The 42,071-nt window shown below is 37.6% G+C and carries 43 protein-coding genes, 2 tRNA genes and 3 pseudogenes; 26 read left to right on the top strand and 22 right to left on the bottom strand.

Features of this window, described 5'->3' with window-relative positions:
• Positions 1 to 318 precede the first annotated feature (318 nt).
• Together rlmD and AN486_RS01760 are read left to right on the top strand one after the other, a co-directional pair.
• Positions 319 to 1,701 (top strand): 23S rRNA (uracil(1939)-C(5))-methyltransferase RlmD, encoded by a 1,383-nt coding sequence (rlmD, locus tag AN486_RS01765; RefSeq protein WP_053540850.1) that lies wholly within the window; start codon positions 319 to 321, stop codon positions 1,699 to 1,701.
• A gap of 410 nt (positions 1,702 to 2,111) precedes the next feature.
• Entirely contained in the window at positions 2,112 to 2,561 is a 450-nt protein-coding gene (locus tag AN486_RS01760) for an anti-sigma regulatory factor (RefSeq protein ID WP_027403110.1), read from the top strand.
• 112 nt (positions 2,562 to 2,673) lie between these two features.
• Here AN486_RS01760 and AN486_RS01755 read toward each other — a convergent pair whose 3' ends face one another.
• A complete protein-coding gene (locus AN486_RS01755; RefSeq protein ID WP_039204523.1) occupies positions 2,674 to 2,952 on the bottom strand; it encodes a DUF6439 family protein in 279 nt (92 codons plus the stop codon).
• A 66-nt stretch (positions 2,953 to 3,018) separates the two neighbouring features.
• Between AN486_RS01755 and AN486_RS01750 the strand changes: the two genes are divergently transcribed.
• Together AN486_RS01750 and asnS are read left to right on the top strand one after the other, a co-directional pair.
• Positions 3,019 to 3,363: a hypothetical protein gene (locus tag AN486_RS01750; RefSeq protein ID WP_053540851.1), complete on the top strand. Its 345-nt coding sequence runs from the start codon at positions 3,019 to 3,021 to the stop codon at positions 3,361 to 3,363.
• A gap of 88 nt (positions 3,364 to 3,451) precedes the next feature.
• Positions 3,452 to 4,843: an asparagine--tRNA ligase gene (gene asnS, locus AN486_RS01745; protein ID WP_290598895.1), complete on the top strand. Its 1,392-nt coding sequence runs from the start codon at positions 3,452 to 3,454 to the stop codon at positions 4,841 to 4,843.
• A gap of 99 nt (positions 4,844 to 4,942) precedes the next feature.
• On the opposite strand, the gene AN486_RS01740 is transcribed toward asnS, so the two are convergent.
• Together AN486_RS01740 and AN486_RS01735 are read right to left on the bottom strand one after the other, a co-directional pair.
• A complete protein-coding gene (locus AN486_RS01740; RefSeq protein ID WP_290598893.1) occupies positions 4,943 to 6,526 on the bottom strand; it encodes a metallophosphoesterase in 1,584 nt (527 codons plus the stop codon).
• 275 nt (positions 6,527 to 6,801) lie between these two features.
• Positions 6,802 to 7,296: a hypothetical protein gene (locus AN486_RS01735; protein WP_053540854.1), complete on the bottom strand. Its 495-nt coding sequence runs from the start codon at positions 7,294 to 7,296 to the stop codon at positions 6,802 to 6,804.
• Between the two features lie 269 nt (positions 7,297 to 7,565).
• Here AN486_RS01735 and AN486_RS01730 point away from each other — a divergent pair, with 269 nt between their 5' ends.
• Positions 7,566 to 9,425, top strand: coding sequence for a protein kinase (locus AN486_RS01730; RefSeq protein ID WP_290598892.1), 1,860 nt, complete (start codon positions 7,566 to 7,568; stop codon positions 9,423 to 9,425).
• Positions 9,426 to 9,610: 185 nt separating this feature from the next.
• Here AN486_RS01730 and AN486_RS01725 read toward each other — a convergent pair whose 3' ends face one another.
• The 3 genes from AN486_RS01725 to acpP form a co-directional block, all read right to left on the bottom strand.
• Positions 9,611 to 9,949, bottom strand: coding sequence for a hypothetical protein (locus AN486_RS01725; RefSeq protein WP_290598891.1), 339 nt, complete (start codon positions 9,947 to 9,949; stop codon positions 9,611 to 9,613).
• Positions 9,912 to 10,307: a hypothetical protein gene (locus tag AN486_RS01720; RefSeq protein ID WP_290598890.1), complete on the bottom strand. Its 396-nt coding sequence runs from the start codon at positions 10,305 to 10,307 to the stop codon at positions 9,912 to 9,914. Before AN486_RS01720 ends, AN486_RS01725 begins: the two co-directional genes overlap by 38 nt.
• Before the next feature lie 210 nt (positions 10,308 to 10,517).
• Positions 10,518 to 10,748: an acyl carrier protein gene (gene acpP / locus AN486_RS01715; protein WP_290598902.1), complete on the bottom strand. Its 231-nt coding sequence runs from the start codon at positions 10,746 to 10,748 to the stop codon at positions 10,518 to 10,520.
• Positions 10,749 to 12,330: 1,582 nt separating this feature from the next.
• Here acpP and AN486_RS01710 point away from each other — a divergent pair.
• The 10 genes and pseudogenes from AN486_RS01710 (at position 12,331) to AN486_RS01665 (ending at position 22,225) form a co-directional block, all read left to right on the top strand.
• On the top strand, positions 12,331 to 14,868 hold the full coding sequence (locus AN486_RS01710) for a dynamin family protein (protein WP_053540857.1): 2,538 nt from the start codon (positions 12,331 to 12,333) through the stop codon (positions 14,866 to 14,868).
• A 290-nt stretch (positions 14,869 to 15,158) separates the two neighbouring features.
• The gene (gene ffh, locus AN486_RS01705; RefSeq protein WP_053540858.1) at positions 15,159 to 16,607 is read left to right on the top strand and encodes a signal recognition particle protein; all 1,449 of its coding nucleotides are present in this window, start codon (positions 15,159 to 15,161) and stop codon (positions 16,605 to 16,607) included.
• 172 nt (positions 16,608 to 16,779) lie between these two features.
• Positions 16,780 to 17,553, top strand: a complete 774-nt coding sequence (locus AN486_RS01700; RefSeq protein ID WP_290598887.1) for a Uma2 family endonuclease — start codon at positions 16,780 to 16,782, stop codon at positions 17,551 to 17,553.
• A gap of 467 nt (positions 17,554 to 18,020) precedes the next feature.
• On the top strand, positions 18,021 to 18,281 hold the full coding sequence (gene rpsP, locus AN486_RS01695) for a 30S ribosomal protein S16 (RefSeq protein WP_027403099.1): 261 nt from the start codon (positions 18,021 to 18,023) through the stop codon (positions 18,279 to 18,281).
• A gap of 7 nt (positions 18,282 to 18,288) precedes the next feature.
• Positions 18,289 to 18,675 carry a KH domain-containing protein gene (locus AN486_RS01690; protein WP_053541388.1) on the top strand — a complete coding sequence of 129 codons (387 nt, stop codon included), beginning with the start codon at positions 18,289 to 18,291 and terminating at the stop codon, positions 18,673 to 18,675.
• Positions 18,676 to 19,007: 332 nt separating this feature from the next.
• Positions 19,008 to 19,961 carry a PhoH family protein gene (locus tag AN486_RS01685; protein ID WP_053540860.1) on the top strand — a complete coding sequence of 318 codons (954 nt, stop codon included), beginning with the start codon at positions 19,008 to 19,010 and terminating at the stop codon, positions 19,959 to 19,961.
• Between the two features lie 97 nt (positions 19,962 to 20,058).
• Positions 20,059 to 20,469 (top strand): annotated as a pseudogene (locus tag AN486_RS01680) (ChuX/HutX family heme-like substrate-binding protein); the annotation flags it as partial.
• 248 nt (positions 20,470 to 20,717) lie between these two features.
• The gene (locus tag AN486_RS01675; protein ID WP_290598884.1) at positions 20,718 to 21,494 is read left to right on the top strand and encodes a DUF6816 family protein; all 777 of its coding nucleotides are present in this window, start codon (positions 20,718 to 20,720) and stop codon (positions 21,492 to 21,494) included.
• A 497-nt stretch (positions 21,495 to 21,991) separates the two neighbouring features.
• Positions 21,992 to 22,074, top strand: a tRNA-Tyr gene (locus tag AN486_RS01670).
• Between the two features lie 79 nt (positions 22,075 to 22,153).
• A tRNA-Thr gene (locus AN486_RS01665) sits at positions 22,154 to 22,225 on the top strand.
• A 108-nt stretch (positions 22,226 to 22,333) separates the two neighbouring features.
• On the opposite strand, the gene AN486_RS01660 is transcribed toward AN486_RS01665, so the two are convergent.
• The 7 genes from AN486_RS01660 to AN486_RS01630 all read right to left on the bottom strand — a co-directional run bounded on the left by AN486_RS01660 (position 22,334) and on the right by AN486_RS01630 (position 26,864).
• Positions 22,334 to 22,936: a Uma2 family endonuclease gene (locus AN486_RS01660; protein WP_053540863.1), complete on the bottom strand. Its 603-nt coding sequence runs from the start codon at positions 22,934 to 22,936 to the stop codon at positions 22,334 to 22,336.
• Between the two features lie 33 nt (positions 22,937 to 22,969).
• Positions 22,970 to 23,785: a hypothetical protein gene (locus AN486_RS01655; protein ID WP_234413250.1), complete on the bottom strand. Its 816-nt coding sequence runs from the start codon at positions 23,783 to 23,785 to the stop codon at positions 22,970 to 22,972.
• 12 nt (positions 23,786 to 23,797) lie between these two features.
• The gene (locus AN486_RS01650; RefSeq protein ID WP_053540864.1) at positions 23,798 to 24,928 is read right to left on the bottom strand and encodes a tetratricopeptide repeat protein; all 1,131 of its coding nucleotides are present in this window, start codon (positions 24,926 to 24,928) and stop codon (positions 23,798 to 23,800) included.
• Positions 24,925 to 25,605, bottom strand: coding sequence for a molecular chaperone DnaJ (locus AN486_RS01645; RefSeq protein ID WP_053541389.1), 681 nt, complete (start codon positions 25,603 to 25,605; stop codon positions 24,925 to 24,927). Before AN486_RS01645 ends, AN486_RS01650 begins: the two co-directional genes overlap by 4 nt.
• A gap of 321 nt (positions 25,606 to 25,926) precedes the next feature.
• Positions 25,927 to 26,121 (bottom strand): hypothetical protein, encoded by a 195-nt coding sequence (locus AN486_RS01640; protein ID WP_053540865.1) that lies wholly within the window; start codon positions 26,119 to 26,121, stop codon positions 25,927 to 25,929.
• Positions 26,108 to 26,593: a hypothetical protein gene (locus tag AN486_RS01635; protein WP_053540866.1), complete on the bottom strand. Its 486-nt coding sequence runs from the start codon at positions 26,591 to 26,593 to the stop codon at positions 26,108 to 26,110. Before AN486_RS01635 ends, AN486_RS01640 begins: the two co-directional genes overlap by 14 nt.
• A 58-nt stretch (positions 26,594 to 26,651) precedes the next feature.
• Positions 26,652 to 26,864: a hypothetical protein gene (locus AN486_RS01630; RefSeq protein ID WP_053540867.1), complete on the bottom strand. Its 213-nt coding sequence runs from the start codon at positions 26,862 to 26,864 to the stop codon at positions 26,652 to 26,654.
• A gap of 96 nt (positions 26,865 to 26,960) precedes the next feature.
• Here AN486_RS01630 and AN486_RS01625 point away from each other — a divergent pair, with 96 nt between their 5' ends.
• The 6 genes and pseudogenes from AN486_RS01625 (at position 26,961) to AN486_RS01600 (ending at position 29,578) form a co-directional block, all read left to right on the top strand.
• Positions 26,961 to 27,929 carry a lipase family protein gene (locus AN486_RS01625; protein ID WP_053540868.1) on the top strand — a complete coding sequence of 323 codons (969 nt, stop codon included), beginning with the start codon at positions 26,961 to 26,963 and terminating at the stop codon, positions 27,927 to 27,929.
• Between the two features lie 21 nt (positions 27,930 to 27,950).
• Positions 27,951 to 28,079, top strand: a pseudogene (locus AN486_RS01620) (type II toxin-antitoxin system HicA family toxin); the annotation flags it as partial.
• A 319-nt stretch (positions 28,080 to 28,398) separates the two neighbouring features.
• Complete coding sequence (locus AN486_RS01615) at positions 28,399 to 28,671, top strand: hypothetical protein (protein ID WP_367142410.1); 273 nt, start codon at positions 28,399 to 28,401, stop codon at positions 28,669 to 28,671.
• Between the two features lie 6 nt (positions 28,672 to 28,677).
• Positions 28,678 to 28,884: a hypothetical protein gene (locus tag AN486_RS01610; RefSeq protein WP_290598877.1), complete on the top strand. Its 207-nt coding sequence runs from the start codon at positions 28,678 to 28,680 to the stop codon at positions 28,882 to 28,884.
• 67 nt (positions 28,885 to 28,951) lie between these two features.
• Positions 28,952 to 29,263, top strand: coding sequence for a DUF433 domain-containing protein (locus tag AN486_RS01605; protein WP_027403085.1), 312 nt, complete (start codon positions 28,952 to 28,954; stop codon positions 29,261 to 29,263).
• Positions 29,264 to 29,578 carry a hypothetical protein gene (locus tag AN486_RS01600; protein WP_290598874.1) on the top strand — a complete coding sequence of 105 codons (315 nt, stop codon included), beginning with the start codon at positions 29,264 to 29,266 and terminating at the stop codon, positions 29,576 to 29,578. It begins immediately after the preceding gene.
• A gap of 527 nt (positions 29,579 to 30,105) precedes the next feature.
• On the opposite strand, the gene AN486_RS01595 is transcribed toward AN486_RS01600, so the two are convergent.
• The 9 genes from AN486_RS01595 to AN486_RS01555 form a co-directional block, all read right to left on the bottom strand.
• Positions 30,106 to 31,053, bottom strand: coding sequence for a F0F1 ATP synthase subunit gamma (locus AN486_RS01595; protein WP_053540871.1), 948 nt, complete (start codon positions 31,051 to 31,053; stop codon positions 30,106 to 30,108).
• A 103-nt stretch (positions 31,054 to 31,156) separates the two neighbouring features.
• The gene (gene atpA / locus AN486_RS01590; RefSeq protein ID WP_039200455.1) at positions 31,157 to 32,677 is read right to left on the bottom strand and encodes a F0F1 ATP synthase subunit alpha; all 1,521 of its coding nucleotides are present in this window, start codon (positions 32,675 to 32,677) and stop codon (positions 31,157 to 31,159) included.
• Between the two features lie 85 nt (positions 32,678 to 32,762).
• On the bottom strand, positions 32,763 to 33,317 hold the full coding sequence (atpH, locus tag AN486_RS01585; protein ID WP_053540872.1) for an ATP synthase F1 subunit delta: 555 nt from the start codon (positions 33,315 to 33,317) through the stop codon (positions 32,763 to 32,765).
• Complete coding sequence (locus AN486_RS01580; RefSeq protein ID WP_053540873.1) at positions 33,314 to 33,880, bottom strand: F0F1 ATP synthase subunit B; 567 nt, start codon at positions 33,878 to 33,880, stop codon at positions 33,314 to 33,316. The genes atpH and AN486_RS01580 overlap by 4 nt, the downstream gene beginning before the upstream one ends.
• Positions 33,881 to 34,033: 153 nt before the next feature.
• A complete protein-coding gene (locus tag AN486_RS01575; protein ID WP_168635867.1) occupies positions 34,034 to 34,465 on the bottom strand; it encodes a F0F1 ATP synthase subunit B' in 432 nt (143 codons plus the stop codon).
• Positions 34,466 to 34,840: 375 nt separating this feature from the next.
• Complete coding sequence (atpE, locus tag AN486_RS01570) at positions 34,841 to 35,086, bottom strand: ATP synthase F0 subunit C (RefSeq protein ID WP_013192016.1); 246 nt, start codon at positions 35,084 to 35,086, stop codon at positions 34,841 to 34,843.
• A 146-nt stretch (positions 35,087 to 35,232) separates the two neighbouring features.
• The gene (gene atpB / locus AN486_RS01565) at positions 35,233 to 35,988 is read right to left on the bottom strand and encodes a F0F1 ATP synthase subunit A (RefSeq protein WP_027403078.1); all 756 of its coding nucleotides are present in this window, start codon (positions 35,986 to 35,988) and stop codon (positions 35,233 to 35,235) included.
• Between the two features lie 97 nt (positions 35,989 to 36,085).
• Entirely contained in the window at positions 36,086 to 36,571 is a 486-nt protein-coding gene (locus tag AN486_RS01560; protein ID WP_172891155.1) for an ATP synthase subunit I, read from the bottom strand.
• 125 nt (positions 36,572 to 36,696) lie between these two features.
• Positions 36,697 to 37,878, bottom strand: coding sequence for a bifunctional 2-polyprenyl-6-hydroxyphenol methylase/3-demethylubiquinol 3-O-methyltransferase UbiG (locus tag AN486_RS01555; protein ID WP_168635868.1), 1,182 nt, complete (start codon positions 37,876 to 37,878; stop codon positions 36,697 to 36,699).
• A 154-nt stretch (positions 37,879 to 38,032) separates the two neighbouring features.
• On the opposite strand from AN486_RS01555, the gene AN486_RS01550 reads away from it, so the two are divergent.
• From AN486_RS01550 to AN486_RS01530, 5 genes and pseudogenes are all read left to right on the top strand, one after another.
• Positions 38,033 to 38,923, top strand: a complete 891-nt coding sequence (locus AN486_RS01550; protein WP_233455455.1) for an McrB family protein — start codon at positions 38,033 to 38,035, stop codon at positions 38,921 to 38,923.
• On the top strand, positions 38,877 to 39,488 hold the full coding sequence (locus tag AN486_RS01545; protein ID WP_168635869.1) for a hypothetical protein: 612 nt from the start codon (positions 38,877 to 38,879) through the stop codon (positions 39,486 to 39,488). The genes AN486_RS01550 and AN486_RS01545 overlap by 47 nt, the downstream gene beginning before the upstream one ends.
• Positions 39,485 to 40,036: a hypothetical protein gene (locus AN486_RS01540; protein ID WP_051155249.1), complete on the top strand. Its 552-nt coding sequence runs from the start codon at positions 39,485 to 39,487 to the stop codon at positions 40,034 to 40,036. Before AN486_RS01545 ends, AN486_RS01540 begins: the two co-directional genes overlap by 4 nt.
• A 115-nt stretch (positions 40,037 to 40,151) precedes the next feature.
• Positions 40,152 to 40,341: pseudogene (locus AN486_RS01535) on the top strand (hypothetical protein).
• A 126-nt stretch (positions 40,342 to 40,467) separates the two neighbouring features.
• Positions 40,468 to 41,943: an ABC transporter permease subunit gene (locus AN486_RS01530; protein ID WP_053540878.1), complete on the top strand. Its 1,476-nt coding sequence runs from the start codon at positions 40,468 to 40,470 to the stop codon at positions 41,941 to 41,943.
• The last annotated feature ends 128 nt before the right edge of the window (positions 41,944 to 42,071 follow it).

Raw genomic sequence — 42,071 nt, 5'->3', positions numbered from 1 at the left:
GGGGAGGGAAGAACAGAAGTTTTTTCCGATCATTACCCGTCAAAATAAATTTGACAGACCACTAGACAAATCAGAGTTTTGAAACTTTCTCGTTTCAAGTTAAACAGGACTTGCAGTAATGCAACTACGGTCGGGCAGACCGAAAGTTAACGCTTGGGGAGAGTCCCACCTCTGGGTTAGACAACGCAAGGAATCTAGTTTAAGTGGTCTCGTCGAACCAAGAATCCCCGTGTCTTGAGACCGGGGAGTGTCAAAATTTCACATTGGGCAACTTCCGCTTCCTAGTGAGAAAGTTCCCTGTTCTCTAGCAACTGACTAATGACTAATATAATGTGGCGACAAGATGAAATTATTGAACTGGAAATTACTGATTTAAGCGACACTGGGGATGGTGTGGGACGCTTTGAACAGAGGGTGGTTTTTGTTCCTGATACTGTTCTGGGCGATCGCCTACTTGTTAAACTATTCAATGTTAAGCCAAAATATGCCTATGGTCAGGTGCAAGAATTATTGCAAGCCTCGCCTCAACGGGTGCGTCCCAGTTGTATTGTCGCTGATAAATGTGGTGGTTGTCAGTGGCAACATATTAATTATGACTACCAATTAATCGCCAAACACAATCAAGTAACTCAAGCTTTAGAAAGAATTGGCGGTTTTGTGAATCCACAGATAGATCCCGTCTTAGTAACTGCTGCATCCTTCGGCTATCGCAACAAAGTCACCTATCCTATCGGTAGGTCAGCCACAGGTCATGTCCAAGCTGGATATTATCACAAAGGTACTCATAAATTAATCAACTTGAATCAATGCCCCGTCCAAGACCAGCGATTAAATCCCCTATTAGCTGAAGTAAAATTGGATATTGAAAAGCAAGGTTGGTCAATTTATGACGAAACCCGACATAAAGGCTTAATTCGCCATTTGGGTTTACGCATTGGTCGTCGCACAGGAGAAATGCTGCTAACTTTGGTCGTCAAAGATTGGAATTTACCAGGAATTGAAACCCAAGCACAGCAATGGTTACAGCGTTATCCTGAGTTAGTTGGTGTGTCACTTAACCGCAATAGCGATCGCACAAATGCTATATTTGGATCAGAAACCCGTTGTCTAGCTGGAACCCCCCACCTCCAAGAAAAATTCGCCGGACTAGATTTTCAAATCGGACCAGATACATTTTTCCAAGTGTACACAGAAACAGCCGAAGCACTCCTAGCAGTAATTCAGTCAGAACTGAACCTACAAGGAGATGAAATCCTCATTGATGCCTATTGTGGTATAGGAACATTAACTTTACCCCTAGCCAAACAAGCACGGCACGTCACAGGGTTAGAATTGCAATCCACAGCAGTACAACAAGCAACTATCAATGCCAAAGAAAATGGAATCAATAATGTCACATTCCAAGTAGGCGCAGTAGAAAAGATTCTCCAGAATTTGGAAATTATCCCAGATGTCGTCTTACTTGATCCGCCCCGCAAAGGATGTGAAGCTAACGTTATTAAAACATTAAGAAACCTGAAACCATCTCGAATTGTTTACGTCAGTTGTAAAGTAGCCACCCTCGCCCGTGACCTCAGATTACTTTGCGAAGATGGGCTATATAAACTCACAAGAGTGCAACCTGCCGACTTTTTTCCTCAAACTGCCCATGTAGAAGCAGCCGCTTTTCTAGTCCTGTCGGAAAATGATCAGAATAGTTAATTCTTTCTAAAAATAAAAATCAGAAATTTGTACTCTAGTGGATACTCATAATGGTAAAATGGAATTACATAAAAATAGAAACTCATTTTGTTTTAAAGAAATCGAAGCTGTATAGAATCTGAAGGAAGAGATTAAATTGTGTTAAATACAAACTAGCAGCTAATCAGAGCGTCCTGCCCATTCTGTTTAAAAATAGCAATTCTTATTCATCTAGCAAATGAACGGATTGACTTTAGCAAGTTGTACATCAACAATATGAATTCTCATTCCCAGTTATCGGCCAAGAGCATTTTTATAAATTTAGTTTTACAGACTCAAGTTTGAAGGCAGCATGGCTACCTAATTTTTATCAGAATGCCTGAAAAAGCTTTCCTGATGTCTAGCTAAATAAAAGCTACGGGGTTTCTCTTGTGATTACCATTTCTCTTCGTCCAGTTGGGCGTTATTGGGGGACAATTAGTTTTGCCTCCACCCTCTATCTTTGTCCAATCCTAGATTTACTCTTGAACGATATTCCCGTAAAATTACAATCGGAACTACGACTAGGACTCCAAGAAGCCCTAGTAAATGCCGCTAAACATGGGAATAATCTTGATCCCGGCAAATTAGTCGTAGTTCAGTTCTCATTAATAAATAATCAGTATTGGTGGATTATCTCAGATCAGGGCAGCGGTTTCACACCCTCCCTCGAAGATCATAGTGATCCCGATGACTATTTACCACCAGACGAAGCAGAAAGTGGGCGGGGTATGTCCTTACTGCATCAGATTTTTGATCAAGTAAAATGGAATGGCAAAGGGACAGAACTTACCCTTTGTAAGCAAGTAGAAAGCCGTCGTTTACTATCTTTGCGAAGATAAGAGGGGGCAGGGGGCAGGGAACAGGGAACAGGGAACAGGTGCTACGCCACGGGGACAGGTGCTACGCCACGGGGACAGGTGCTACGCCACGGGGACAGGGAACAGGTGAGAGCTATTTCTTTATTACCTCGCGCTGATGTCCGTGCGTGGGGCAAGGAGGGGCGGAGATTGACTTATCTAGCCAGCCTACAGCCTGTTCTAGCCTAGCCTGTGCTTCTTGGGGTTCATTTTTGACCAAAAACACCATTGCGGCGGCTGCCTGTTCACTAGCGCGAGCATTGCGATTAGACTTGAGGCGATGCCAATCATCGGGAGAGATACTCAACCGTTCCATGAGTGCCTGTGCTAGTTCTAGAGTGCTGATTTCATTTAGTTGATTAGTTTGTGACATAAGACTAAGTGCCGAGTTAAGAGTAAAAGTTATGATTTAACCATCATAGCTAATGATTAATCACCAATGACTAATTTAGAGGAAAATTCCCAGCCAGATTTTGCACAGGAATTAGAGGAAATAGAGGCTGAACTCCAATTCTTGAAAGATAGATATGCTCAAGTGCAAAAAGATCAACAACAAAAGGCACAATGGCAACAAGAATTAAAAAATTTAAAGGAAAATAGAAAGCAGACTCCAGAAATTAAAGCCGAGTTAAATCGCCTTCAAAAACAATTAGAAGTATTAGAAATCAACCTAGAAAGCCAGTTGTTTTCTTGGGTAAGTCTGAAAAGACCTTTTTGGCAAGCTATTCGTTTTGGCGGTTTAGGTGTTATTATAGGTTGGTTATTAAAATCTTGGGTTGGTTGATTTAAAAGATCCCCGACTTCTCAAAGATCCCCGACTTCTTTGAGAAGTCGGGGATCTGAAATTCTTTAAAAAATACAAATTGTAGAAAATGCTAAATCCTCGTATTGCAGAAATATTAAGAAGTGGTAAACCAGAACAAACTTTGGTAGTCCAAGGTTGGGTAAGAACAAAACGCGAATTAAAAGGATTTGCATTTTTGGAAGTTAATGATGGTTCATCTTTAGGTAATTTACAAATTGTCATTAATCAAGATTTACCAGACTATCAAGGAATATTAAAACAGATCAATACAGGTGGTTCTATAGAAGTATCAGGAGTCCTAGTAGCTTCTCAGGGTAAAGGACAAAGAATAGAATTAAAAGCAGATACAGTGAAAGTATACGGAGATGCTGATCCTGATACTTATCCTCTGCAAAAGAAACGCCATTCCTTTGAGTTTCTCCGAACCATAGCCCATTTACGTCCGCGAACTAACTCCTTTGGTGCAGTATTTCGAGTCAGAAATGCTTGCGCGATCGCTATTCACCAATTTTTTCAACAACGGGGTTTTTTATGGGTACATACTCCCATTATTACCGCCAGTGATTGTGAAGGTGCGGGTGAATTATTTAGTGTGACCAATTTCAATTTAAAGAATGTTCCTAAAACAGAAAACCAAGAAATTGATTATAGCCAAGACTTCTTTAGTAAACCTGCATATTTAACAGTCAGTGGCCAATTAGAAGCCGAAATTATGGCTATGGCTTTTACGAATGTCTACACCTTTGGTCCCACATTCCGGGCTGAAAATTCTAATACTTCTCGTCACTTAGCCGAATTTTGGATGGTTGAACCAGAAATGGCTTTTTGTGATTTAGAAGGTGATATGGATGTAGCTGAGGAGTTTCTCAAACACATTTTTAAATATGTGATGGAAACCTGTCCCGAAGACATGGAATTTTTTAATGAACGGATTGATAATACTGTTTTAGAAACTGCCAATAATATTATTAACAATCAGTTTGCACGATTGACTTATACAGAAGCAGTCAAACTTTTAGAAAAAGCTGATGCTAAGTTTGATTACCCTGTGAGTTGGGGTGCAGATTTACAATCAGAACATGAACGCTATTTAGCTGAACAATTGTTCAAAAAGCCGGTCATTGTTACAGATTATCCTGCCCAAATTAAAGCTTTTTATATGCGGTTGAGTGATGATGAAAAAACCGTCCGGGCTATGGATATTCTCGCACCGAAAATAGGCGAAATTATTGGTGGTTCACAACGGGAAGAAAGACTTGATGTTTTAGAAAAACGGGTATTAGCACAGGGTATGAAACCAGAGGATTTGTGGTGGTATTTAGATTTACGTCGTTATGGTACTGTTCCCCACGCTGGTTTCGGTTTGGGGTTTGAAAGATTGGTGCAATTTATGACGGGTATGGGAAATATTCGGGATGTGATTCCCTTTCCTCGCACACCACAAAGCGCGGATTTTTAATTATTTTAACGTGAATTCATTGAACCTCACCCCAACCCCTCTCCGACGCGGAGAGGGGCATATTGGTTTGTTTTTAGCAAATTTTTGGCTATCTATTTTCTATCCTCCTGGATTATAAATTATCCAAGGTTTTAATTGGCGATCGCACCATTTACCCGCAACTAACTCTGTCACTAAAGGTGTAATCATAAATTTAGCTGGAAAACCCCCCAATACATCCACTCGCACACAAGAATAAGGCTGTTTACTCTCAAAACCACTCCCACTCCGTCCCACATACAACAGCGAATCAGCAACCTTACGAATGGCAAGATCCCCATTATTATTGAAAGTTTCCAGCAATTCTCCTCCTTCTTGACGTTGACGACGAAGACGACGACCACTACCACCGGCAATAATATAATTAATATAAGAATCTGCGTGTCCTGTATTAACAGTTTGCAAATGCTCAAAACAATGTGCGTGTCCGCTGAATATTATATCTACTATTGGGCGTTTCTGAGTTATATTACCTAAACTTGTCGCCACCTCATCAAAAACATCCCGTAACCGATGACGAACCGCTAAAGTTTGCCTTTGATTCCATTTACTACCTTCCGTCACATAAGGTGGATGATGGAAAAATATTACCCGTCCTCTAACTGCGTCATTCTGCCAAGATGCAATTAACTTTTCTTTTAACCAAGTCAATTGTTCAAAATCAACATTAGTATTTGTATGAGAATCTAATTGCTTTTCAATATCAATTTTCACTTCATTGATTTGGTCTAATTTTGCCCCAAGTTCAGCCAATAATTCCGCGTCATCAGACTTTTCAGGATTGAGTTTGTCACATTCCGTCAAAATCCGTAATTCTTCCTTGTCAATTTCCTGACGACGTTGCCCTAATTCCCGACGGAAATCATCCCCAGCTTGGTTATGAGGTAAAGGATCTGGAGTATTGAAAGTGTTAGAATCTAAGGCAAAAAAGTCAATACCACCGTAACAAAAATTATAGTAGCGATTGGGTAAACGAGTAAAATTCCCCGGTTGATAACGCAAACATTTACCAGTACCAGTTTGAGCGTTGTAATGCTGTTTTAAATATCCTTCTAAGTCACTTGGAGAAACTGCCGCCAAATAATCTAAAAATGCTCTAGCATAAGCATCACCTTGATTTGAACCATGCCAACCAATCTCAATATCTTTATAACGCAACATCCGCCGCAAAGGCAAAGTTGGACCAGTTAACAACCGATAGAGTAAAGGCACATCATAGTAATCATGATTACCCAGCACTGGTAAAATCGGCAGCTTAAATACCATCTGATCATAAGCAATATTTTGAGGCTGATGACCACCAACCAAAAATTCCCGATAAGGTTCAATAAAATTAGCTGGGTAATATTCACGAGAACCCACCATATAAATCACATCACCAGTGTGCAGCACAAAGCGGCAATCATTACCATGATTTACCATCATTTTGGCAACTTCCCGTTGGGGATGGTGTCGAGAATAGGACTTACTTCCAGTATCACCCATCACCATAAACGAAAAATCTGGACTTTCTGAGTTGCCATCATCTATCACCATGCAGGTTTGGTCAATTCCCTGCTGTAAAATACTCGAATGCTGCCAGCGCACCCGTTGTTTCATCTTTTGAATTTTGACAGAAATCGGTGGTTCAGAAATCAATTTCATAGGAAATAATATTGTCAGAAATGGCTAACGCCACGCTACGCTATCAGGATATCCAGGATTTAAGGATTAACAGGATTACGGTTTAAAGGCGTTGCTGAATCGAGGTATTAAATTCCCAAATTGAACCTTTAAAACTCAAACCTCAGTGCGTCTACTCTTCGAGATCACGAAGCGTGATTGCGCCTTTGCGTGAGACTAAAATTCATACCCTTAATCAGCAACGCCCGGTTTAAATTAGTCCGCGTAGGCGGACTTTGTTTGTGTAGCTGCGACTTCTAGTCGCCTAATATTGATAAACTAGCGAAAACCTGTTTCACCAATTGCTGAGTTTTATTTTCTAATTGTTGCCAATCCACATCCCCATATTCATCAATTAAGCTAGTATCAATATTAACTGCTGTATTCTCTGGACTATAATTCAGAAAACATAATTGATAACACAAATCCCACAAATCTAGATTGACTTGTTGTCCATTACGTTGTAAAAGCAAATGATATCCTGCATGGGGCATAGGTAAACTCGCCAGAGTTTTTCTAATTTCCTCCGCTTGTATGGGTGTTGCGGTTTCTATTTCTTGTACCAACTGAGTTACCAAGGCTTTGGTTTCATCAGGGGTATTAGCAGGCCAAGTTAATACATCTTGATAAGTGCCTTGCCAATCAGATATATCCAACTGCTTGCGAAGATTATCAATCACACGAATGAACGCAGGTTGCATCAAGATTTCAGCTTGTTGCCATGAGGTAGAATTAGTTATCTTAGGTGGCATAGCTAGTCAATAGGGATACTGATCGTAAAATTAACAATTTGGTTCAATAAAAAAACTATACTTCATAGCGATCGCCAAAGTAGTTAAGCTGTCAGGCATTTAAATTGCTGGTTGAGACGAGGGAATTTTTCTTCTGTTTTCTTTCCTCTTTACTCCTGACTGCTGACATAATTTAAATCTTTTCTCAAGATACCTGATTTTAGAAAGAGAAATTTGGAGATATTGACTACTAGCGGGAAAATTAAGCTGTAAAGCTGGGGAGGGAAATTATGATAGGCAAATTACTAGATCATCGCTACCAAGTCATTCGCGTCTTGGCGACAGGGGGATTTGGTCAAACCTATATTGCCCAAGATACCAGACGGCCAGGCAATCCCATCTGCGTGGTTAAACACCTGAAACCAGCTAATTCTGACCCTAACATCTTTGTTACTGCTAAACGCCTGTTTAATAGCGAAGCAGAAACGTTAGAAAAATTGAGTAACCATGACCAAATACCCAGACTTCTTGCCTATTTTGACGAAAATAAGGAATTCTTTCTAGTTCAAGAATTTATTGACGGTCATACTCTCAATGAAGAACTTATCCCTGGACAGCCTTGGAGTGAAGCCCAAGTCATGCAAATGCTGCTGGAAATCTTGAGTATTTTAGAGTTTGTTCACCAGGAAGGTGTGATTCACCGCGACATTAAGCCAGATAATATTATTCGCCGTGCGGCTGATTATAAATTAGTTTTAGTAGATTTTGGTGCAGTTAAACAATTGCGTTGGCCTTGCCCGCCGCAGGCATCGCCCTTGGTTATGGTCGGCGGACAGCAAACAGCTACAGTAGCCATTGGCACACCTGGCTATATGCCGACAGAACAGGGACAAGGTAAACCCCGTCCTAATAGTGATATTTACGCTTTAGGGATTATCGCCATTCAGGCATTAACAGGAGTCCCAGCTAGTCAATTACAAGAAGATCCAGATACAGGGGAAATTAACTGGCAACATTTAATTCCTGTGAATCCTGGTCTAGTCGCAATTTTAACGAAAATGGTACGTTACCATTTCAAAGAACGTTATCAAACAGCAACGGAAGCTTTACAAGCTTGTCAAGAGTTGGTAAATATCACCCCCGAACTTGCCCAACCTTCCGTATCTCCTCAAATTATTTATCAGTCTCCGCAAAATCTAGCTTCAAGATTTACACAGAAAACAATGGCGGTTTCGCCCGCTAATCATGTTCCTGTTCAACCTGCACCTCAACAATATATTCCCCAAGAATCTAATAAACCAGATCCTTTACCTTTATTAATTGGCATATTATTAGTTGGTAGTGTAGCCGCTTTATTTACAAATGTATATCCCAATTTTAAGAGTTTAACTGGTAATCCAACGGGAGAAAAAACCAAATTAACAAATAACTGTATGGCTGTAGTTGCAGCTAATTCTAATATCCGTTCTGAACCCAGTGCCATCAATTCTGATAATATTTTGAAAACCTTGGGTGTAGCCAGTGAATTTGAGGTGACAGGTAAACGCACAAATCGAGGTTGGGTAGAAATTAAACTTTCATCTGGACGTTTAGCATGGGCGCATTCTGATATTATTGCTAATAACGAAACATGGATTTCTTGCCGTCGAGATAAAGGTTTGGCTATTCAAACTGTAGATGATAGTCCTTTAATTGCATCTCGTCCAGTTCCTCAAGTTTCCGCCAAATCTGCGGTAGAAACTCCCACTCCTGAATCATCTCCACCAGCCATCGAAGATAAGACAAAAACGGTAGCAAAAGCTCGACAAAAGTTTGAATCAGGAGATTTACAAGGAGCAATTTCTCTTTTAAAATCAACTTCGGGCAATGCTGTTTCTGGGATTAAAGACACAGTTGATACTGTTAATCAATGGCAGAGTGATTGGGCAAAAGCCGAAGCGTTAGCTAAAGATATTAATAAAGCTATTGATAATGGTCAATGGGATGAAGTTTTAGCTTATCGAGATCATCCAGAAAAGCTCCCGAATATTAAATACTGGCGTGATAAATTAGAACCAATGTTTAAACAAGCTGCTGATAATGTTGCTAAACAAGCATTACCCCAGGAAAATAAACCAACTCCTTCCACAACACCAAAAGATGGGGTTTAAAACACTAGATTATTTAGTAATTTTCTAAGTAATCGAAGCTTGTTTAATTTTACAACTTGTGTCCAGCAAACTTTGATAAACTGGAAAAATTGAGAGTGATCATTGATTGCGATCGCTCTATTAATCAATGTGATGATTTATAAAGATAAATTATATTCTTTTAATCAATTAACCCATCAAGAATTTCAGGTTTTGATTAAGTAAAAATATAGTCCGGCCATCAATGGAAAGCTGATGATACCACAGTAAAAGCTGAAGCGATTTGGAGGACGTAAATAGCTAATACTTTCTAATATATAGCCAGGAAGTTCAGCTAGGGGGGTTTCCATTGACATATCGGTGTGACTACCAATAAAGAATTTGAGTGGTAGTACAAGAATTAGGTTAAAGATAAAGCGAACAATAGATGTTATGGCTGTCGTAAGAGTATAGCCTATACCATCGCTGGGAGTGAGTTCAAATTGGCTATTATAGTTAGTGTAATTATCACCAATTCCAACCCCTCCTAGTGCTAGTCTGGACATAACAGAAGCAATGGCAAAAAAGATATAAGCTATGATTGGGATGATTAGTATGACTACACGTTAAAATGAAGTTATAACCTATATTTGATTCTAAATAACGTTTAATTTGCTGTTCATTTTGTTTGTCTAATTTAGTAATGTTGATATTAATATCTTTAGCTTCTATATATCCCACAACGCGCTCATTTTTTCTGATAGTTAAATCAGGTATTCCGGCTTGATTACCTTTTTCCTCTACTATGGTACTAATGCCAATTTCACCTTCTATTAAACTTTGTAAACTGGAGTAGTGACTGCGTTCTCCACCATGTTTAATATTTTTTTGTAGATTTTGGATGTAGTTATTAAAGTTATTCATAAGATGTTATTTTTTTGATTATTGAATGTTTAGCATAGCATATATTCTTTGGGAACGAGATAAAACGAGCGGAACAGGAAGGGCAAAATTATCAAGACTTATTAGCAAAATTAGAAGCTAAAGGTATTGATATAAATAATCTGTAAAAAATTGAATGTAGGTTGGGTTGACGCAAGGAAACCCAACATTGTGAATTAAAAAATAAAACTCCTAGTTATTTATTTTTTTGGATAGATAACTCACCGCTTGCTGAACAGTTTGTATTTTTTCCGCATCTTCATCTGAAATCTCAATATTAAATTCCACCTCTAAAGCCATAACTAACTCTACTGCATCTAAAGGGTCTATTCTCAAATCATGAATAAAATGATAATTTTGTTTAATCTGTTTAGGCTCAATCCCTAATTGTTCAGCAATAATATTTTGAACTTTTAGGAAAATTTGATTTTCCTCTTGATTAGATATATCAAAAATTAGATCGTTTCTTCGTGCATAAACATTAATATTAGTACCACAAAACTTACAATTATAGTCTGTTTCATATCCTTTCACATAGTTTAATCTATTGCAAGAAGGACATTTAATCTGTGCATTGTATTGAGCATCATTAATGTGTTCAGGTTCATTTTTTTCTTCTTGATGCTGAGACTCATCCCGAATATAAAAATACCAAAAAAGATTAGATAAAGTAAAATTAGAAATCTGTTTTAAATTTGAAGGAATAAAAACTTTATGATCATATTTTTTGGACTCTTCACTAATATAATTTTCGTACTCTTCTCTTAATTCAGGTTTCATCATAAATACAAGCTGGTCTCTGAGAGAAGAGAAATGAGATTTTTGTTTTAAAATTTCATAGAGTTCTAATTCAGGTTGTTGAATAATATCATTAAATTGTTTTTTATTGGAATTAACAACCGTTTGAGATTGATTAAAGTCAGAACTTGCTAATAATTTTAGTTCAGAAGGAGGAAGTGATTGCATCCAATCAAGATTATTTTGCCATGATGCTAATACAATTAAATCTTGATCATGTAATCTGTTAATTTCAGGAAATAAAAAATCAAGTTCTTCCTCTGAATCACAACTCATAATAACATTAACTGAATCTTCCCGCATTTGTTGTTGTAAATTTACAAGACGATCACTTGCTGCTACTAACTCATGTTGTACCTGATAAGTACCAACAATCATCTGTTCAATTAACCAAGAACATTCTAATCTTCTTACACTTCCTGATGCACAAGTTTCTTCAAATAATTGAGGATTGCGATAGTCAGCTAAAGATTCAAATAACATTGATCGTGCTAAATCAATTTCAGTATTTTTTCGGCTAATATCCTGTATTTTCATTGCAGAATTAAGGCGATTAATTGCTTGCGTAAATAAGCCATAAGCTCTAACTAAAATTAAACGATGTTGTTCAAATTTAATATCTTTAGCAACTTGATCAATATGTTGGATAATTTCCGAACCTTGATTTTTCAAAGCCTGTTTTAAATCAATAAAACCATTTTCTACCTTAATTTCTAAACGTTCTACCGCTTTTCTCAGTTTTATAGTTTGATATAAATTAACAGCAGAAAGAGCGACACCCGTAGCAACACCCATACCTATAACAGATGTAGTTGATTGTAAAATACCTATATTTGTTAGTACAGATTGAAAACCTTTGTGCATTTGATACATTTCTAATCCACTGGTAGCCAAATCTAAAGGTACTGCTATAGGATGAAAAGGAAGTCCACTTTGATCTAACAATCCTATAGCATTACCTACAAACTGACCTGTAGTAGTATCTCTAGCTATGCTCAGAGGTACTCCTGTAGAAGAAAAGACCTGCAAGTATTGGCCTGCTGCAATACCCGCTTCAATCATTGGAGGAAACTGAAATAGCATAGTTAACACTTCCTTGGCTAGACTTAACGTATCTCTTGCTATTATCCCATTAATCAGGTAAATTTTTGCCTAAATAAGTCATAATAAATTAAGTAATTAACGATCTTAATGATAAAGGAATTTTATGGATACCTCACTAATCCAAACTGAAGCAGTTGAACTATTATCCCGTCTCACTGGTCAAAAATTAGCGAAAAAACACCTCACACCTCCTATTGTTTTTATGACGGCTGTATTATTTTTAATAATAGGGGTTATTCATATTGATAACGAAGTATCTAGTAAAGAAAAGGAATATTTCAATAATATTATTAATATATTAGTTCCTCAACAAAATAAATTTCGTCAATTCTTACAGATTATTCATAAAAAAATCATTCAAGATAAATTATATCAAAATGTAAACGATTTATTGATATTAGCTGCATCTTTAACAGAAGCAGAAAAAATATTACTAATATGTTTAGGGTATCAAATGTCTATGGCTGATGGAGTAATTGATGTTAAAGAGAAAAAATATTTACAAAATATTGGTAAAAACCTACAAATTCCAAATAACTATTTGCATACATTAGAGGCAGTTTTTGCAGATAAAACTATTGTAAATGAACAAGACTTAAATCAAATCAGAGATTTACTTGATCCTGTAAAATTGTCTTCCCTTGATAATTTGTTCATAAAAGCGGCTAATCACTGTTTAGAATATTTTCCCAATAAACACCATAATGATCAGGAAAATCATCATTTACAACCAGCTTATTCAGGTTTTGAGTTATTTAAACAACAGTGTCAACAATTAGAAAATTACTGTAACAATTTACTACAATTATTAGAAGAAGGATTTAATCTAAATATTATTTCAGAATACTTGATAGAAGAAATCAAAGAAATTTTACGACAATTACAATCTCAACGTTTTAGAATTGCTGTAATTGGTGAATTTAGTCAAGGTAAATCAACTTTACTTAATGCTTGGTTAGCGGAAGAGATTCAACCTGTAAGAGCAATTCCTTGTAGTGGTACAATTACTGTTTTAAAATATGGAACTCAAAAACGAGTAATTTGTCGTTATAGAGATGGACAAGAAGAAGAAATTCCGTTTGAACAATATCAAGAAAAAGCCAGTATTTCAGAAGATGCTGCTATTGATAGTTTAGCAGAAGAATTAGCTCACTCAGAAATTACCGAAATTATTTTAGAACATCCTGGTTTAATTTTATGTAAAAATGGAGTAGAAATTGTTGATTCTCCTGGATTAAATGAACATCCTAACAGAAGTGCTATTACTCAGCAACTAATTCAAGATACTGATGCAATTATTTTCCTAACTAATGCTTCACGTCTTTTAACACAGGGAGAAAGACAATTATTACAAGAATTAAGATTACAAGTTAATAACGGTAATAAAAATGAACCTGCTAATAATATTTTTGTTGTCGTTAATTTTATAGATTTACTACGCAAAGAACAAGATCGTCAAGGTGTTCAGCAAAGAGTAGAAAAATTTGTATTTGGACAAGAACCAATTATAACAGGTAATAACCGTGTTCATTTTATTTCTGCCCAATGTGCTGTTGATGCTATTTTAGAAAATACTGAAAATGATTACCTTAAATCTTTTCAATTTTTCACTCAATCTGTTGAAAGTTTTTTGATTAATGAAAAAGGTTTACTTAAACTAAAAAAAGCGACTCAATTACTCAATAATTTAATAACTGGTTGTAGTTCAGAATTTGAACAATTTGAGAAAATCATTTCTGGTAAAATAACACTTTCAGAACAGGATAAGCAACAAATATTTGATTGTATTGGTGAAGCAACTGGACGAGATTTTAAAATACGTCTTTTGTTTGACAGTCTTGTGGAAGAAACTATGGAAAAAATTTCACAATCTTGGAAGAAATGGGTAGAAAATTTAGAAGAACGTTTAACTAAAAAAAGTGAAAAATGGATTTCTAGCCAAGAGGATAAAGAAAAAATAATGAATGATTATGCTCAAATGTTTGTTAGAGATTTTGCTAAAGATTTTCAGAAAGATTTTGAATCTAAAATGATATCTGAATATTTGCAAGATTATATTTCTTTATTAGATAATGAAATCAGTTTTCATGTAGAGGCAATTAAAAGTAATCTTGAATCTATAGATTTAGAGCGTGGTTCAAATCTTGTTAATGAATTTAGTTTATCTATAGCTAACGTTAAACAAGATATTAAATTGAATTTATCATTATCTCCACAAGACAGTGAAGGAAAAGATTGGTTTGGTGGTTTTATGGGAGGAGCTATAGTAGCAGGATTGTTAGCAGCATTAATACCGGGTGGAATTTTGATTAATATGGCTTTAGGAGGGATAATTGGGAGCTTTTTTGGAAATGATGATCCCAAACCAAAAGTATTAGAAAAAGGTTTAGAAAAATTTAATGAATCTGCACAAGATATTTATGATCAAGTATGTGAGAAAGTTATCTCAATTTTTCAAGATAGATTAGAAGTTGCTAGTGAAATTATTGAACAATCAATAGCTATTTCAGAGCAGTTAATTGAACAACATGAATTAGCTCATACACAAACATTAAAATCTAGTGAAACAAGTCTCAGTTGGATTAGTCAAAACAGACAAGATTTACAAGAATTACGCTTGAAAATCGTTCAAAGTGAATGATTTTGAGACACAGAAAATTAAATAAATTGAACAACCCATAAAATGGGAAATTATTCGTTTTTTGTCAAACTTACCTATAAATCATCGTTAACTCTCATTTCTCCGTGTCCTCTGTGTTCTCTGTGGTATGGCTAACGCCACGCTCCGCGAACGTTTGTCCATGACTGAGGACACCTTCAAAATTACGGTTTACCAGATCAATCAGTTGCTAGAGTCAGATAAGCTGGTAAAGAAGAGAGTTAAAAACTTACCAAATATTCCCAACAGACGAACTACGTTGTAACTGAAATATGTTTGATGCACTATCTGACCGTTTAGAATCCGCCTGGAAAAAACTGCGAGGACAGGATAAAATCTCCCAATCCAATATACAAGACGCTTTACGGGAAGTGCGTCGGGCTTTGTTGGAAGCAGATGTTAATCTCCAGGTAGTCAAAGATTTTATTAGCGAAGTTGAAACCAAGGCACAAGGGGCTGAAGTTATCGCTGGTGTACGTCCTGACCAACAATTCATCAAAATTGTTCATGATGAATTAGTGCAGGTGATGGGGGAAGAAAATGTTCCCCTGGCAGAAGTTACAGGTAAAACCACCGTTGTCTTAATGGCTGGTTTACAAGGTACAGGTAAAACCACAGCCACCGCTAAATTAGCCTTGCATTTACGAAAACAAGATCGTAGTTGTTTATTAGTGGCTACAGATATATATCGTCCCGCAGCTATTGACCAGTTAATTACTCTTGGTAAGCAAATTGATGTCCCAGTATTTGAACTGGGAATTGAAGCAGACCCCGTAGAAATAGCCCGTCAAGGTGTGGAACGTGCCAGAACCGAAGGCATAAATACAGTAATTATTGATACTGCCGGACGCTTACAAATTGACGAAGATATGATGGCGGAATTAGCCCGCATCAAAGAAATAGTCCAGCCCGATGAAACCCTGTTAGTTGTGGATGCAATGACCGGGCAAGAGGCGGCAAATCTCACGCGCACCTTCCATGATAAAATCGGTATTACTGGGGCAATCCTGACCAAAATGGATGGGGATAGCCGAGGTGGCGCGGCGTTATCTGTGCGGCAAATTTCCGGTGCGCCGATTAAATTTGTGGGTGTAGGGGAAAAAGTCGAGGCTCTACAACCGTTTTATCCTGACCGGATGGCTTCGCGGATTTTGGGCATGGGGGATGTTCTCACCTTAGTTGAAAAAGCCCAAGAAGAGATAGATTTGGCAGATGCGGAGCAAATGCAGGAGAAAATCCTGTCAGCGAAATTTGATTTTACTGACTTTCTCAAGCAAATGCGGTTGTTGAAAAACATGGGTTCTTTGGGCGGAATTATGAAGATGATTCCGGGCATGAACAAGCTTTCTGATGACCAGTTAAAGCATGGAGAAACCCAGCTAAAACGCTGTGAAGCCATGATTAATTCCATGACGGGTAAAGAACGCCGTGACCCAGATTTATTATCGAGTTCTCCCAGTCGTCGCCGCCGCATAGCTTCTGGTTCTGGGTACAGAGAAGCGGATGTAAGCAAACTGGTAGCGGACTTCCAAAAAATGCGATCGCTCATGCAGCAAATGGGACAAGGTGGTATACCAGGAATGCCAGGAATGTTTGGTGGTGGTAATCCCTTAGCCGCAGGTGGTAATCGCCCCTCAGCCGGCTGGCGTGGCTACCCCGGTGGCGCACCACCAGCGAAGAAAAAGAAAGAGAAAAAGAAAAAAGGTTTTGGGACTCTTTAGAATTTAAGCACAAAATCCCGAATTTCTCCCATAAATTCGGGATTTGCCAAATGCAATAATTATGGTGTTTGTTCAGGGTCTATCGCAAATCACTATAATTGTTAATATATTCATCAGTGCCACTGCTTGTGTTCAAAACTTTATTTACCTTTGGTAAAATGGAGATTCAGATATGGTACAGCAACTTATACCACCAGAAATCAAACCAGAAATCAAACCAGAAATCATCTACCCTGATAGTGATGGCAACCCTATGTCTGATAATACTAAACAATATGAATGGATTGTTAAAATTAAGGAAAATTTAGAAATATTATTCGCCCCAAACAATGATGTATTTATAGCTGGTGATTTACTTTGGTATCCTGTAGAAGGAAGTGTAAAAACCCGACAAGCACCTGATGTCATGGTAGTGTTTGGAAGACCCAAAGGTGATAGAGGTTCTTATAAACAATGGCAAGAAAATAATATTCCTCCCCAAGTGGTATTTGAAATCCTATCTCCGGGAAATAGCACCAAAGAAATGGCCAAAAAAATCCTCTTTTATCAGCGTTATGGGGTAGAAGAGTATTATATATACAATCCAGACACAATTGAATTAACAGGATTTATTCTTGAACAAGAATGTTTAGAGGCAATTGAGGATATTAATAATTGGGTCAGCCCGCGTTTAGACATACGTTTTAAACTCACAGCAGATAACTTAGAAATTTATTATCCTCATGGCGCTAAGTTTCTCACATCTGTGGAATTAAATCAACGTGTCGAACAAGAACAACAACGTGTCGAACAAGAACAACAACGTGCCGACCAGGAACAACAACGTGCTGACCAAGAAAAACAACGTGCTGAACAAGAAAAACAACGTGCTGAACAAGAATACAAAAATTATCAAGACCTATTAGCAAAATTAGCAGCTAAAGGTATTGATATCAATAATCTGTGACATACTCCACACACTCCCTTTCAGGTGAGTGTGGGCAACGAGCGCGACTCTTCTATGAAGACATTAACTGAGCTTTAGGACCGTCTAAAAAGGTGTTTTTGTTTACCATTGATGTTAGTGACAGAATTCCTGTGATTTTAGGTCAAGTTCGCTCTTGGTCTGTGCGGAAATAAGCACGTAGTCTATGCTCTGATCAATAACTTATCAAAATTGTTTATAATGAGTTAGTGCAGGTAATGGAGGAAAGATTGAGGTACTACAACTGTTTTATCCCGAAACGACGGGAACAGGGAATGAAGAGAATATCTTTCCAACTGACAACTAAACTAATAGCCATTCACGGCTAGAAAGTGCTAAAATTAGCATTTCAGTGTTGGAAGTTGTGAAGGCGGGTATAATATCCCCATCACTTCCCTATCAATCAGTTACAAACTCACTCACTAGGAACAGGAGAAACAGTTCTCAACATGATCAAATTGCGTTTAAAAAGATTTGGCAAAAAGCGCGAAGCAAGTTACCGGATTGTTGCTATTAACAATCTTGCCCGTCGTGACGGTCGCCCCCTAGAAGAACTAGGATTTTATAACCCCAGAACTGATGAAGTAAAATTAGATATTCCTGGTATTGTTAAGCGACTGCAACAAGGCGCTCAACCTACCGATACAGTTCGTCGTATCCTCGTAAAAGCTAACGTTTTTGAACAGGTCAGTGCAACAGCCGCATCATAGTCTTGAGATTAAATCCCTAACAACCAATCCCAATTATGTGGGGCTGGTGAAGTTTCTTGTGCAACCGTTTTTAGAATCTCCAGAATCTTTAAGCGTTGATTGTGAAATGTCTCAAACCCTCAAGCGGGCTTGGGTTCGCATTGCTTTTAACAGCATAGATAAAGAAAAAGTGTTTGGTCGGGGGGGACGAAATATCCAGGCAATTCGCACTGTAATTTCCGCAGCAGCAGAACTAGCTGGGCAATCAGTATACCTGGATATTTACGGCGGCAGTTCCCACAGTCGAGATAGTATGTCTTTTGATGAAGACCAGGAAGAGCGGATACTACCACCCAAGTCGAAAGAAAGAGAGAGCAATATTCCCAAACCTGTTGTTAAACCACGTTTACGCTAGATCATAACTGGTCAGTTTAAATGGTTGATTACAGATTATTTTCTGGGAAAGATGGAGAAAGGGGACAACAAAATTGTCAAGTCTTGGCGAATATTTCCGTGTTCACTGCGGATTTACCAGCCAAGAATTAACAAATGTTGTCAGCCTATTTTCCAATATGGGAGGAGTCAGGAGAAAGAAAGGAAGAATAGTATAGAACCTGATAAATTGTTCGAGTTTTAGTTTTATTTAATAAGCCTTAATTGACAGAAAATTATAGAATTTTCAATTTACATTTAATAGGAAAATATTAATTTTGTTAAAAACCACCTTTTACCCAATTCAGCAATAATATGGCAGATGATTCCATAATTCAACTGCCTAGTATGTCCAGTGCGATCGCTCTAGCTGGTTATGGTGAGGCAAATATCAAGTTTTTATCACAACAAACAGGGGCTAACTTAGTCCTCCGGGGGCAAGAATTATTAATTTCGGGAACACCCAAACAGGTAGAATTAGCAAAGCGATTAGTGCGATCGCTCGAAAATTTGTGGAGTAAAGGTAATAATATCTCTAGTGCCGATATTCTCACAGCCCGTCAAGCCCTCGATACAAATACAGAAGACCAACTCCAAGACCTACAACGGGATATCCTCGCCAAAACTCGCCGGGGTTTTGAAATTCGCGCCAAAACCTTTCACCAACGCCAATATATAGACGCACTTCGTAGACGTGATTTAACCTTTTGTATTGGTCCTGCGGGAACAGGGAAAACCTATCTCGCTGTAGTTATGGCAGTCCAAGCCCTACTCAGTAATCAATTTGAACGGCTGATTTTAACCCGTCCCGCAGTCGAAGCAGGAGAAAAACTCGGCTTTTTACCAGGAGACCTACAGCAAAAAGTCAACCCCTATTTACGTCCTCTTTATGATGCCATTAATGAATTCATAGACCCCGAAAAAGTCCCCAACCTAATCGAACGGGAAATCATCGAAGTCGCACCACTAGCTTATATGCGAGGACGGACATTAAATAACGCCTTTATCATCGTTGACGAAGCCCAGAATACCACACCGGCGCAAATGAAAATGGTTTTAACCCGATTGGGTTTTAACTCCCGCATGGTAATCACAGGTGACATCACCCAAACCGATTTACCACCCCATCAAAAATCAGGTTTAGATGTAGCCTTACAGATTCTCAGAAATGTGGAAGGAATCGCCATTTGCGAATTTTCTCAAAAAGACGTTGTTCGTCATCCCTTAGTGCAGCGGATTGTTGCTGCTTATGAAAAATACGAAACGTAGGGGCGCAGGGTCTGCGCCCTCTTGCCTTCTGGATTGTATTAGATCCAAAAAAACGCTATAAATCTGAAATTGAACACTAACAACTAAAAAATCAACACCTATGAGTACAACATTGAAAGAATTTTTAGAAGCTTGTGAAACCTTGGGAACTTTGCGCTTAATTGTCACCAGCAGCGCCGCTGTTTTAGAAGCTAGAGGAAAAATAGAAAAGCTATTTTACGCCGAATTACCAAAAGGTAAATATGCGAATATGCACACCGAAGGCTTTGAATTTCATTTGAATATGGATATGATTCAACAAGTGAAATTTGAAACAGGTGAAGCCAAAAGAGGAAATTTTACAACCTATGCGATTCGGTTTTTAGATGCAGAAGAAAAACCTGCATTAAGCCTCTTTTTACAATGGGGTAAACCCGGAGAATACGAACCAGGACAAGTAGAAGCTTGGCAACTTTTAAAGGAAAAATATGGAGAAATTTGGCAACCTTTAGCCCTAGAAGCCTTGTAAATTCATAAGATTCAGATCCCCGACTTCTCAAAGAAGTCGGGGATCTTTAGAGGGTGTTTGAAAAGTTATGGTTGATGTATCAAATATTTTTTACCCCTCCCTAAACCTCCCCTTGTAAAGGGGAGGGAACTGGATTTTTATTGTTTCCCCCCTTTCCCCTTGTAAAGGGGGGTAGCAATGTGATGAAAATTACGGAATACCACTTTTAAAACATCCTTTTAAATAAATTTAACTTTTAATTGTTGAATATGTTGATGAAAATAATTGTTAGTTTTTGCTTAATGCTTTTATTATTGTTAGGAAATAACGAAGCACAAGCTGGAGAATTAGCAGAACATTTAGCCAAATTCCCCCAATGGGAAAAATTAACATCAGTCAAACCAGCCAAAGGAGATTTAGTTTACCCTGACTGGATAGCTGGGACTTGGAAAGTTACCAGCACATTAGTAGATTTAGCCGCACCTTTAGCACCGGATATAGTGACACCAGGCTTTGAAGGTAATCGCAGTCAATTAAATCAACCAATTAGTTTTTTAGTTAAATTCATCAAAGTTAAACCAACTAATTCTGGGTTTAAAATTTTTGGTAACTTCCAAAAGCAAGCATCAATATTAGTAGCTGACAGAGAATTTAATAGTTTAAATTTATCCAGAGCTTATTTAGGCGATGAGGCTGTATTATCATCCAAAGTAGATCCTCAATCTCCCAATCGGCAAATTACATTTTTGCGGGGTGAACGGCAATTAATTTCCATTATCAGCGATCGCGCCACCGAAACAACAGCAGATAATCAATTCATCACCACAGAAGTTTTCCAACAATTATTTAAAGGCAGTTCTCGTCCATATTTGAATACTGTAGAGTCAACCACAGCCTATCAAAAACTCTCCACACCATCTCCAGCCATTACCGCAGATCAAGTAACCGCCGTCTACCTTTCACCCCAAGATCCCGATTATTTTGCCGCAGGTTCTCGACCAGTGGCATTATATCGGTATCGCCTAGAATTTGTCCCCGCAAGCTGAACCTGGTAAATGGTACGAACTAATGGTGTCAACTTAGGCTACAGATGGCTTATTTGTTGGCTTCCACACCCACCCAAAAATGAATTTCCGGGCTAATAAGTAAAGTTTACTAAAGTAAACTGGGGATTTTTAGTCATCAACAGACAACTTTTGCTATTAGACTGGGAATATGGCTAACGCCACGCTACGCTATCATTCCCAGGCGGGCTATCGGTTTTACGTTAAGTTGACACCAATGGGTACGAACTAAGGGACTTCCAAATAAAAAAATACTCAACCACCTAACGCAAAAATCTCTCAAACCCTTATTCCTCTGTGTCCTCTGCGCCTCTGTGGTTCGTTAATCAGGATAATTTATTTCTTGGAAGTCCCTAATGGCGTAAACTTCTGAAACTAGCTGGGAGTAAAGGATTTAGACGTTATCAAAAAATATTTTCTCTAACCCCTTGCTAAATCCAGAGAGTGCTGCTATTATAGTTAAGCAGTGGGAAACAAACGGGTCGATGTCCGAGTGGTTAATGGAGACGGACTGTAAATCCGTTGGTTTACGCCTACGCTGGTTCAAATCCAGCTCGGCCCATATCCTACAAAGATTAAGAATTATAAATGCTGTACCATAAGTGTACAGCATTATAAGCCTTAATTTTGTTTCGGCTTTCGCCCGTGTGGCTCAGTGGTAGAGCACACCCTTGGTAAGGGTGAGGTCACGAGTTCAATCCTCGTCACGGGCTTTTTAAAATGACGAAAATTATCAATTTTGTTTTATAAACCAACTCCTTAAGCAACACGAAAACATGGAGTCTGTTGGGTTTAATCTTTTTTCTATCCAACCTACGATTCTATGGCATTATGTCATCTAATTTAAGTTTCAAATCTGGAAATAGAGGAGAAACTATACTATCTCCTAAACGATATTTTTCTTGTTGATAGACACCATTAATTAATTGACCAATTGTTAATGTAGGTTGTTTAGGATTACCAATAAATTGGATTCCACCTAATGCCCGAAAGTCTACAATCCAATATTCTGGTATTTCTAAAAAAGCATATTCTTCTATTTTTCTGGCATAATCATCTTGCCAATTTGTACTCACAACTTCAGCAACTAATTTAATAGTATTTCCATGACAAATTATTGGTTCTTTTTGCCAAAGTGGTTCTTGATTAAGTTTTGCTTTGTCTAAGACAATTACATCTGGACGAAGTGCTGTAGCTTCAGCAGCGAAGGGTTTAATTAAGCAATTTTTAGGAATCAACCAGTTTAATTTATTATGAATAATCTCTGTATAAATTCTCCCGGCAATATTTCCAGCAACTTCTTCATGGGGTCCTGTTGGTTCCATATCTCTGAGTTCTCCGTCAATTAGTTCATAGCGGGTATTGTCCCCATATTCAATTAAAAATTGCTCAAAGGTGAGTGGTTTTACTGGGGTATAGGTCATAATTTTAGATTGTCTTGTGATGTTGGGTTTATTTTAACTAACTTTTGACTCATCTGCCTGTGATTCATCTCTAATATTAAAGTAGTGAAAAAGATTAGCAACTGTTAAATCTGATGCTAGTTGTAAATTAGATGTAACTAAGGTTCTATATCCAGAATTTGCGGCTTGTTGACTGACATAATTTTCATATTCCCGGCGTAATTCTGGCGCAAACATAAATAATAATTGATCACGTAAAGAATAAAAATGAGATTTTTCGGCGATGTTTTCGTAGCTTATTTGTTCTGGTGGTATTTCTAGATTAATTATAGTTTGGGTAGCTTCTGGATTTAAATTACTGTTGAAATCAGCACTATTTAAAAGTTTTAATTCTGCTGGAGGTAGAGATTTTACCCAATCTACATGATTTTGCCATGATTCGATGATCACTAAATCATGATTATGAATGCGGGTAAGTTCAGGAAAGAGAAAATCAAGTTCGTCGTGTGATTCACATTGATTAATTACAGTATGGGCATCTTCACATATTTTAGTTTGGAGTTGCGATAGGCGATCGCTTACTGCGGAAACTTCATTTTGGACTTGATAAGTGGTAATAATAGCTTGTTCAATAGCCCAAGAACATTCTAATCGGCGCAGTTGTCCAGGCGCACAGGTTTCTGCTAATAAATGGGGATTAGTATAATCTGCTAAAGCCTCAAATAACATACCTCTAGCAGCGTCAATTTCTGCATTTCTGCGGCTAATATCTTGTAATTGCATAGCAGAACATAAACGGTTTATAGCTTGAACAAATAAACCATAGGCTCTAATTAAAACCGCACAAGCAATATAAAAAAAATCATACAAACCAAAACTTAGTTAAGATATTACGGATTCTCTATCCTTATTTAAAAGCCTTTTACGATTATTAATAGACAACTCAAAGTTAGATTCAATTTCTAAAGCTTTGTCATAGCTATTGAGTGCTTCTTCAAAATGCCCCAACTTCTCTAGTATATAACCTCTGTTATTCCAAATCATTGGATTATCAGTTGTAAATAGTAAAGCTTGATCATAACAATCAATTGCATCTTCATACAGTTCTATTTCAATTAGTATTTGTCCTTTGTTATACCATGATATTCCATGATCTGGCTTAATTTCTAATGCTTTATCATAGGAGCTAAGTGCTTCTTCATGACGACCTAAAGCATATAATTTATTTCCACACGCAAACCAAAGAATATATTCATTAGGTCTGAAGTTAAGAGCTTTTTCATAATTAAAAAGTGCTTCTTCATGACGATCTAATTCATCTAATATTACACCTCGCATTTGCCAAGCACAAGCAACAAATTCATGTTTTTCATTAGGCTGAATTTCTAATATTTTACCATAGCTTGTAAGTGCCTCTTCATATCTACCCAGATCATTTAGCTGATTTCCGCGAATTAGCCATACCTCACAGGAATCAGGGTTGATTTCTAAAGCTTTGTCATAACTTTTGATAGCATCCTCATAATGACCTATTTCTGCTAAATCAGCACCTTTTAACCACCAAGATTCGGCATCGTTTGGGTTAATTTTTAAAACTTGTTCATAACTATAAATTGCTTCTTCATAGCGATTTAAATTACTACCTAGAATTTTTGCTTTATTTTTCCAAACCATATCGTTATTTGGCTGAATTTCCAATGCTTTATCATAAGGAAGAAGAGCTTCTTCGTAGCGTTTTAACATACCAAAAACACTACCTCGATTATTCCAAGCTAAAGAGTAATTTGGATTTAGTTCTAATGCTTTCTCATAACAAATAAGTGCTTCTTCATAAGCCCCATTCCTAAATAAATCATTACCTTTTAACCTCCAATCATCAGGAGTAATTGTTTCTTGCTCAATTGACTTAGCTAAATCTAATCCTCTTTTTAATAATTCAGATGAATATCTAGTGAGCTTTTGATTACTAGATACAATCTTGTTTTGGTTATTTTGTTGATGATCGTTGGTCATTTATATAATCCTAATTGAGTTTTTAATTCATCTAACTTATGTTGGGCAATCAAAATCTGTTCATCTAACTGATTAGCCATTTCTGATAATAAATTGCGTCCTGACTTTTCAGCCATGTTAACAGATGATTTCAACTGATATAATTCAGTTTTCTCTAATAAATCAATTTCCATGAAAATTGTATTTAAACGTTGTTTACCTTGAGCAATTTTACGAATTGTACGAACCAATTCAGCCGCAACTCCCTCACCTCTGATAGATTCAGGACTATTTTCCCAAGATTGTAAAATTTCTCTGATTTTTTCCTCATCTCCATTTTCATAAGCTTGATTCACTTGAGCCATTAATTCTTGTCGGCGTAACCGTTCCTTTTCATCTGTTGCTAAGTCTGGGTGAATACATTTCGCCACATCTCGATACAATTGTTTAAGACTTTGAGACTGTTTAAAAGCCTTTACTGCTTCTAAAGATGCCATATATTCGGCAATTTGATCCTCAATGCGATCCAGTTCAGTATAACGGATACCAATCACTCGAAAATATTCTCGTTCAAAGGCGTGTAACTCAGCTTGGAGGGTAGTTAAATCTAACTCACGCTGTGCTAATTCTGTTTCGAGTCCAGTTAACTCCGTCTTCTTCTTTTCTAGTTCCTCTTCTTCGGGGGCAAGTGTACGCATTATCCGACCTTCTATTTCCATATATTTACCCTAAAGAGCTATAGATTAGAGATATTATACCTTCAGTTCGAGTAATTTCTAAAAGTGCTGCTTTCAGTTCTGGAGTAATGGCAATAGTTAGGGTATCTTGCATATTTTATCAGCGAGCTACATAGTTAATTATACAATATATCTGGCTACCATATCTATTTTGCACAAATAAAGTCAAAAATTTACTTCTTTAACCAACATAAAAACATTAACCGACAGGCAACGCACCCTAGAAATGGCTTGTATTTCTTCAGCCGATAAATCTCTTTCTAAACCTATTTATTTTTTCCCCTAGATATTTTCTTGATGTTTCTTAATATCGGCTAGTATTTCATCCATTGTTACATTATCTAACCATTGATGACGTTCTTCTGTATAGTCTCCACTACCATTATCAAATTGACGAATAAATCTGATAGCGTCAACATATCCTAAAGCATCTACAAGAGCTTTAAATCCTTTTCTATATAGTTCAATTGGGGTCATTTTCTCCTCCTTGTACAATATTATTAGTAGCTTCTGCCAACCAGATCATTGGATTAGCAACTATTATATTTATATTATCCTTATAGCTTAATGATTTTGACAATAGACGACTATCAGTGGTCAAGAAAATATCAGCGTTATTTTCAGCACAAGCCAGATGAAAAGCATCAAATTTTTTAATGTTAAAGGTTGTTAATTCTATTGCTCGTCGAGTAATTTCTTCTGTGACTAAAATCTTATCATGAGCTATTGTTAAGACTTTCTGTACTTGTTCTCTCCTGTTTATATCTGGAGTTCTGGCGATTTCTAATTCTAAAGCTGTGCTACTGACTAATTGCCATTTTCCAGATAGACAATGATTGATAATTTCTAAAATTGCTTCAGTTTCTAGCCTAATTCGCCATTGAGTTTGGTCGTCAAAAGGACGATTAAGGCAACAAACATCTAAATATATTCTATATTGTTTATTCATATTTTTAGAACATAGTGTTACAAATGTTATTATTAATTATTAGTATCTATAACTAGCTTCATGAAATTATCTCAAAAATTTCCTCATCTGTGTAAACTGTTTCATTCTTTTGCATCAAGTCAGAACGCAATGCACGGAATTTGTGGGTAAAGATGTAGTCCTCAATAGCTTTACCGACTAAACTATCAGCAGATATACCTTCAGTTTGAGTAATTTCTAAAAGTGCTGCTTTCAGTTCTGGAGTAATAGTAATGGTTAGGGTATCTTGCATATTTTATCAGCGAACTACATAGTTGATTATACAATAGATTGAGCTACCATATCTATTTTGCACAAATAAAATCAAACATTTACTTCTTTAACCAACATGAAAACATCCACCGACAGACAACGCACCCTAGAAATGGCTTGTATTTCTCAACTCGCTTACGTCGCCTATAAACAAGGAAATGATATAGTTAGCGATATCCTAAAAACAGGTACTCCATCCTTTTTACAACCATATCAAACCATAGAATTTATCTCAGCACCACGTCCTTTAAGTGATACCGATGAATTAGTTTGTTGTGGTTTACTCCTATCCACAGAAAATGATATTGTCATTGCTATTAGAGGTACAGAAAGATTAGATGATTACTTCTTTAACTTACTAGCATTCCCCAATTCAGAAGCAATTCACTCCGGTTTTAATCTTTATGTTAAAAGTTTTTGGCAACAATTACAAGACTTTATCCAAAGAGAAGAAAACGCCAACAAAAATATTTTCGTAACTGGACATAGTTTAGGCGGTGCTGCGGCTACATTAATTACTAAACGAATTAGTGAAAGCGAATTAAAACCAATTGCACCTTATACATTAGAAACCTATACATTTGGCGCACCACCAGTTAGTACAATCGAATTAATTCTGGATACTCCCATCTATAGATTTAGAAATATGGGTGATTTCATTCCTGATTTACCGAAAATCATCACTGTTTTATTAAATAAAATCCCAGGAATCAAACAAGTAATTATTAATTGGAAACCAGAACTATTAAAAACACTGGCTGATTATTCTCATGTGGGTAATGAATATTGTCTTAATAAAAAATATGAACTGATTGAACAAACCGAAGCTAACTTACCTAATCTTAAATTGATTTTGCAAATTTCCAGTTTATTAGCTTCACAATTAAAATCACCATCTCAAGCAGATGTTAATAAATTTCGGTTGTTAATAAACACCTTAATTAAAACATCATTAGAAGAACATCACGCCATTAAATATATAGAAAGAATCAATTTTGGGAAACTTCCATCTTATATTTCTAATTTGCATGATGATGAGGAGTAAAATAGAAATTATAAAAGATGAGGAAGTCACCGACAGTTTAAACATCCTGATAAACTTGGTACAGTTACAGTTTCTGGTAAACCTAATATTGATGTACCCATTGGTATGCTAAAAAGTATTTGGAGACAAGCACAATTGGAGGAAGAATAATGCGTTATCCAGTAGTAATTGAAAAAGGAACTACTGTTTCTTAATGTCTCTTAATATCCGCTAGTATTTCGTCCATTGTTACCTGATCTAACCATTAATGACGTTCTTCTGTATAGTGCGATCGCTGATCTTGTAGGGTGAGTTAATGAAATGTAACGCACCATCCCTATCCCACCATACGTTTTTTGCCGTGGTTGATAACTTTTCACGCTAACCTATAAATAAACATACCATCCCTAACGAAAATGGCACAACTAACAATTCAAGTACCGGACGAACTAGCAAACCGCTTACAACCATATTACATCGTCTTCCAGAATTGCTTTTACAACTGTTAGAAACACATACACCAGAAACATTAACCTTAAATACTTCTAGCGATACTGCTAACACTTATACTGAGGTTTTAGACTTTTTAATTAAACAACCAACACTGGAACAAATAGCTAAATTTAAAGTTTCAACCCAAGCACAAACACGGTTAGAAGACTTATTAGAAAAAAACCGTATGGGGACAATTTCCAAAGCAGAAAATAGCGAATTAGATATTTATGAACAGCTAGATCAATTAATGATGTTACTTAAAGCATAATTAAAAATGACAAATAATTCCATTTCTTTTAGTCTACGTCAATTAGTCATTGAACGCGCTCAAGGACGTTGTGAATATTGTTTAATTCTAAAAAATGCCGAAATTATTGGTATTACTGATATTGGTCAAGCTACATCACGGTTATTGATGTTTAATACTTCAAGCAGAATGCGATCGCGTAAATCATTAATTGATCAAAATTTGTACCCATGACTGGCTGACTATAACTAGAAATTTTGTCATACTATAAACATATAGCAACCTAGCTAGATAAAATAATATGTTAACCCTCAATTACCCACATATCGTTAAAAACGATCATCAGTCAGCAAGATTACAGCGTTTACCGAGAATTAGAGTAGCGCAAATTGTCATGGATTATCTGGCTTATGGTTGGTCAGTAGAGGAAATGTGCCGTCAACATCCTTATTTAACATATAGTGAAGCTCATGCTACTATGGGTTATTACTTCGACCACCAAGAAGAGATTGACCAAGAAATTAAACAAGAATGGGAACAAGTACAAGAAAGTATTAAGGAATCAGTACCATCCCCTTTTTACAGCAGAATGAAAGCGAAAGGACTGTTGTAAATGCCTATTGCTTTATATATGGATGTTCATGTACCTCAAGCTATTACATTACAATTGTGCCGTCGTGGTGTAGATGTATTAACTGCCTTTGATGATGAAACCCAAGAACTTCCTGATGATAAATTATTAGAAAGACTAAAACGAGTCCTTTTTACTCAAGATATCCGTTTTCGCGTATTAGCTGAAACTCTGCAAATAGAAGGAAAACAATTTTCAGGATTAATTTTTGGACATCAATTAGGTGGCACAATTGGTCAATTTGTTAAAGATTTAGAATTTATTGCTCAGGCTTCTGAAATTGACGAATGTAGTTGAATATGTTCCTTTCAAATAATCTAATATGAAGAAAAATATCATGAATTATCACATCATCATTAACTTTACCAATAAAAATAGAGTATAAATTGAAGTTCAATAATAATAATTATAAGGAAGAACGCCGAAAACCCTTGAAAATGTGGGTGACTCAGGAAGCCACATTTGGGCTTTAGACAAGGGATGAAGGCTAGAGGCAGGATAAATCCTGCATTGATTTTAATCCATATTCGTGATACAACTATATTGTCACTAAAGACATAAAAAGCTACCGAGGGACTCTCGGAAAGTTACGCTTGTCAGTTCGGCTTCGCTCACCGCAAGCAGATATGATTTCGCCCGCCAGGGCCAACGAAATCAGGGCAAGAACCCAAATATTTAAGGCAGTGCCTGAAACTGGGATAACTGAGGGATATAGACTGAAACTCTCTATAGAATCTCCGCGTCTTTAGACCGGAGAGTGTCAATAATAATTGATGATTGGCCATAGTTTATTTTACAACTACCTCCAATCACCAATCACCAAATTAAGTAAGCGCTTCCGCACCACCGACAACTTCCAGAAGTTCCTGGGTAATTGCGGCTTGACGAGCTTTGTTGTAAGACAAAGATAGACTTTTAATCAACTCACCGGCGTTTTCGCTGGCGTTACTCATTGCTGTCATCCGTGCGGCTAGTTCACTAGCTGCTGATTCTTGTAATGCTCTTAATAGCTGATTGCTCAGATATAATGGCAACAGAGAATCCAGAATTTGCACTGGATCTTGTTCAAAAATCATGTCACTAGGTAAAGCCGTCACTGTACTAGCTACCTTTTCCCGTTCCACTTGGAATTGACCACCACGAGTAGTTAAACGGAAAACTTCATCATCCGCTGCTTCTAAACCTTGGGTATCCAAAGGTAGAAGGGTTTGGATGACGGGACGGGAACTAACTAAGGAGACAAATTTTGTATAAACTAGCTCAATCCGGTCTACTTTTTCCGAAAGGAAGAGAGAAAGTAGTTCATCAGCAATATTTGTAGCTTCTGCGGCGGTAGGAATTTGTTCTAAACCGCTGTAGGTAGCATCAATAGGTTGATTCCGCCGTTGGAAGTATTGAGTAGCTTTGCGTCCAACCAATACATAAGTATAGTTTACGCCTTCAGCTTGGAGTTCCTTAGCACGATTTTCGGCACGACGGATCACGTTACCGTTGTAACCACCACATAAACCCCGATCGCCGGAAATTACCAACAAACCTACTGTTTTAACTTCGCGTTTTTTCAGTAGGGGTAGGTTAACATCTTCAAACCGCAGTCTGGTTTGCAAGCCAAATAATACTTGAGCTAAACGGTCTGCAAAGGGACGGGTGGCAATTACCTGTTCTTGAGCGCGACGGACACGCGCCGCAGCTACCAGCCGCATGGCTTCGGTAATTTTTTTGGTGTTTTTGACCGACTGAATGCGATCGCGTATTGATTTGAGATTAGCCATAATTTTTAGGTCATTGGTAATTGGTAATTGGTAATTGGTAATTGGTAATTGGGTAAAAGTTATTGCTATTACCTATTACCCACTACCTATTACCTGTTACCTGTTACGCTGCTGCTTGGAAGGTCTTTTTGAACTCAGTGAGAGCGGCTTTCAAAGCTACTTCTTCTGTATCACCAAGGGCTTTGCTACCTTGTACGCCTTGGTAATAGGCAGTGTTAACATTTTTCAGATAATCACGTAAACCCTTAGCAAAGGTAGTTACTTTATTAACTGCAATGTCATCTAAATAACCGTTAATACCAGCGTAAAGAACTGCTACTTGTTCAGCTACGGAGAGAGGATCGTTTTGGGGCTGTTTTAAGAGTTCCCGTAAACGCACACCACGCGCCAACTGATCTTGGGTGGCTTTGTCTAAATCAGAAGCGAATTGAGCGAAAGCTTGTAAGTCGTCAAATTGCGCCAATTCTAGTTTAATCTTACCGGCAACTTTCTTCATTGCCTTGGTTTGAGCCGCAGAACCTACACGGGATACAGAGATACCGGGGTTTACAGCGGGACGGATACCAGAGTTAAACAAGTCAGAAGACAAGAAAATCTGACCGTCGGTAATAGAAATTACGTTGGTAGGAATGTATGCAGATACGTCACCAGCTTGGGTTTCAATGATAGGTAATGCAGTCATGCTACCTTTACCTAATTCATCGCTGAGTTTAGCAGCACGTTCCAACAAGCGAGAGTGAATGTAGAATACGTCTCCAGGATACGCTTCCCGACCGGGTGGACGACGGAGGAGCAAGGACATTTGGCGATAAGCCTGGGCTTGCTTAGAAAGGTCATCATAGATGATTAAGGTCGCTTTGCCTTTGTACATGAAATACTCGGCAATACTAGCACCTGTGTAGGGAGCGAGGAATTGCAGGGTAGCTGGGTCACTGGCGTTAGCTGCGACAACTACTGTATAGTCCATCGCGCCTTTTTCTTGTAAGGTTTGGACTACGTTAGCAACGGTGGAAGCTTTTTGACCGATAGCTACGTAAACGCAAACGACATCTTCACCTTTTTGGTTAATGATGGTGTCAATAGCGATCGCAGTTTTACCAGTTTGACGGTCACCAATAATTAATTCCCGTTGACCACGACCTACAGGAATCATGGAGTCAATAGCGGTAATCCCTGTTTGCATCGGTTCATGTACAGACCGACGGGCAATAATCCCAGGGGCTGGGGATTCAATTAACCGAGTTTCGGTAGTCTTAGGATCACCTTTACCATCAATAGGACGACCCAAAGCATCAACAACTCGACCAATGAGAGCGTCACCTACGCCTACTTGGGCAATTCTACCAGTAGCGGTTACAGAGCTACCTTCTTGAATACTCCGACCTTCGCCCATCAGTACCGCACCAACGTTATCTTCTTCTAAGTTTTGGGCGATACCAATTGTACCATCTTCAAATTCCAGGAGTTCCCCAGCCATAGCTTTTTCCAAGCCATAAATCCGGGCAATACCGTCACCAACTTGTAGCACTGTACCAACGTTAGCAACTTTAACCTCTTGGTCATATTGCTCGATTTGTTGTTGGATGATGCTGCTGATTTCGTCAGGTCTAATGGAAATGCTCATTTGTCAGTTGTTAGTTGTCAGTTGTCATTTGTCATTTGTCAGTTGTCATTTGTTTTTATTGACTACTGACATTTATCAGAACTTCCTAGTTACTGCTTAAACGCAAAGAGAGACGACGTAGTTGACCACGCAAACTAGCGTCAATTACTTGAGAACCAACTTTGATAATTACACCACCAATTAAATCGCTGTCTATTTTGGTGGCTAATTCCACTTGACGAGCTTTGGTCAGAGTAATTACCTTTTCTGTAATTGCTTGCTGTTGGGTTTCTGTGAGGGGAACCGCAGAAGTAATTTCAGCCAATACAGTTTGATTTAGCTGGCGTAATAACGCCAAATACTGCTGTAAAATCGGTTCTAAAAAAGCAATCCGTCTTCTGTCAACTAACAGCAGTAAAAAGTTACGGAGGCAGGGGTTTACACCTTCGCCAAGTAATTGTCTGAGGACATTTTTCTTGTTTTCTGGCTTCACAAAGGGATTGCTCAAAAAGCCTGTGAGTTCTTGACTCCCTGTTAATAAGCTCAAGAAAGTCCGTGCATCTCCCCCAACTTCTTCTGTTAAGTTTTGAGATTGAGCAATGGATAACAATGCCTGTGCATAAGGCTGAGATATTTCAGCGGTAGCTGCATCACTTTTCATATCTCGCCTCCCAGTTGTGCGATGCTACGATCAATTAAAATTTGTTGAGCATCTGCGCTAATACCACCCTTGAGTTGTCCTTCTACTTTTTGTAGTGCTTGCTGCACTACTTTTTGTCGAAGTTGGGAGATAGCTTTCTCTAGTTCTGCATTCAAATCAGATGCTGCGGTTTCTTTTAACCGGGCTACATCTAAATTTGCTTTAGCTAAAATAGCCTCTTTAGCAGCCTGAGCATTTTGTTCAGCTACTTGAGTGATTCTCTGTGCCTCTTGCTGTGCTTGGGTTAACTGTCCTTGGGCTTTAGCCAAAGAAGTTTGTGCTTCCCGCAAGCGTCCTTCTGCATCTTGAATAACGCTTTCAATACCGGAGCGTCTTTCAGTCAAGATATTAGTTAAAACTTTGCGTCCAAAGTAGAATAGTATGCCAATCAGAATTACTAAGTTAATTAGATTGGTTTCCAGGATGTCTAGGTTTAGACCAAAACCGCCTTCTGCTGCGCCTTCTGCCATTTCAGAGTGAACAGCTTCTGCGGCAAGTAATAAAATATTGCCCATGTTACCCATCTACAAGTGCGCTGCTCGCTTGGTAATTCGTTAATTTTTCCCGACAGGGAAAAAAGTGCCAATTTTTTGGACACTTAAATTTCGCCACATTTTTGGGCATACACCCTAATGTGTTTATGCTTTCGTAGCACCAATTTGGTCATATAGTCGGAACTACTTCGCCAAAGCTGGTCCTAATAGTTTTTCTAGAATCTGGTTGCTGAGGGCATCAACTTGTCCTTCTAGGGTAGCCATAGCTGCTTGCTTTTGCTGCTCTATTTCCTGAGCAGCTTGTTCGCGTTGGGCTTGGGCTTCCTGTTGGGCTTCGGCTATTTTTTGTGCCGTAATTTTCTTAGCTTCATTCTGGGCAGCTTCTATAGTCAATTGAGACTGCTTACGCGCAGATGACAGTTGCTGCTCATACTCTTTTGCTAAGGTTTCAGCTTTAGCCAAGCGCTCACGAGCATCAAGGTTATTGGTACGGACATAGTTATCACGGTCATCCAATACCTTAGTCATAGGCTTGTAGAAAATTGCATTCAACAAAGCTGCCAACAACAGGAATTGCAATGCCATCAATGGCAAGGTAGCATCGAAATCAAACATTTCTCTCCTCTTTGGCTGGAATACTAATTTTCTTGGCTAGTGAGATGATCTAGCCTTTGATAATTTTACGAATCCCGTTCTGACTAATGATCAATAAGTTGCTAGTTTGTAGAGGCGTGTAGATGTCAAGCTTTTCGCTGTCTGTCACCGGGAATTTTAGATTTTAGATTTTAGATTTTAGATTCAAAAAATTTGGTATAAACCCCGTCCTTCAAGACGGAAAAATACTCGCTGCGCTGCGTACGCTTCGCTAACGTCAATCCCAAATCTTCAATCTCTACACTTGTTTGGTGGAGTCAATCCAAAATCGTCAATCCAAAATCCAAAATCTAGTGACATCTTTCACGTCTCTACACTAACAAAACTTTTTCGGTCTTAGGCAAAAGGGTTAGCGAATAGCAATACCAAGGCAATTACCAAACCGTAAATTGTCAAGGATTCCATGAAGGCTAAGGTTAAAAGTAGTGTGCCGCGAATTTTGCCTTCTGCTTCGGGCTGACGGGCAATACCTTCTACTGCTTGACCTGCTGCATTACCTTGACCAATACCAGGTCCAATTGCAGCTAAACCGATAGCGAGAGCAGCAGCTAGAACTGAGGCAGCTTGTACTAATGGATCCATGACGATTTTCCTTGCTTTAACTACAAAAATTACAAATGTACGTAACAACTAGATGTGTGTTTTTACACTGCACTAGGTTTTTTAAATCGCTGTGGCGATGTTTTGAGCAAGTTTGCTCGTCTAAACTGGGCTATCAACTGAGGGCGTTAATGCTCCTCATGTCCTTCTTCGCCGTGTCCCTCTAAAGCCTCATGAATATACGCTCCGGCTAGGGTCGCAAATACTAGGGCTTGAATGGCACTAGTAAACAAACCCAAAGCCATTACTGGCAAAGGCACAAAGAGAGGCACGAGCAATACCAATACCGCCACTACCAATTCATCCGCCAATATATTTCCAAATAAACGGAAGCTTAGGGAGAGGGGCTTGGTAAAATCTTCGAGAATGGCAATTGGCAATAGAATCGGTGTTGGCTCGATATATTTTTTAAAGTAGCCTAAACCTCGTTTGCTAAATCCAGCGTAAAAATACGCCAAGGAGGTTAGCAATGCCAATGCGACTGTTGTATTTATGTCGTTGGTAGGTGCTGCTAGTTCACCAGAAGGCAAGTGGATTAGCTTCCAGGGAATTAATGCTCCTGACCAATTTGATACGAAGATAAACAAGAATAGCGTACCAATAAATGGTACCCAGGGGCGATACTCTTTCTCTCCGAGTTGGTTTTTAGCTAGATCCCGAATAAATTCTAGGGCATATTCCATCAAATTTTGGATGCCACGAGGAATTTTTTGGACGTTTCTGGTGGCAGCTAGTGATGCTATTACTAGGATAGCAATCACAAACCATGAGGTGAGAAATACTTGCCCATGTATTTTGAGACTGCCCAGTTGCCACAAGAAGTGATGACCTACTTCTAATTCGGCGAGGGGAAAAGCGTTAAAAGCGTTTAATACACTAAGCATGGGCGTTCTTCAAGGGTTTTCCCCAAAAATCGAGGATTGGAGGATTGTCTGTAGTCTGTAGAGGTTTATGTTTAGCACTGCTAGACCCCTACACCCTTTAAGCTTCAGGAATGAATGCAGTTTGCACCATATAGATGAGGAGGGTAGCTTTGTAGGTGAGAAATCCCAAGAATATAGGCAGAATATGTAGCTGATGCCATTGACTCGCCAATATAATCGGTATCATGATCAGAGCAAAACGATTTTTACTCAAACTTTGTTTTTCACCACCAAGTCTCTCGACATCGTTAGCCAGCATTTTTAAGTAAACCACACCTGTACACGCCCCAATCAAATAATTTAGGGCTATGTTTAAGGAATAAAAAATCCACACAGAGATAAAAATAATCCCCGTCAACACAAGTGTGATTACTAACAACTTCTGATAGAGTTGATAGAACTCTTGCATGGAAGAGCTTACTGGTTCTGTTTGAGCAAAACCAGATTTCTCATCTTGTTGTGTTGTCTGAGTCGGTGCAATTGATTCTTCTGACAAGCTCACGAGACTTGAAACCAGTACAGCTAATATGAGATGACTGCACATTCAGTCAGTTGAATCATATCACGATCCGGTAACACTACTTTAGAAAAAAACAATTAACTTATTTTTTGTCAGTTGTTATTGGTCAGTTGTCAGTGGCAAGATAATCGCCTAGTTACTGATTTTTTTCATGAAGCGGGGGTTAGTAAGAGTAGTTGTTGTTTGAGGAGGTTTCTTACTCCGTCTAAGTCTAGCTTGACTTGGGCTAAAATTTCAGCCACTGTGGCATTATTACCACATTTTTGCATAAACTCAAATTCGGCTGTTGATAAATTAACAATTTGGTAATCATAGTTAAATAAACATTGACTGGGAAACCCATCTATGCAAGGGTTAAGTTCGGGGATTGCAGTTAATAAAGTCTTATCTGCTGACCAGTCGGTTTTGGGTAGGGGGGGACGACTGAGGAAAAATTCGTAATGTGCTACTTCAGGATTCAGTAATTCTATCAACCGATAACGTTGACGTTCTGTGAGTTCGGCGGCTCTTTCAATTAGTTCTGGTGCTTTTTCTAGAAGCTTTTCTAGTTGCCAAAATCCGGGATTGGAAAAACCTACAAAGTCTAATTCGGAAGCATCTATGAATTTAAACAATGTATCAATATTGTAGTCTGTTTCCTGGGGATGGACGTACATATCAGCAAAGCATTCATCCCGCTGGTTTTCCATTGACCATCTTTCTTTTTCACGCTTGACAATGCGGTTATTTTCTGGTAGAGAAGCAAAGATTTTTCTTCCGACTTGAACGCCATCACGATAGTCACCGCGTTTGTTACCTTGAAGAAGAGCGATCGCTTTTTGCATGAGTTGTATTTCCCATCTTCCCAATTCTCCATACACAAAAATGTGCATTAATCCACCGGGGGCGAGTTTTTTCGCTAATGCTTCAATACCCCGAATGGGATCTGGTAAATGATGAAGCACACCAACGCAATTAATTAATTCAAATTCTCCTGGTATCTTATCCACATCATAAATACTCAGATGATGAAATTCTACACGGTCAGCGCCGGAACTTTGGCAGCGTTTTTTTGCTACTTCCAATGTACCAGCACTTAAATCTATTCCCACTACCTGCGCTTGTGGGTTGAGATGTACTAAATATTCTGTGCCGACTCCTGAACCACAACCAGCATCTAAGATGCGGATATCTTGCTTTTGTGGTTTTCTACCTGTGCAGAAGTTGTAAGCAGCTAACCAATTCCAACGCCAATTGTAACCTGGTGGTGGTTCGTCGAGGATGGGTTCGGGAGGGAATGGATAGGTATCGTAGAGTTTCGCAACAGCAGCACTTACTTGGGAGTCAGACATGATTAGGAATAACGCAGCATTTCTGAGTTTACCGGATAGGGGGTGATGAGAGTAAAAAAGTTTTACAGCTTACATATAGCTAGTTGACATACCAAGTATTAATGTATAATGTTTGCATTGAGTTTTAATAGTTGCTTATCAGGTGTCCGCAATCATGAATCAACCCATTCAAAAAATTATCTTCGGTAGCCCTGGAACTGGCAAAAGTTACAGAATTGTTACCGAGATTATCCCTAATGATTTAGATATAGGTAAAGAAAATCCAGAAAACATCATTAAGACAGTTTTTCATCCAGAATATACTTATGGGGATTTCATGGGTAAGTTAGTGCCAATTACCAAGTCTGGTAAAGTAGAGTACAACTATTATGAAGGACATTTTCTAAAAGCCCTATCTCAAGCTTATAAAAATATAAAAGATGCCTACGATAAAGAAGGTAAACAAATCAACCAACCCAAAAATGTTGCTCTTGTTATTGATGAAATAAATCGGGGTAATTCTTCCGCGATATTTGGTACTGTTTTTCAACTTTTAGATAGAGATAAAGATGGTTGGTCAAGTTATGGAATTAATATAACTACTATCGAATTTTTCAAGCTATTAGAATTGGTAGGAACTAAATTTGGTTATGATGAAAGAGGAAATATCAATAGTTATAAGCTACAACCTTATGAAGAAGTAGCTAAATTAGAAACATTACAAAAGAAAATTGAATTTTTAAATTTTGATTTGGTAAACAGAAGCATTAAAATTCCACCTAATCTTTCTATTCTGGCGACTATGAACACTTCTGATAATTCGATTTATTTCATGGACAGTGCCTTTAAGCGTCGTTGGGATTGGGAGTTTGTAAACTGGGATCATAGCAAGCCTCTTAAGGCTACCTATGGAAAAGATGGAGTTTTAAACGAACAAGAATGGAGAAATCTTATTACAAAACTTAACACCTTCATCAAAAAATACCATGACTCAATTAGGGGAATTGAAGACAAACAAATTGGGTATTACTTCATCAAAGATTCAGTTAGGAAACCGCAAAGCTAATGGTGGATCTGCACGTTGGAATCAATGGGTTTACTGCACAAATTCCAATATTTCTAAATCTTCAGGAAAAGTAGCCGAAAAATTTCAATGGGATGAACTGTTTTGCATTGAATTTGATTTAAATGATGGAACATTAGTTTACCAACAACCCAAGTATAATAAGTTTGAAAAACGAAATAGAAGTCAAGCATTACGTCGTTTTATCCGTCCTGATTTAATTATAGAATCGAATACTAAAAAAATTGACAATAATGTTATAGAGGGTAATTTCATCAAAATAATTGATTATAAAGATGTACCATTAAAGTTTTATAAAAATAAAAAACTAGCTCCAAAATCAGCGAACAAATATCATTTAGATATCATCAAGCAACTTACATACGAATATGCTCTCCAGCAAACACACGAGGTTTCTGCAAGTGAGTTTTTTATTCCTTATTACTATAATGTAGAACCATCTAATCCATTAGGTGAATTGGAACAAAAACTAAACCTAAATGGTATAGTAATTTTTAGGGCAAATTTCTCTTTAATACAAAATATTTATTTAGAAGATAATCTATGAATTTTGAGTCAGATATAATTGGAATCCGATCTACAGATACAGCCTTTGAGAGTCTTTATATTCCTTTTATATCTTTTGCTAACCAGAAGCAAAAGAAGGCTGTAGAAAATTACATAATTTGGCAAGCGGATAAATTTTTCAAGAAAATCGAAAAAATCAATCCTGCTGTTATTAATAGAACTCAATTACCGTATTCAAAACTTATTACAGAAAAAGATTTTCAAGATTCCAAAAGAATTGAAATAAACTATTTTTATAAAAACTTCTTTCATGACTTAGAACGAGATTCTGATGGTAAATTAAAATTAAAAATAAAATGGAGTATCACTTTTGATGAAGAATGCACTCCAATTAAGTTGGTAAGTTTTCGGAAAGATTATCGTGGTTATGATCCTAAGCCTAACGATTTTTCCGATAAAGACGTGCAAGGCCGTCCACATCGAAAATACGGTACTATAGAAATTAATGGAGAACCAGTATTTTACTATATTTATTTCACAATTCAGGAAATATTAGATGTGGTAAAAGAAATACCTCACTTATACTGAATATATTAACTTGGCAATATACTTTTCATAATTTACTGGCAATTTTAATATAAAATTGCTTGATGCAAACAGCAGAACCAGTTACCAATTTTGAAAATGCTTTAACTTATCCCGCATTTACACAACTCATTGCTCTTTGAACTCCTTAAGAGAACGCGATTGGGAAGCTTTAACTTTTAACTTCACTATTTGATAGAGACGATAGCGATGAAATTGAAGACGAGATTAAAAGCAAATTGGTTTGGTTAGTACCCGAACCCTGTTGGGAGGATAATCCTTTTGAGTTCTTGCGTGAATTTTTATAAAAATTCAAAACAGAGAAGATACATATCTTAACTTTCTTCATTCTCTTTTAGTTCATATAATCTATGACTTTGTTGTAGTCTTGTGAATGAACTACTCTAAGTGCAGATGATGCGACCGAGGGGGAGATGGTAAGATTTGATTTTAGTCGGTTGTGTGTGCTTATTGTCTTAATTTGTGGTTTATTGGCTGGTTGTAGTGGAAATTATCGCGGAAATTACATTCTCCGAGTAGCTACTGAACCAGCATTTCCGCCTTTTGAGTTTCAAAGTAAAGGTGGAGAGTTAGCAGGGTTTTCAATTGATTTAATGAGAGCAATAGCGACTGCTGCTAATTTTCGGGTAGAATTTCAGAGTATACCTTTTGATGGCATTATTCCCGCACTGCAAGCTAAAACTATAGATGGGGCGATTAGTTCCATTACTATTACCCCAGAGAGGGCGAAGACAGTGGCTTTTTCTCGTCCCTATTTTAAAGCAGGTTTGGCCATAGCTATTCGTGCAGATAATCAAAATATTACAGGCTTTGACAGTCTCCAAAATAAAAAAATTGCTGTTCAAATTGGCACAACCGGCGCAGAAAAGGCTAAAAGTGTGATTGGGGCGGAAGTTCGCAGTTTTGACTCTGCACCATTAGCCCTCCAAGAATTACAAAATGGCAATGTAGATGCAGTTATTAATGATGCACCTGTAACTTTATATGCTATTAATACAGGTAATTTGCAAGGAATCAAAGTTATAGAACAATTACTAACTGAGGAATTTTATGGAATTGCAACTGCTAAAAATTCTCCTTATTTATCTTTAATTAATCAAGGTTTAACAAAGGTATTACAAAACGGTAACTATGAGCAAATTTACCAAAAATGGTTTAAATCTACACCGCCAATATTACCAGAAACATTACCATTCATAAAAAACAACACAACTAGATTAAATTCTTTTATTGTATTTTGGCAATCTTTGCCAACTTTATTAACGGGTGTATTGGTAACATTACAATTAGCATTTATATCAGGTTTATGTGGTTTAACTAGCGGTTCTCTAATTGGGATAATTCGGCTTTCTCATATTAAACCTTTGCGGTTTTTAGCCAGGGCTTATATAGATTTTTTCCGAGGAACGCCGTTATTGGTACAGATATTTATGATTTACTTTGGCTTACCAGCAATTTCTCAAGAGATGGGTTTTACTTTGACTTTAAATCGTCTTGCGGCTGGAGTAATTGCGTTAAGTTTAAATAGTGCAGCTTATATTGCGGAAATTGTGCGTGGAGGAATTCAATCTATTGAAATTGGACAATCAGAAGCAGCCAAATCACTCGGTTTAAATTCTGTGCAAACTATGACTTATGTGATTTTTCCTCAAGCATTACGCCGCATGATACCACCTTTAGGTAATGAGTTTATTAGTTTATTGAAAGATACTAGTTTAGTTGCTGTAATTGGGTTTGAGGAATTATTTAGAAAAGGACAATTAATTGTTTCAGAAAATTATCGCGCTTTTGAAGTTTATGCGGCTGTGGCTGTAATTTATTTGTGTTTAACTCTGATTTCTTCCCAACTTTTTAGCCGATTAGAAATATGGATGAATCCAAGTAAGTAGCTTGGCGTTAAAAATTCTCACTATAGCAAGGCAATAGGCAATAGTAAAGAAGTTTTCAGCGATTTTACCAGCAATTCTCATTTTAAGGTTTCATGACATTTAAACCCTTAAATTCATAGGGTTTTACA

It is taken from the genome of Anabaena sp. AL93 (genome assembly GCF_001672085.1).
GTDB classification, from domain to species: Bacteria; Cyanobacteriota; Cyanobacteriia; order Cyanobacteriales; family Nostocaceae; genus Dolichospermum; species Dolichospermum heterosporum.
The sequence above is the reverse complement of the archived record's forward strand: the minus strand, read 5'-3'. Positions and strand labels throughout refer to the sequence as shown.

Coding starts and splice junctions, on each gene's coding strand:
- AN486_RS01630 (WP_053540867.1), bottom strand. CDS start 26,864: ATGCAAGATACCCTAACCATTACTATTACTCCAGAACTGAAAGCAGCA.
- AN486_RS01750 (WP_053540851.1), top strand. CDS start 3,019: ATGACTAATTTAGAGGAAAATTCCCAGCCAGATTTTGCACAGGAATTA.
- AN486_RS01610 (WP_290598877.1), top strand. CDS start 28,678: ATGACAAATAATTCCATTTCTTTTAGTCTACGTCAATTAGTCATTGAA.
- AN486_RS01575 (WP_168635867.1), bottom strand. CDS start 34,465: ATGTTTGATTTCGATGCTACCTTGCCATTGATGGCATTGCAATTCCTG.
- AN486_RS01725 (WP_290598891.1), bottom strand. CDS start 9,949: ATGTCCAGACTAGCACTAGGAGGGGTTGGAATTGGTGATAATTACACT.
- AN486_RS01560 (WP_172891155.1), bottom strand. CDS start 36,571: ATGTGCAGTCATCTCATATTAGCTGTACTGGTTTCAAGTCTCGTGAGC.
- rlmD (WP_053540850.1), top strand. CDS start 319: ATGACTAATATAATGTGGCGACAAGATGAAATTATTGAACTGGAAATT.
- AN486_RS01645 (WP_053541389.1), bottom strand. CDS start 25,605: ATGCGTACACTTGCCCCCGAAGAAGAGGAACTAGAAAAGAAGAAGACG.
- AN486_RS01600 (WP_290598874.1), top strand. CDS start 29,264: ATGCCTATTGCTTTATATATGGATGTTCATGTACCTCAAGCTATTACA.
- AN486_RS01720 (WP_290598890.1), bottom strand. CDS start 10,307: ATGAATAACTTTAATAACTACATCCAAAATCTACAAAAAAATATTAAA.
- AN486_RS01595 (WP_053540871.1), bottom strand. CDS start 31,053: ATGGCTAATCTCAAATCAATACGCGATCGCATTCAGTCGGTCAAAAAC.
- AN486_RS01740 (WP_290598893.1), bottom strand. CDS start 6,526: ATGAAATTGATTTCTGAACCACCGATTTCTGTCAAAATTCAAAAGATG.
- AN486_RS01635 (WP_053540866.1), bottom strand. CDS start 26,593: ATGAATAAACAATATAGAATATATTTAGATGTTTGTTGCCTTAATCGT.
- AN486_RS01700 (WP_290598887.1), top strand. CDS start 16,780: ATGGTACAGCAACTTATACCACCAGAAATCAAACCAGAAATCAAACCA.
- AN486_RS01550 (WP_233455455.1), top strand. CDS start 38,033: ATGAATCAACCCATTCAAAAAATTATCTTCGGTAGCCCTGGAACTGGC.
- atpB (WP_027403078.1), bottom strand. CDS start 35,988: ATGCTTAGTGTATTAAACGCTTTTAACGCTTTTCCCCTCGCCGAATTA.
- atpA (WP_039200455.1), bottom strand. CDS start 32,677: ATGAGCATTTCCATTAGACCTGACGAAATCAGCAGCATCATCCAACAA.
- AN486_RS01605 (WP_027403085.1), top strand. CDS start 28,952: ATGTTAACCCTCAATTACCCACATATCGTTAAAAACGATCATCAGTCA.
- AN486_RS01555 (WP_168635868.1), bottom strand. CDS start 37,878: ATGTCTGACTCCCAAGTAAGTGCTGCTGTTGCGAAACTCTACGATACC.
- AN486_RS01625 (WP_053540868.1), top strand. CDS start 26,961: ATGAAAACATCCACCGACAGACAACGCACCCTAGAAATGGCTTGTATT.
- AN486_RS01640 (WP_053540865.1), bottom strand. CDS start 26,121: ATGACCCCAATTGAACTATATAGAAAAGGATTTAAAGCTCTTGTAGAT.
- AN486_RS01540 (WP_051155249.1), top strand. CDS start 39,485: ATGAATTTTGAGTCAGATATAATTGGAATCCGATCTACAGATACAGCC.
- AN486_RS01675 (WP_290598884.1), top strand. CDS start 20,718: ATGTTGATGAAAATAATTGTTAGTTTTTGCTTAATGCTTTTATTATTG.
- atpH (WP_053540872.1), bottom strand. CDS start 33,317: ATGAAAAGTGATGCAGCTACCGCTGAAATATCTCAGCCTTATGCACAG.
- AN486_RS01650 (WP_053540864.1), bottom strand. CDS start 24,928: ATGACCAACGATCATCAACAAAATAACCAAAACAAGATTGTATCTAGT.
- AN486_RS01710 (WP_053540857.1), top strand. CDS start 12,331: ATGGATACCTCACTAATCCAAACTGAAGCAGTTGAACTATTATCCCGT.
- AN486_RS01730 (WP_290598892.1), top strand. CDS start 7,566: ATGATAGGCAAATTACTAGATCATCGCTACCAAGTCATTCGCGTCTTG.
- rpsP (WP_027403099.1), top strand. CDS start 18,021: ATGATCAAATTGCGTTTAAAAAGATTTGGCAAAAAGCGCGAAGCAAGT.
- ffh (WP_053540858.1), top strand. CDS start 15,159: ATGTTTGATGCACTATCTGACCGTTTAGAATCCGCCTGGAAAAAACTG.
- AN486_RS01755 (WP_039204523.1), bottom strand. CDS start 2,952: ATGTCACAAACTAATCAACTAAATGAAATCAGCACTCTAGAACTAGCA.
- atpE (WP_013192016.1), bottom strand. CDS start 35,086: ATGGATCCATTAGTACAAGCTGCCTCAGTTCTAGCTGCTGCTCTCGCT.
- asnS (WP_290598895.1), top strand. CDS start 3,452: ATGCTAAATCCTCGTATTGCAGAAATATTAAGAAGTGGTAAACCAGAA.
- AN486_RS01685 (WP_053540860.1), top strand. CDS start 19,008: ATGGCAGATGATTCCATAATTCAACTGCCTAGTATGTCCAGTGCGATC.
- AN486_RS01735 (WP_053540854.1), bottom strand. CDS start 7,296: ATGCCACCTAAGATAACTAATTCTACCTCATGGCAACAAGCTGAAATC.
- AN486_RS01660 (WP_053540863.1), bottom strand. CDS start 22,936: ATGACCTATACCCCAGTAAAACCACTCACCTTTGAGCAATTTTTAATT.
- AN486_RS01580 (WP_053540873.1), bottom strand. CDS start 33,880: ATGGGTAACATGGGCAATATTTTATTACTTGCCGCAGAAGCTGTTCAC.
- AN486_RS01530 (WP_053540878.1), top strand. CDS start 40,468: ATGGTAAGATTTGATTTTAGTCGGTTGTGTGTGCTTATTGTCTTAATT.